Source organism: Microcoleus sp. B5-D4 (genome assembly GCF_036705145.1).
GTDB lineage: Bacteria > Cyanobacteriota > Cyanobacteriia > Cyanobacteriales > Microcoleaceae > Microcoleus.
Window position 1 is genome coordinate 57672 of sequence record NZ_JAUBTV010000016.1, and the last position, 52535, is coordinate 110206.

Below are 52535 nucleotides of genomic sequence, written 5' to 3' on the forward strand. Positions count from 1 at the left end.
ACAAATCAGTCAAGATACAGCCAAAAACCCCAGCCGCTTGCCACCAGACCTTCTCGGACACAGCTTGGGCGGCGCCATAACGCAACTAGCAGCCACCGAATTTACCTCTACTATCGGAGATGTTGTCACCTTCAATTCTCCCGGAGTTAGTCAGAGCACAGTCAATACATTTAAGCAGAAAGCCGGCGCCGGGAAAAATGTAACTCACTACATAGTTAGCGGGGATTTTGTTAGTTTGGGAGGAGAAGCTTTTCTCCCCGGAAAAGTAGTTCTTCAAACATTTACTAACCCGATTATCAACCCACTACTTGTCTTGGACAAGCACGGCCAAAGCGGTTTGTTAACTTCTCCACCTCCAGGCTTGACTCAGGCCGAAATCTCTGTAGACCAGTTGAACCGCCCTGATTTCACTTTTACAGATTCAGATTATTTAGAACTGTTAGCTGGCTTAGACTTTGCATTACCAGAATTTGGAGATGCGCTGCAATCGCGCAGCACAGTAGAGCAATTGAGAACCACTCCCGGAAAAGGCTTTTTTGGAAGTTTTAGGGCAATGCAAACTGCTCTCGATCTATCCCAAATTAATAGTTTAGTAGGGGACGATGCCAACAATACAGCATCAGGTTTGGCAGGGGACGATATTATCACGGGGAATGGGGGAAACGACACTCTCATCGGCAATGGAGGTAACGATATTATCAGCGGTGGCATGGGTAACGACCAGTTATTCGGCGGCAAACGAGATGACAATTTGAACGGGGGAGAAGGAGACGATACGCTCGTTGGCGGAGTAGGTGCTGACCTCTTGATTGCCGGCGCTGGACGCGACGTGTTTGTGCTGGGAATTGGGGCTGGTACAGACACACTTATTGACTTTAAACAGGGTGAAGATTTAATCGGTTTGACCAAAGGTTTGAGCTTTAACCAACTGAGAATTACTGAAACGGAGATTTCAACGGGGATCGAGGTTGTCAGCACAGGTGAAGTTCTTGCCAGTTTCTTCGGCACACTAAATACTCCGCTTACAGCTAGCGATTTTAGGTCGATTTAGTTAGCAATACCGATATGGGGTAGGGACACAACATTGTTGTGTCCTCTATTTTGTGCCGCCACGTAGGAACGTCAACAGATACAATTTAATTCAATACGGTTCAGTTAAGCTCGATCCCCCCTAACCCCCCTTAAAAAGGGGAGTAGGGGGTGGGACAAGAACTTACTCTTGCGTCCCCCTTCTTAAGGGGGATTTAGGGGGATCTCCGAGGAATAAATAGTTTTAACTGAACCGTATTGCAATTTAATTAATCGAAATCGTCAAGCCCAGGTCTCGGCATGGATGCCAATTTTTTCTCATCGTCTAGGGGCAGAAAGAAAATCGTCAGCATACCGGGAATCACAGCCAGCGCGCTCATCAAAAAATAATTTTGATAGCCGAGACTCGCCTGCAAGTAGCCGCTGAAAACGCCCGGAATCAGCACTCCTGCGGCCATAAAAGCCGTTGTAATTGCATAGTGAGATGCTTCGTATTCAGGGCGGACAGTCCGCATCAAGAACACTGTATAGGCAGCTACGCCAAGTCCGTAAGTAAATTGCTCGATCGAATTTACAGCATAAGCCCATTCAATCCCCGGTTGATTGATGGCCAACAGCCAATACAGCACGTTAGTCGAATTTTGCAGAATTGCCGTCGGCCACATCCATTTTTTCAATCCTTGTTTAGCAATCAAATAGCCGCCCAGCAACCCTCCAATTAACAGAAACATTACCCCTAAAGTACCGGATAATAAGCCCATATCCGACGTAGAAACTGCTAATCCTCCTTTCTCAACTTTATCCATTAAAAATGGCGGAGCCATTTTAAACGTCAAGGCATCGCCTAACCTAAAAATTAAGACGTAAGCCACAATCCAACCTATTTTATCTTGCTGAAAATAGGTTTTGAATGCTTCGACAAAGCTGGTTGTTTGTTGGGGGGCACCGGATTCTAGATCGTAATTTCTAGGATAGGGAAGATACCACCGCTGAAAAAGATATATCAGCACAAACATAATCGCACAAATACCAAAGGCTGTCGCCCATCCGTAGTTAAGCGCAGACACGCTAAAATCCGAACCGAAAAGTGACAGCGGAATGTTTTGATATATTTTGGTGTCACCTGTATTTCCGCTGACTAAATGCTGTTCTGCCAGTTTCCCCGCTAAGAACACCAATAAACCGCTACCGGCAATGACAGCACCTCTATAAGCCGTGTTGCGAACCCCGACAAATAGTGCTTGTTGGTCTTTATTTAGAGTGTTTAAATAAAATCCGTCAATGGCGATGTCGTGAGTAGCTGACACAAAGGCGATCGCGGTAAAGATAACAAGCGATATAATAATCGGTGCGGGCGTTAATACACCAAAAGCCAGGAAAGCAAACAGAAAAGCACAAATGATTTCGGTTGTTAAAATCCACTTGCGTTTGGTGGAATACAAATCAACAACTGGGCCCCACAAACCTTTTAATACCCAAGGAAAAGACAAAAGACTTGTCAACCCGATGAGCTCGTTGCTGGTTCCCATACCTTTCAAAAAAATCACCGACATTAAATTAACGACGGTGTAAGGGAGACCTTGAGCGAAGTATAATACTGATACCCACAATCCAGCGTTATGCTTTTTTTCCATTGGAGATATATTTTACCTAGTTACTTATTTGATTTACTGAGTGCGATCGACAATTCCGGTCAATTCAACCCCTGGCATCACAGTATATGCCATTCCGATGCCAGCGGCAGCCATATAAATAGTGCATTTTAGCATCATTCTGACTCACAAATGTTTTCATTTTTGGAATAAGCCTGCAAAAGATGTTCTCCGTTAAAACTTAAATCTTGCACCATTGTCAAGAACAGGCAAGATGCCTGTTCCACAAAGAGTGTATTTCTTGTGGAACAGGCATCTTGCCTGTTCCTAAACAAGTAATTGACAATGGTGCAATATCTCAGTTAAAATGAACGAGGTAAGCGCGAACATTCTTGTCCCAGTCAGAAGTGTCATAAGTTCGCAGCAGTTCCAAAGCACTTTCTTCTATCTGATATGCAGTTTTTGGACTATTCACCGGACGTTCGGGACTGTCAGGATTAACAACAATTAAACCTGCATCTAGAAACTGATGCACCGTTTGGCAGCGCACAGTTTCCCGCGTGTTTGGTGTATATTTTTTACTGTACTCCTCCTCCATAAATTCCATAATTGGTGTGATTCCCCGAAGTGGAGATTTCGCCAATTCCCAAGCATCCTTTGGCTTGAGGTCAAGCAAAGCCAGAAGGGTTAAGGCGGAACGTTCGTTAAGCTGACCTTTTGGAAAACCCAGCGCTGCAAGTATTTCTAGAGATTCATCAATACGGTTCTTGATTGTGATTGGGCTATTTTCTAACGGATTTGTCGCCTTCAGCAGTTGTCTCTCGACAAGTTGATCAATCTCCCGCTGTGTAGGAAATATTTCTCCTATTTGAGCGCCAAGTAACAGTAATTGCTCTACATTAGGATACTTCAAATTGCGTAAATCCGTAGCATTAACTTGAGTGTGTCCGTTGAACAGTCGAAAAAACGCATCTACCAAACTCGAATTTAGATAAACGGCCAATCCCCGCGCTAGGGTGAGGTCTAATCCGCGTCCCTGTTGGTGAAAGTAATTCAAATGGTTCTCAAAACCAACGCGAGAACTATTAATTTTATGGGCATCCCAGACAACTGCAACAATTCGCTTTTTCTCTTCCTTTGAGGAGAAGCGCTTGCTCAAAACATAATGTTCGTTAGGTACGAGGAGTGTAGCAGTTTTTTCCGTGACAGCTAAAGCTTGATGCTTTCTCGTGGCTGTGGGATATTCAACACCGCCCGTGGAGAAGTGGGCGGGATAAATCAGCGGAACTGTACCGTTCTCAGGTTTTAGCCGCAAGTCAGAGCGAACACGAAAATCTACAACTTTTCCGGTGGAAACTGTTAAGCCTAATTCCTCTAGGGTGCAAGTAAATTGAGCCATTTGCTCGACTACTTTCTGGCTGACAGAATCCGGTAAAATCCGAATAAATTGCTCGGAATCATTGGGATTAATTAGGGCGGTATAGGGCAGTTGGTGAGATAAAATCAGGTCATCGCCCGCGCTGCTGCTTGAGGTAATTAGTACAGTATTTGGCTGTTCTATTTGTTTGGTGGCGCGCACAATAATAGTTTCTTGCAGCACTGCATCATCGCGAAATGGCAACTGTCGGGATTCAAAGATGTGTAGTTGGCGTAAAGCCATCATTTGAAGGAATACTTTGCGGAAATCTCGAAAGTATAAACCGTTGCAAAAGCTGCGGGGAGTAATCGACACTAATTCACCGTTTGGTTTGAGCAGGTGAGCGGCCGCAACTGTGAAGCCAGCGTAGAGATTGCTGGTTTCTAGTCCTATAGAACGCAGCAAGGTTCGGGCTTGGGATTTAGCGTCTATCTTGGCGTATGGAGGATTGATAATTGCATGGGTAAATTCCCGTTTTACTGGTTGTTTAAAGAGATTGGGCTGCAACATATCGGCGCTGTCTTGAATAAAATCAATTTCGCGAACCTCACAGGTAAAAGTTATCCCAAAACGCTGACATTCAATACTGCATAATTCTAAAGTTTGCTTGAGGTATTCAATCAAAATAAGGTCAATTTCATAAGCTGTAACGTGAAGGCTGTGCGGTTTGTTTGGGCGCTGGCAAAGTTCGCAAACAACGGCTGCTAACAGCGAACCAATTCCTGCACCGGCATCTAAAAGCGATATATCGGGACAGTTAAATTCAAACATTCCCGCCATCCAACTTGCGACTGAGGAAGGTGTTAAAAATTGTCCTTTTTCTCCTCTCTGGCTTTGCTGTAACTTTCGGGTTGCTTCTTGACGCCAGCCATCTACTCGATCGAGCAAATTGCTTGCAGTTGAGTAGCTGTTACCCGGAAGGGCTAGGGTTTGAAAGTGCGGTACTATCATTTGTTCAAAAAGTGCGATTTCGAGTTCAGTTTATTTTCGCCCAAATAGGAATCTATACGCTATCATATTACCAGTTTACTCTCTTCCCATAACAGCAAAGGGCAGCCATGAGTCAAGAAAATTTTACATTTCTCCTTGATAGCGAAAAAAAAGATGCGCTGAAGGCGATCGCTACTGTCACAGATCGCGATTTAACTTATGTTTTGAACGAAGCGATCGCTTCTTACCTGGAAATCTATCAATGGCTGCTTGATGAAATTAACAAAGGCGTTGCGGAGGCGGAAGCTGGAGACTTTGCCAGCGATGATGAAGTCCAAGCAGTTCTTGTGAAATTAACAAGCGGTTAGTTGCTTGTTTTTGAGGCGGTTTACTCATAATCAATCTGTTTATTTATTACTGACATTAGATTAAAAAATTGCCGTTGACAACACAAAACTGTACCCTTGTGCGAAAATGTCAAGCGGACGCTCAAACCAAAAGTCCGTAAAGGACTGTTAAACGCTCTCTCACACATTTCTGATGCGAAATACCAAAACATTCTTTTTGTCAAGCTTGTTCCTGATTGGCTTAACAATTAGTTTTCTGCTGACTCCTGGTTGGTTCTCCAACTTCCCATCCCGCGCGATCCTCTTCGAGGGCTTCGCTAACGCAACTATGCCCCCGCAAACTCAAGCCGCCGAATTTCGCGCATTCTGGGTGGACGCCTTCAACCCTGGCTTCAAAACGCCTCAAGAAGTCACAAAATTGATCGCAGACGCGCAGCGGGCAAATGCCAACGCGATCGTTGCCCAAGTCCGCCGCCGTGGCGATGCCTTTTACACGAGTGCGATCGAACCCCGCACCCTCGATCCCAACGTTCCCCCCGGTTTCGATCCCCTGCAAGATTTGATTGACAAAGCCCACGCCGCAGGCATTGAAATACACGCTTGGATGGTGACGCTGCCGGTGGTTTCGGGCACCAAACTTCCCGCCGGTCACGTTTGGCAACAACACGGGCCTTCGGCCCCAGGAAACGACAATTGGGCAATGCTGACTTACGGTGGAGAAGCCCAAGGCTATCTCGATCCCGGCCATCCAGACGCCGTAGATTATACTGTTTCCGTGTATTTGGACTTGCTGAAGCGCTACGATGTGGACGGTGTACAGTTGGATTATGTGCGCTACGGCGGGCCGACTTGGGGCTACAATCCGACTGCGATCGCCCGTTTCAATCAGCAAACAGGTCGATCGGGCAAACCCGCACCCACAGATCCCGCGTGGATGCAGTGGCGGCGCGACCAGGTGACAAATTTAGTGCGGAAGCTTTATGTAGAAAGCCTTGCAATTAAACCGCGTGTTAAAATTACCGCCGCCACGATCGCCTGGGGAGACGGCCCCACAAACGATGCAGGGTGGTATCAAACGCAGCCTTACAAAGAAGTATTGCAAGATTGGCGCGCTTGGCTGGAAGAAGGGATCGTAGACATGGCGATGCCGATGACTTACCAGCGCGAGTACAAACGATCGCAAAAACTCGCTTATGACCGCTGGATCGAGTACGCTAAAGACCACCAGTATAACCGCCAAATTGCGATCGGCCCCGGCAATTACCTCAACTACATCGAAGACACCCTAGCACAGGTTCGTCGCGCCGAACAGCCGTCTGCGAAAGGAAATCACGTCGCAGGTACGGTGCTCTATTCCTACGCTAGCAGCAACGTGTACACGAATGTGGAACTGCGATCGGGCGGCAGCGGAGATTTGCCCCGCCAGCCTTGGAAATACGTTCCCCAAAGCAACGATTTGTTCTACACCGCGCTTTCTGTGACGAGTCAATACGTTGATGCTGCGACGGGCAAAACCTATGAAACACAGCCTGTCTGGGCGACAGCAGCAGCCGTTCCCGATATGCCTTGGAAGTCGCGGCCGACTACAGGTGCGATCGCCGGAAATTTGCAGCAGTGCGCTCAAACTTGCGATGGTGCCAGCTTGACATTGCAGTCGATCGATGCTGCGGGCAAAGTGCGCCAACTGCGCGCGGATGGTAAAGGATGGTTTGGGGCGATCGAGCTTTCACCCGGTTCTTATCAGTTGAAAGTTGACGGAAGTCAAATTCAACAAACAGTTAATGTTGTCGCCGGTGAAGTAACAAAAGTAAATTTCGCTAGTTTGTAGCGTGTCAGCTTAGTCGGAAATACCCCAGGGTTAGTAAGGTGCTTATGGCGTACCTTACTAATTCATGAATAACCTATTTATAACATTCATTTAAATAAAAATTCTAATAATTGCAGTCGGTTTTAACCGACTTAGGAATGAGAATTATACCAATTTCATAAAGTAGCGCTAGATATTACCCCCCCAACCCCCCCTTATTAAGGGGGGGCTAAGACTTCATCCATAGCACATCTTTAGAAAAATGGTATTAAATCTCAAGCCACAACGGCTGGCGTTTCTGGTATTCCCCCAATATTAAACTGCGGGCAATGTTTGGGTCGATCGCCAAACGGTGTTGTGTGTTTTTTGTGCCACACAACACCGTATTTTATTCACAATTAAAGCTAACTGAAGGTAAATTGCGTTGTGCTGCTCAGGTTTAGGGTACTGGGTGCATCCTGAACGATCGCAATTAACTCAAGGGGCTGTGCAAATCCATTGTTCTTGAAAATTCCCATATCTGCATTGACAGCCCCTCCTTGCAGGGAATTGGGGACGGATCTGAGCACGTAGCTACTGCTCGACCCACCCAGTTGAATGACATCCTCACCGATTCTGAAGTCTAAGATGCGGGCAAAATCGCTCAGACCATCAATGCCAATGTTACCATTGAAAAAGTCCGCAGCATTGTCTAACAAGCCGTTGCCATCATCATAACGGGTTTGCCCGAGCTCTCCGAGCACAAAAGTATCTGCTCCTGCACCGCCAATTAGCACATCAATTTCACCCTTGCCTCCTCCTCTTTCGGCACCTGTAATTCGATCGCTCCCGTTACCCCCGGAAAGAACGTCACTTCCTCCATTACCAAATAGCTCGTCGTTCCCGTTACTGCTTACGAGAATATCATTTCCGTTACCACCACTAGCATTGATGTTTGCTGATACATTAGTTGTATTCAGGCGATCGTTGCCTTCTCCCCCCGTGAATTGGATAAATTCGACACCGCTTGTCGCGCCTAGATTGCGGACACTTAACACATCATCGCCACCGCCACCGTTAATTGCATTGAAACTCTCTATGCCTGTGGTTGTTAAGGTTACGGGGACGAGATTGGTGCGCTGCAATACAATGTTCAAGCCCGATTGGGTGAGATCAATATTATCCCCTTGCGCGATCGAACCGTTGAATAATAAGTTATCGCGACCGCTGTCGCCTTGAATCAAATCGCTGCCGTCGCCATCCACCCATTCAAATGCGTCATCGCCGCTGCCACCGATCATCGTATCGTTGCCCTTGTCGCCAGCTAGGAAATCAAACCCATCGCCACCTTCTAGCAAATCCGTATCGTTACCACCTCGCAGGTTATCGTTTCCTAGTTCTCCCTTTAAAGTATCGAATCCGGCTCCACCAATTAGGCGATCGTTCCCTGCCCGACCGGAGATGTCGTCATTGCTAAAACTACCATCGATCAGATTGCCAAAACCGTTGCCAGTTAAGACATCTTGATTGTTACCGCCAATTAAGTTTTCAATACTGATGAAAGTCCCGCTACCTCCAAAAAAAGTTGCTTTGTTCGTCTCTAAGGAAGCATTTATATTATTGCCAAATCCCAGATAGGTCGCTGTATCGTTTCCGTTTCCACCATCCAGAAGATCGTCCCCAAAAAAACCGCCAAACAGATTATCATTTCCGTCTAATCCCCGCAGGGTATCGCTCGCAGCAGTACCGTTCAGATTGTCGTTGCCGTTGGTTCCATTAATTAAAGCCATGTTCGTTGCTCCTAGATATTAAGTGAATTATTGAGGCAAATCAAAAGTGTTTGCTTTGGTTTGCTATGTCACAATCTTAGGAAATCAACTCGGTTCAACACATCTGAAAAACGTCTCGATCTGACATCAACGAAATGGATATTCTCGATCGCCCCCTCATCTGCCAAAAGTTGCGATCGCCCATCACTGCCTAGTCCGATGTTCGCGCGGCCTATCCCGATCGGCTATAACTTTAGTCATAGTTCCGAGGGGTGGCATCAGCGAAAGTTAGAAAATTGCCGAGTTTTATCGACATTCACTCTGACTTGCAGTATTTTTGGGGAATATTTGAGAGCCAGAACTACTGGAGGCCATGTCATGACGGCGATCGCATCCCTACTAAAAACCCAACCTCAACCATTTCGCTTTCTGCTGTACACCGAGTGGATCATGTTAGGCAGTTGTGGAGTGATGGCCGCCATCGAAGCGTGGCAGCGTCAAAGTCTTCCCGTACAGCACATTCTGATCCTGATCTCCCTGGGCTTGATGGGATGGATCTTACCTGCGGGCAAAACTTCGTTTCGCTATCTCTATACGGCGATCGAAATGAGTCTGATCTTCTACGGAACTACCTTGGGATATCTGCATATCCTACCGACGCTGTATTTGATTGTCTTAATTCGCAGTTGTTTTTTATTTGCATCCCCCGGTCGATGGATTGTGGCAGGTCTGTCGCTGGTAATGTATATGTTTCATCAAGTTCAGTATCTTCAAAGAGTGATACCCCTAATGTTGCCTAATGTCGAGCAACAGCAAATTTGGATGCACCAGACGGCAGAATTGTTGATGTTTGGATTGGGACTATTTTTCGTGTCGCAGTTGGTCAGTACCTTACTAGCAGAACGCAGAACCCAGGAACAACTATCGCAAGCCCACGCACAGCTACGGGAATATGCCCTGCAAATAGAAGATTTAGCAGCGGTTCAGGAACGCAATCGCATTGCCAGAGAGATTCACGATTCCCTGGGTCACGCCTTGACTTCGCTCAACATTCAACTGCAAACCGCCATGAAACTCTGGCAGCATGACCCAATAGAGGCACAACCGTTTTTGGAACAAGCCCAGCGACTCGGTAAGGTGGCGATGAAAGAAGTTCGACAATCGGTAAATGCGCTAAGGGCAGACGCAGAGGCAGAAGAACCCTTGGAACAGGGGATTGCCTCGCTGATGGAAGACTTTCGCCAGAGTACGGGTGTCACTGTTACCAGCAGCATTTGCGTGGAAGTTGTGTTACCACCTCAAGTTGTCAAAACGCTGTATCGCATCGTGCAAGAAGCGTTGACCAACATTTGCAAATACGCCCAAGCTACCGAGGTTCGCCTGCAATTGCAAACAACGTGCGATCGAGTGCTTTTGAGTCTTGAAGATAACGGGCGGGGGTTCCAATTAGAAAGTGGTACTGGCGGGTTTGGATTGCGAGGGATGCAAGAGCGAATTGCTTCTCTCAACGGAGAGTTTCACCTGGAAACATCACCCGGAACGGGGTGTAGAATCGATGTTAGCCTGCCGTTAAGTAGGTAGGCGAAAATAAATTACTTGATGTAACAAAGTGTAAAATTAACGTAACCGATACTTTTTTGCTAACAAATGCTAACAAACACATAAGTTAAGAGAGTTTCTTAACAAAGGAGCATCAACCAATGCCCGAAGGAAAACCCCGCGAGCACCATTTAGATCCCTATCCATCCTCAACCCAGTAGCTTGAGACTTTATAGTCCGAGCGCCGCCAAGGTTAGGAACAATTTCGCCCGTCCACGACACCGTTTTTGAGGTGTAAGCTTCGCTGCAATCAATCACGAGTTTCGACTGTTCCCAAGCTTTCCACTTCAGAAAAGTTTTAAACTCGTAATGGCTCAAGGTCAACATTTGTCTCACCGTTTTGTTTCTTAACTTGCGGCGGGATTTGGAAACCATCCCAGAAGTCTCGAATGTTGGCAGTAAAATCACATCAAAATTATCGACTAAAAACTTAGCCGTTTTGCGATGCAGTTCTGCCACCAAATTCTTGATCTTGCAGCGAAGCCTACCAGTGGCTTTCTTGAATCTTCTTTTCTGGCGACTGGGAGCATGAGAAATCTTTGACACTAATTTATCCAACCGAAAACACAATTTCTGGATGTGTAAATTAGAACCTTGCCCCAACCAACCATAAGAATCTTCCGAAAAAAAAGTCATGAACGTGCGAACACCCGGATCTAAGGCAACAAGCCGACCTTGGTTTTCGGTCTTAACTTGCTGCACTTCTTCTGAAACTACGAGGTAATATTCGCCGTAGGAAAGAGTCAGCCTACCATCGCTCAACAGGTCGGGTAGCGATTCCTTGAGTCGGCATTTACCAAGTATTGAGTGATAAACACCGCAGTCTTTGATTGCCGACTTCGGCACATAGATAGACTGCTTGGTGTCTTTCCTACTGCGAAACTTACACTTGCGGACTTGACCGTCTTTACTAAATCCCTGTTTAGCAGCCTTAACAGCCGAGCAAGCATCTTTGATGGCAATCGATTTAATCTGAAAAGGTACAGGTTTTGCCCAATCAGGCAAGCTGTTGAGTATTCCAGTTTTAATCGTCATCCAGCTAGCTTTAGTACCCGGCTCTTGAAGGTATTTTATAGTCGTGTTGTAGACAAAACGACTTACACCAAACCACTGCTTAACTAGAGCTTTTTGCTCAGGGTTTAGGAATAGCCGGATCTTCCTTGATCTTCTGGCGGTAACTTCTGAGTCCGTGCATTCTGCAACGGTCGCCGTGAAGGATGGAGAGAAGATCCGTTGTGAGTTCGGTTTCCGGGCAGCAAACAGTTCCGCCTTGAACCACGATTTGTCCATTGTTTTGCTCTGCCATGAACTCGAACAGTTCAAATCCGAATCTGCACAATCTGTCGCGACAGGCAACAACAACCGTGAGCTGTTCGCCGCGCATAAATCTGACCAGTAGGGCTTGCAGTCCTTTCCTTTTGAAGTTGATTCCTGAACCGATATCTTGGATGATTTCGGCGTCTGGATACTGCTGCGGCATGAATTCAATTTGGCGGGCGAGGTCGTCTCGCTGCTTGGGGGAACTAACTCGACAGTAGCAAACAAGGGTAGTTCTAGCTGCACCGCGCTGGTAGGACTCGACATCGTAGAGTCTTTGCCCTGCTTCGTTTTTGATGCTTTTGATCTTCCCTTCGTCTGCATATTTCCTCAAGGTATGGGGATGCAAGCCTAGAAATTTGACTGCTTTTCTGAGTGGTACGTATGCCCTGAGCAAATGGTAGCATACATAATTAAATATGAGCAAATGAATTACTGTGCGTCAACCTCTTTTGGCGTTTTTTCTTGGTCTGTGTAATTAAGAACTATCATGGGATAATACATTTTAGGAATATCCCATGATTCGTCTGTTGTTAGTTGACGATCAGCAGCTTATCTGCCAAGGGCTCAAGGCTATGTTAAGCCTAGAATCAGATTTAGAAGTGATTGGAATTGCCCACAACGGTAAAGCTGCTCTAGAGCAAGTCGAAGCTCTCCAACCCGATGTTGTATTAATGGATTTAAAAATGCCCGTGATGGATGGTAGAGAAGCAACTCGCCTGATCTGTCAGTCATTTCCCAACACGAGTGTCTTGGTTTTAACTACTTTTGATGACGATGGATACATTGTTGATGCGATGCGAGCCGGAGCCAAGGGCTATTTGTTGAAAGATATGCCATCGGAAGAGTTAGCACAAGCAATTCGTTTGGTGCAATCGGGTTATACTCAACTGGCTCCTGGTTTAATGGATAAGCTAATAACAGGATTTTGTGCAGCACCTACGACTCCAACACCTACTACTCAACTCTCGAAACTCCCTGCACTGGCACAATTAACCCCGCGCGAACAAGAGGTATTGCGGTTGATTGGTAAAGGTTTAGGCAACCGAGATATTGCCCAGCAGTTGTTTATTTCTGAGGGAACAGTGAAGACTCATGTCACTCATTTACTGAATCGGTTAAACTTGCGAAATCGATCGCAGTTGGCAATTTATGCCCATTCTGCGATCGAAACCTGAATCACTTTATTGTTTTTTATTAACCGCAGAGATCGCAGAGAGATGCTGCACAATCCTGCTCTGATTACCGCTGCATACTTTACCTAAGCTACAATTAAATTATCTGAGATGGAATTGCGATATTTTTGGTGAAACTATGCTAATAACAGAAGCCCCTTTCACGCTCCGTAAATGGACAGTTAAAGAGTATCATAAACTGGGAGAGATGGGAGTTTTTCACCCAGAGGAACGCATTGAATTAATTGAAGGAAATATCATCAAAATGAGTGCAAAAGGAACTGCTCACACCTCCGCTTTAGGGCGTACAGATAGATTGCTGCAAAGCCTTTTTGCAAATCTGGCGTGGGTACGAATGCAAGATCCGATCGCCCTTGATGACAATTCCGAACCCGAACCGGATATCGCCGTAGTCAGAATCGATGCCTTTGACTATGCGACTCACCATCCGACTCCATCAGAAGTATATTTAATTATTGAAGTAGCAGACAGCAGCTTAGCTTACGATCGCGAAATTAAAGCCAAAGCTTACGCGCGATCGGGAATTGCCGATTATTGGGTATTAAATGTGGGCGAAAGACAACTGCACGTTTTTCGAGAACCTGCGGAAGATGGGTATCAAAGCGAGGTTATTCTGGGAGAAAGCGCGATCGTTTCACCGCTGGAATTTCCTGCTTTCAATATCGCAATTCTGGCAATGTTGCCACCAATTATGCCATAGGTGCGCGCTGCGAACTTAATAATTTTTATTAACCGCAGAGGGCGCAGAGGGCGCAGAGAGAGAAGAGAGAGAGGCAAGTATTTAATCTGTTTGTAAAAACTGCCAACTATTTTGAATTCATCGGCAATTTTATTCGCCTAAAAAATCGATACCATAAATCTAATACCATTTTTCTAAAGATGTGCTATGGATGAAGTCTTAGCCCCCCCTTAATAAGGGGGGGTTGGGGGGGTAATATCTAGCGCTACTTTATGAAATTGGTATAATAATCGCAGTCGGTTTTAACCGACTTAAGCTTTGAGCCAGGGGTTTAAACCCCTGGCGGACTGGCGAACGGGCGACATATTTACTGACAACATTTTTAAGGCATGAAGTCGTTACTACAAACCTAATCGCTTTCTAGAATACTAGCCAGCAAAGCTTGCTGAGCGTGCATCCGATTTTCTGCCTGATCCCAAACGCGCGATTGACTGCCTTCAATCACTGCATCGGTAATCTCTTCATCCCGGTGTGCGGGCAAACAGTGCAATACAATTGCATTCTTATCTGCTAACTTCAGCAATTGTTCATTTACCTGATATGGCTCAAACAAAGGAATCCTGATTTTTGCTTCCTCTTCCTGTCCCATACTCGCCCAAACATCAGTATAAATCACTTGAGCATTCTTCACAGCAGCTTCTGCGTCCGCCGTCACAGTAACTTCTGTTTTTCCATTAGCAATATTCTTAGCTTTTTCCACTATCTCGGCATTAGGCTGGAAATCTTGAGGGCAAGCAATTCTTACATTCATTCCCGTCATGGCACAGCCCAACATCAGCGAATTTGCCATATTATTGCCATCGCCCAAATAAGTCAAAGTCACCCCTTCCAACTTACCAAAACACTCTTTTACTGTCATTAAATCCGCCAGCACTTGGCATGGGTGTTCGTCATCGGTCAGTGCATTAATCACAGGAATTTTGGCATAGTTAGCAAAAGTTGCTAAATCTTTTTGCTCGAAAGTCCGAATCGCTAAAATGTCTAAATATCTGTCTAAAACCCTGGCCGTATCTACCAAAGGTTCACCGCGGCTGACTTGTGTAACGTTGGGATTGAGGTCAATCACTTGCCCTCCCAATTTATACATTGCTACCGTAAAACTTACCCGCGTTCGCGTTGAAGCTTTGGAAAATAACAAGCCGAGAACTTTATTGCGTTTCAGCTTGACCATTCCCGATTTTAAACTGGCTGCTAGATCCAGCACATAATTTAATTCATCAATGCTTAAATCTGCCAGACTTAATAAATCTCGCCCTTTTAAGGAATCCATGCTTTCCCCCACCCACAAATTTTTAACTTTGTCTTAAATCTTAGCCCGCAGAGGTGAATTTTGTTTCTGTAATCCCTAGTTGACATCTGCGGGTAAGGTTTATGCGGGTAATTGCTCGATCGCGCGATCGATCGAATCGCAACCTTGTTCCACCGTTTCTACCACAGCCAACACGCCCCGCAATTCCCCAGCGCCGGGGAAACCCTTAGCATACCAGGTTAAGTGCTTGCGCGCTTGGCAGACACCGCTTTCACCTTTATATTCCCACAAAGCCCGCAAATGTTCCTTAGCACATTCGAGGCGTTCAATTGGTGTCGGAGCTATCTTTTCCACACCAGTTTTTAAGAAATAATCAACTTCTCCCACCAAAAAAGGATAGCCCAAAGTTCCCCGCGAACACATCACTCCATCGGCGCCGGTTTCTTCCAGACATCGCATCGCTGCTTCCACAGAAAAAATATCCCCGTTAGCAATAACAGGAATCGATAAAACTTCTTTCACTCGGCGAATCCACTCCCATTTTGCCGGGCCGGTGTAACCTTGCGATCGAGTGCGGCCGTGCACGGTAATCATTTTTGCTCCCGCATCTTCCATCCGCTTGGCAAATTCCAAAATATTAATTTCTTTGTCAGTCCAACCAATCCGAGTTTTAACCGTGACAGGAACATCTACCGCTTCCACAACAGCCCGCACAATTGCCTCGGCCGTTTCCGGGTCTCGCAGCAGGGAAGAACCGCCGCCGTTTTTAGTAATTTTGTTAACCGGACACCCCATATTAATATCAACAGTATCCGCTCCTTCTACCACTGCTTTCTGGGCCGCTTCTGCCAAGAAATCCGGCCGGCAGTCAAACAATTGAATGCTAATCGGACGCTCGTTCGGGTCAACTTCCATAATTCTCGGCAGTTGCTTCACGTAGTGCAAACCCGTAGCGTTCACCATTTCCGTGTACATCATCGAATCCGGCGCGTAGCGGCGCACCAGGCGACGAAATACCAAATCGGTAACGCCGGATAAGGGTGATTGCAGGACGCGGCTTTTAACTTCAAAATCGCCGATTTTGAGCGGAGTTGATAATTTTTCTTTTAATTCGGGAGAGAGAGTAAGCATAGTCGATCGCACTTTAATTCTAATATCTGTATATTATACAACCTTAAGTATTTATACTTTAACAAATAAAAACTGAAGAGAAGCTCCACAAGAAATTAACTCTGGTTGTGGAACAGGCAAGATGCCTGTTAAGCGAGAATGCAGCTCTTCGCTGAGTTTTAACTCAGATATTGTATCCTTTTCAATCAGGATTTCGAGGGCGGGATCTGGGGCTACCCCACAAGAAAACTCACTCTTTGTGGAACAGGCATCTTGCCTGTTCTTAGGAAAGGTGCTCTTCGGTGAGTTTTGAACTACAATTGGTTGATTCCTGACGACGCCGATCGAACATTAAAAAAATTGTAGAGAATTCCTATGGACGCCGCAGCACTCTGGCAACGCTATCAAGACTGGCTTTACTATCACTCTGGATTGGGACTTTACCTCGATATCAGCCGCATGGGATTCGACGACGCTTTCGCAGCAGCACTGAAGCCCAAATTTGACAAAGCTTTCAAAGATATGGCAGCTTTAGAAGCAGGTGCGATCGCCAATCCCGACGAAAACCGCATGGTGGGCCACTACTGGCTGCGAAACCCCGATTTAGCTCCCACTCCAGAATTAAAACAAGAAATAGTCGAAGGTATATCACAAGTCGAAGCATTTGTCAAGAAAATTCAAAACCGCGATATTAAACCGCCCTTTGCTCCGCAATTTACCGACATAATTTCGATCGGCATCGGCGGTTCCGCCCTAGGCCCCCAATTTGTCTCCGAAGCTTTATCGCCAGACATTCCGCCCCTAGCAATACATTTTATCGACAACACAGATCCCGCTGGGATCGATCGCATCCTTAACAAAATTAAAGACAAACTCGCCAGCACCCTAGTAATTACTATCTCCAAATCCGGCGGCACCCCCGAACCCCGCAACGGGATGATCGAAGTTCAAAAAGCCTTCGCCGCCGAAAAACTGGATTTTGCCAAACAAGCAATTGCCATCACTGGAACAGACAGCAAACTAGACACATTAGCCAAATCCGAAGGCTGGATTGCCAGCTTCCCGATGGCCGACTGGGTGGGAGGGCGCACTTCGGAACTGTCAGCAGTAGGACTTTTGCCCGCAGCTTTGCAAGGCATCGACATTCAGGCGATGCTCGACGGCGCTAAAGTGATGGACGAAGCTACCAGAATTCCCGACATTAAAAATAATCCCGCCGCCTTGTTAGCAATGTCCTGGTATTTTGCTTGCAACGGACGTGGCGAGAAAGATATGGTAGTTTTGCCGTATAAAGATTCACTGCTATTGTTCAGCCGCTACTTGCAGCAATTAGTCATGGAATCGATCGGCAAACAGGAAGATTTAGACGGCAACACAGTTCATCAAGGAATCGCAGTTTACGGCAACAAAGGCAGCACCGACCAACACGCCTACGTCCAGCAACTGCGAGACGGCGTGCCGAATTTCTTCCTAACATTTATCGAAGTTTTGCAAGACAGGCAAGGCATTTCCCCAGAAGTAGAAACCGGCGTCACTTCGGGAGATTATTTGTCTGGTTTGTTGCAGGGAACTCGACAAGCCTTGTACGAAAATCACCGAGATTCCATTACTGTCACCATTCCCCAAGTCAACCCTAGGACAGTAGGAGCATTAATCGCCCTCTACGAAAGAGCCGTAGGTTTTTACGGTTCCTTGGTGAATGTCAATGCCTATCACCAACCGGGCGTCGAAGCCGGCAAAAAAGCGGCCGCTGCTGTATTGGACTTGCAGCAACGGGTACTGCAAGTGCTCAAAGACGCCCAAAAACCTCTGTCTGTCTCAGAAATAGCCAAAAAAGCAGGAAAGCCAGAGCAAATCGAGACAATTTACAAAACTCTGCGGCATTTGGCAGCAAACGGGCGCGGCGTAGCTTTGGAGGGCAAATTAGGACAACCGGCTACTTTAACTGCAACTTATAAGGAATACCCTGAAAACCCCGTGACTTCAGTCCGGGGATGAAAGGGCGTTGCAGGATAAATCCTGCCTGTTCTCTTTACCTCAGTCATGAACCCAAAATCCAATCTTTTTAATTCAAAAAACTTCCTTAAAAAGCTTTGGACAAAACGGGACAGTCTGGTAAACTGAAACAGTCAGGGTTAAACTCCCTTGCCCGAAGTGAAACAGGACATGAGACACACTTTTAGGCATAAACTGGGGGACAAAGTGCGGCGAAAACACTATAAACAGTCGAAACCGAAAATGTAGGTTTCAATCCAGCAAATAAACTTTTTCACGCTCGAATTGTTAAGTAGGGTAGGGCATAAGCTGTGGAGCATTTAAACCAGTAACGAGGCTAGTAGGGTGCGTCATTCGCGAACCCTTACGCTGAAACGGAAAACCTTAGATGCTGACGCACCTTACGCAAGCCCTTTAAATGCCGAACAGCATACCCAAACAAAGCGGGAAATATCCTAGTACGCTTTTGGAGATAGACCCGCTGGGATGCTTCTGAATTAGGCTCGTCAATTGGTGGTATCCCCACGGTTGAAAGGTTTAAGTATTGCCGTAAGGACAGCACATTTTAAGGTCAGTCGCTGAATTAAGAATCCCCTCGGCTTCAGCGAGGGGAGTGTCAACAAGAGAATTAAACAGTAGAATTAAACATTAAAAGTGAAATTAGTCACTTTTAATGTTTAATTTTTAATTCCCCCATGCCCTTGACGATTCTGGTTGCTGACGACGATTTCGCGACTCGCTTGTCGATTACCGATTATCTGGAAATTACCGGATACTCTGTAATCGCTGCTGAGAACGGCAAAGAAGCTTTAGGTTTGGTAGATGAATTTCAGCCTCACTTGATTGTTACCGACATTACAATGCCCCAGATGGATGGCTACGAATTCGTCCGGCGAGTTCGGACTCGTCCCGCTTTTCGCTTGCTGCCGGTGATTTTTTTGACGGAACGCACGAGCACGCAGGAACGGATTCGCGGCTATCAGATGGGGTGCGACAATTATCTGGCTAAACCTTTTGAACTCCAGGAATTGGGGGCGGTTATTCGCTCTTTGCTCGATCGCTACGCTCTAATCGCTCAGGCCCCCTCTCGTTCTCCAAAACCAGAACCGACGCCAACAGAGGCACGCAGCAGAGCCAATGACAAGCCAGAAGCAGATTTTTTAACTCAACAGTCAAACACAGGCGATTCCCTACGAGATAGCTCCGCTTCACGGGCATCTCCCAGCCAAAATGCTCCGACTTTGACTCAGCGAGAGCGAGAAGTGCTAGATTTGCTGACAGAAGGACTTTCTAATATTCAAATAGGCTCCACACTCCACCTCAGCCCTCGAACGATCGAAAAGCACGTCAGCAGCTTGTTCAGAAAAACTGACAGCAACAACCGTGCAGAACTCGTTCGCTTTGCGATGGAACACCATTTAGTCGGTAATGGGTAATTGGTAATTCTTAATTGGTAATTCTTAATTTTTCCTGACTGACAACGTACTCCAACAAACCCTCGGAAGCATCGTGGAGCAAATCAATTACTCGATCGAATCCCTCCGGGCCACCGTAGTAAGGATCTGGCACTTCTTTAAGGTCGTATTTCTGGCAAAAATCGCACATCAGCCGCACTTTATCTTTATACTTTCCAGCCGAGTCCAGGGCAAGAATATTGCGATAATTGTCTCGATCCATAGCCAGAATCAAATCAAATTTTTCAAAATCTTTCTTGGTAAATTGGCGGGCTTCGCCTAACAATTCAATGTCTCGCTTCCTCGCCGCCAATGCCATCCGCCTGTCAGGGGGGCTGCCAATGTGATAGCTAGCAGTTCCAGCAGAATCGCAGGTGATGCGATCGCTCAAACCAGCTTGTTCAATTAAGTGATTCATAATATTTTCTGCTGAGGGCGATCGGCAGATATTTCCGAGGCAGACAAATAATAATTTAGTCATTAGTTATTAGTTATTAGTTATTAGTTATTAGTTATTAGTCAGTCAACACTGCTAATTTGTAGGGTGCGTCGCTTTCAGAGTCAATCTGCAAGTTCTATCGAACATGGAGCAGCGACGCACCTTAGTATAGGGGTTTTCCAGAAAGTTTAATCAGTCAACAGTCAACAGTCAACAGTCAACAGTTAACAGTCAACAGTCAACAGTCAACAATTGACTGATAACTAATGACTAACCGAAACCGGGGAGATTTAGTCCACCGGTGAGTTCTTCCATTTTCTCCCGCATCGTCATCGTAGACTTAGCGTAAGCATCCTGCATCGCCACCGTGACGAGTTCAGAAACCACATCAGCACCTTCACCGAGGGCATCCGGTGAGATTTCCACGCGGCGGGGTTCTTGGTTGCCGCTGAGAAAAACCTTGACCAAGCCGCCGCCTGCAGTTCCCTCAATTTCCATTAAATCCAACTCTTCTTGGAGCTTTTTAGCTCCTTCTTGAACCTGCTGAGCTTTTTTGAAAGCTTCAGTCAGTTCTTTCATTTTGCCCAGGCCGAAGCCAAATCCTTGTCCTGATTTTGTCATAAAAAATACTCGGTAAGTGGGAAACTCAGTGGCTTCAGCCCTGAGAGGAAAACGACACGGCGATTTCAATCGCCTTGAATCCCCTTGCGGGGTTAGAGGGGTATGGTTGCCCCTCTATGGAGATATGGTTGTCTCCGAGTCCCTTTCGGGTAATGTTAGCTTCGCCAAGGTTATAAGAGCTTTTTAGACCTGCAACACTGTCTCAGTGACTTTAAGACTGTTTAATTGCAGATGACAGAGCGGAAAACTAGCTTCGCATTCGCCGGTGTCGTGACTCAAATAACGTAGTCAGTTAAGACTTAGGCTGGTCAGAATAGCTTGTAATTTCTTACAAGCTCAGTGGCTTTAGCCCTGAGTTCCTGACAACTACTTTGTGATGGTGTGTGGGCTGGCAGTCTGCCGTTTCCGTATTACTTCAATGATGCCTTAGAAGGGAAACTCTCCCAGTATTCTAACTTCTGGCTCCAACAACAGCGACCACCGCTGCTCGACTTGCTGTTGAACGTGGCGGATCACTTGAAAAATATCATTGGCCGTTGCCGACCCGCAGTTAAGAATAAAATTAGCATGACGCTGAGCCACTTGTGCACCGCCGATCTGATATCCCTTCAGTCCCGCTTGTTCGATGAACCAACCTGCCGTCTTGGGGCCGGGGTTGCGGAAGACTGAGCCACAGCTCGGTAAGTGGTAAGGTTGAGTTGTCCGCCGCTGGCTGAAATGGTCATTAGTTTCTGCCATTACTTGCGATCGATCGAATCCCGGCTGTAACTGAAAAGTCGCTTCTGTTACTAGCCGATCGCCCCCTTGCAGCACCGAAGTCCGGTAGCGGTACTCCAACTCTTGGGGAGTCAGAATTTCCACCTTGCCACCAGGGGATAGCACGCGAGCGTTGACCAGAATATCAGCAGTACAGCCTCTGTGAGCGCCTGCATTCATCACCACAGCCCCTCCCACGGTACCAGGTATGCCGACGGCCCATTCTAGGCCTTTCCAGCCCCGCTTAGCCGCCAACCAAGCCAGGCGCGGAATTGACTCCCCCGCCCCCGCTGTAACTTGACCTGTTTCTGGGTTAAAATTCACCTGTTTGAGGTAGCGAGTGCCGACGACCAAACCGGATAAACCCCGATCGCTCACCAACAAATTAGAACCGGCACCCAGCAGAGTCACAGGCACCCCTTCAGAATCAGCCCAAGCAAAACTCGCTTGCAAAGCCTCCATACTGCGGGGAGCAACGTACCACTCGGCAGGGCCACCGACTCGGAAGGAAGTCAGGCCCGCCAGCGAAACTTGGGAGTTAATCTTGCAATCAGTTCCCCGCAAAGAAATAGGAGAATACACTCGCCGATTGTCCTTAACAGAGGAGTCATTCGAGATAGTCACCATCTTGAAAATCCTTAAAAATACCTTCGCTCGAAGACGTGGTTTAAAATCCATTTAGCTAACTTATGTCGCCCCTTTGAGCGAGCCGTCCGACAGAAGTTTCGGCCCAACGTGCAACGCCATAATGTCGATCGACTCTACTCAGTTCGCGAGCTAATCGGGGCGATCGGCTTGTTGATAAAAAGCCATAACCTCTGGAATAATCTGATTCAGATTACCAGCGCCCAAAAACAGAGCCAAATCCCCCGGTTGCAGATTTTTGGTTAAAAACTTAGTGACTGACTCCAGGGAAGGCGCAAACTCAACCTCTCGGCCTTCTTTAGCAATCAAATCAGCAACTTGCTGCCCGCTAATTTCTCCTAAATTTGGTTCCCCAGCACTATAAATATCGCAAGCCACAACCAAATCAGCATCCCCAAAAGATTGAGCAAATTCTGGCAAAAATGTCAGAGTCCGGCTGTAACGGTGGGGTTGAAAAATTGCAACCACTCTTCGGGATTTGGGATTTTTTTCGCTACCTTCGATCCGCAAGCGAGCCGCCGCCAAGGTGACACGAATTTCGCTAGGATGGTGGGCGTAGTCGTCCACAAACAGGATGTCATTGTGAAAGCCCCGCACCTCAAAACGGCGGCGAGCTCCTTCAAAGCCAGCAATCGCTTTGGCAATCGCCGAAAACTCTAACCCCAACAATCGGCCTACTGCTACCGCAGCTAGTGCATTGCTGAGATTGTGTGTGCCGAGCAACTTCAACTCCATTTCCCCCAGGAAAACTCCTCGCTCCCAAATCCGAGCCTTGGTGCTTTCTGCCCCGTACTCCACGCCCGAAGCCGTGTAGTCAGCACCGCTGTCCGGCTGCAAGCTATAACTGACATGAGGGTGAAGGCAGTCTTTGACGATTTGGTCGTCAATGCAGCCCACCAAGGTTTGACAGTTTTGGGCAAACACCTTAAATGTGTCTATTACCTGGTCAAGGGTATCGTAATGGTCTGGATGATCCAGTTCCACATTCGTCACTATGCCAATTTTGGCTACCAGCTTAACGAGAGAACCGTCGGATTCATCAGCCTCGGCCACTAAGTAGGGCCCTTCCCCCAAACGGGCATTGCCTTCCCAAGCATTTACCTCGCCTCCTACTACGATCGTCGGGTCTAGACCCGCCGCCATCAGCATGAAGCCGATTAAGCTGCTAGTAGTAGTTTTGCCATGAGTCCCGGCTACCGCTATGCTTTGATAATCTTGAATTAACGCTGCCAACACATCCGATCGATGAAAAATCGGACAGCCCAAATCTAAAGCAGCTCGATATTCGGCATTGGCTGGGTGAATAGCCGTCGAACATACTACTTGAGGCAATCCCGCAATTGCTTGGGCGCTTGAACCGTTGCCGTTCAATTGGACAGCTTTGGCTGTCGCGACAGAAGTCCCTACCGTACCCGCGACTATCGAGGATACTGCCCTTTCCTGTTGCCCGCAGTCGGGACTGCTACCGTTGAGGGCCGTTTGAAATAGTTCCAAATTGCTGGCGTCTTGACTCCAAAAAATATGAGCTCCCATTCCTTGCAAGCGCTCGGTTATGTGACTCGATTTAATGTCGGAGCCGTACACAGGCAACTTGCGTTTAGCTAGAATGTAGGCAAGGGCTGACATCCCAATCCCACCAATGCCGATGAAATGAAATGGTCTACCGCTAAAATCAACAGAACTCGGCATCTTTGCTCCTCACACACCACACCACGCCAATAACACGCGATATCATATCAAGAATTGTTTTTTCAGGATACAGTTCGCTAGAGATTTTGTACAAAATTCTCTGCGCGTCCCTAGATTTGAGGGACTTGTAGAGATGTTTGTCTTGTATCCTATATGACTTAGTACCGAGTAGTTTTCCGGAACAGTCACAGCTCGAAAATTGCAGGTAAGAGAAAACGGGGTCTGGGGCCTGTGCCAATAGACTAATTTTGGGTGGTTGCATACTCCTGCATTCTTTCTATTTCTATCCGCCTGCTGTGCTGGGATACGGCAGCAAAAGCCCCACAACCTTTCTACCAAGATTGAGGGTGAAACCCATAAGGATTTACAAACACTACCACGAACCACAAAATTTCGCTCATTTTGTAGTCATTTATCTACTCCTACGGTTATTTTTTCTTGAAAGTCAGAGATTGACACGATCGCAACTCAATTACAGCAACTATAGATAGTATGTATTCTCACTTAATTGTATATATACCAAGTTATGCAGTTAGTCGAATAAGTGGAAAAGTGATAGAGCTTACGGTTAAAAGTGTATAAACATAAAATTGGCGCGATGTCTCTACTAATCCTGATTTTGGGGAAATATGGGGAAAATAGCGATTTTGGGGGGGACTTTTGACCCGGTTCACTGGGGTCACCTGTTGGTAGCCGAGACGGCTGCGAGTCAATTTGCTCTCGATCGAGTCATTTGGGTACCGGATCGCTCTCCTCCTCACAAAGAGCGCCCGGATTTGGCAAGTTTTGAGCAGCGGCGGGAAATGCTTGCTCTGGCGATCGGCGATCGCCCAGACTTCGTAATTTCGCCGCGGTCGGCAAATCCCAGAGGCAGTTGTTTTGCGATCGACACCCTGCTGTATTTGCAAAAATTGTATCCCGGCGATCATCGCTGGTACTGGATTATTGGTAGTGACGCACTCCTTACTCTCCCCAAATGGCACCGGTGCGCCGAAATTGCCGGGTTGTGCGACTGGTTGGTGGCGCCACGTCCGAGTCACGGAGATCGAGTGACAGCAGAAAGCGGGGAGATGGGGGGACTGTCCGAGTGGGGAGATTGTCCCGGTGGAAAACCCCTCGATTCCGGGGGGGACAGGATGCAGGTTCAGGCGAATGCTGTGGGCCGACGAGTTGCCGAACAAATGGCTCTTTTGGACGTGGAAATTCGCTGGGAAGTGCTGTCCATGCGTGCGATCGAGATTTCGTCCAGCCACATCCGCCGCTGCTGCGCCGAAAGGCTCGACCTCCGCTACTTAGTCCCGGAAGTTGTCGGGACTTATATTGCAGCCCATCAGCTTTACCAGTAACCAGCGGCAGAAAGCCTAATGCCTTCTGCCTTGCAATTTCAGCCTTCTAAAAAAGTTCAGGTTTTTTTGATCGACACAAAAAGTTAGAAAGGATCGAGCTTTGCGATATGATCTGGTGTCATCAGAAAGGTGGGCGGAAACCCCGTCGTTTTAAGACCGCTTTATATTAAACTATAGTTTGGTCAATGACCCACCCGCGACGATGGATTCAGACAGCCTAACGAGCGAAGTCCAGTACAACTGGCGGCGCAGACAAATCGGTAGACCGGGAAAAGAGGATAGGGCAATGGTAAACATCCCTGGAATCAAAACAACAGATAAGAATTCCTTTTAGGTATTCGACGCATAAAAACCGCTGGGCTAGCGGGGTTAGTCTGTGGAGCGAACATAAGACCAGAAAACTCCTTGTGGGTGGAGGCAGTTGCGATGAAGCAGAAACTCAAATCGTGAGGTTTGGGAATCACCGTGGCTTTAGTCCGGTGAGAATGTCAAAACTCAATTCTTAAATTTTTCCAAAATTTAAGCCTAAGCTAAGGGCTGCCATCGTTAGGAGGTACTAAAGTGATTCGAGTCGCGATCAATGGTTTTGGACGTATCGGGCGCAGTTTTGCGCGCTGCTGGTTGGGCAGAGAAAACAGCCAGCTAGAGTTGGTAGCTATTAATGACACTTCCGATCCCAGAAGTAATGCTCACTTGCTCAGATACGATTCCATGATGGGAACGTTGAAGAATGTGGACATCAGTGCGGATGAAAATTCCATTACCCTAAATGGGAAGACAGTTAAATGCGTGAGCGATCGCAACCCGCTAAACTTGCCTTGGAAAGATTGGGGTATTGATCTGATTATTGAATCGACCGGTGTCTTTGTTGACCAAGCTGGTGCATCGAAGCATATCACTGCCGGCGCTAAAAAAGTGCTAATTACCGCTCCCGGCAAGGGTTCTGAAGTTGGCACTTATGTGATGGGAGTCAACCACCACAACTACAAGCACAGTGACTACACAGTCATCAGCAATGCTAGCTGTACTACTAACTGTCTAGCTCCTGTACTGAAAGTGCTGCACGAAAATTTTGGCATCGTCAAAGGCATGATGACCACTACCCACAGCTATACTGGCGACCAGCGCTTGCTGGATGCCAGCCACCGCGACTTGCGGCGGGCCCGGGCGGCAGCAATGAATATTGTGCCGACTTCTACGGGTGCAGCCCAAGCTGTGGCTTTGGTGATTCCAGAATTGAAGGGCAAGTTAAATGGTATTGCCATGCGCGTGCCGACTCCCAATGTGTCCGTAGTCGATTTTGTGGCTCAGGTAGAGAAAAAGACTTTTACCGAGCAAGTAAATCAAGTGTTCAAAGAAGCTGCCTCTGGCTCCATGAAAGGGATTTTGGAGTACAACGATTTGCCTCTTGTTTCTTGCGATTATCGCGGAAGTGATGCTTCTTCGATTCTCGATTCCAGCTTGACGCTGGTGATGGATGGCGACATGGTAAAGGTTTTGGCTTGGTACGACAATGAGTGGGGCTACAGTCAGCGGGTGGTTGACTTGGCTGAATTAGTCGCCGAACGTTGGGAAGCCTAGTACCCGAAGGCAGAAGGTATTAGTCATTCGGCAGAAGGTAAAAAATGCTGACATTTTTTACTTTTGAGTCGATTTCTAGCTGACTGGTTATTTCTGTTTTCCAGCGGTAGAGACTTTTGGGAGTCGATAGTTGGCGAGTAGAAGATGAAATATGGTAGGGAGACGGCAGTGGGCAATGGTGTTAACTTAAGCCTGAAAGCCTTGGTATCTCTTGTTCATAGCCAAGTCTAGATCCCCCTAAATCCCCCTGATTGTTGGGGAGTAGGGGTTGACTTTGATAAGACTCTTGTCCCCCCCTTCGTAGGGGCGGTGCCCCCGTGCCCGCCCTTGGCGCCGGGGGGATCTAGGGTTAATAGTCAAACAGCAGTCTGTGACAGGGTTTGACGTTAAGTTGACACCAAGGGGTAGTGCCGTCTCCCTACGATATCCGTATACTGTTACTCCCAGCTATCGAACTTTTTGCAATCATACTTCGATCGGGCGATCGGGTCTGCTTGATGATAAATTTGTTGTTTGTTTGTAGTAAGCGCTTAAAATTGCTTTGGTTAAGTTCTCGGAAAATCCCAAACATTAAAAAAATAAAAATTCCGACTATAAAAGTTAAAAACCTGAAAAAATATCAACAGCTACGGTACAGTGTTGAAAACAAAATGTGATATGAAAAAAGCGTTAATTAGCGGTATATCAGGTCAGGACGGAGCTTATCTAGCGAAACTGCTGCTCGATCGAGGTTATGAAGTTTGTGGCACCTCCAGGGACGCCCAAATGTCTAGTTTCGGAAACCTGGCCCGTTTGGGCATCCGAGACAGAGTAAAACTAGAATCCATGTCTCTCAACGATTTTCGCAGCGTCTTGCAAGTGCTTGCCAAAATAGAGCCAGATGAGGTGTACAATCTAGCCGGTCAAAGTTCCGTCGGTCTGTCTTTTGAACAACCCGTAGAAACCCTCGAAAGCATTGCCACAGGCACATTGAATCTGTTAGAAGCAATTCGGTTTACAGGCGGAAAAATCAAACTTTACAACGCCAGTTCCAGCGAATGTTTTGGGGATACCGGAGGCAGTGCAGCCGATGAAAATACGCCTTTTCGCCCCAGAAGTCCCTACGCGGTAGCGAAAGCAACGGCATTTTGGGAAGTAGCAAATTATCGAGAAGCGTACAATTTGTTTGCGTGTTCTGGTATTTTGTTCAATCACGAGTCGTCGCTGCGACCGGAGAGGTTCGTCACCCAAAAAATTGTATCTGTTGTGTGCAGAATTGCGGCAGGTAGTTCCGAAAAACTGCATTTAGGAAATATTTCAGTGCAACGGGACTGGGGTTGGGCGCCGGAATATGTGGAGGCGATGTATTTGATGTTGCAGCAGGAAGAACCGGATGATTATGTAATTGCCACGGGTGTAAGTTATCCTTTGGAGGAGTTTGTGCAGACAGCTTTTGTTTCTGCGGGTTTGGATTGGCGGGAACATTTAGTAACCGATGCTAGTCTTTACAGACCGACGGAGATTGCAGTTGGGAGGGGACATCCGGGTAAGGCGAAACAAAAGTTGGGATGGGAGGCTAAGTATAAGATGCCCGATGTGGTGCGGATGATGGTGGAAGCGAGGATGATGTGAGGGAAAAGTATGGGGTGAAGATATGGCAGCAGAATATGCGACAGCTAAGGAGTGGTATAAGGCTAATCGCCGGGAGTTGAAGAAATATCGGGGTCAGTGGATCGCTTATACTAACCGAGGGGTGATTAGTTGCGATCGGGATTATCGAAAGATGAAGGACGGGATTCCCCCTGATACACCTAATTTAAGTTATGTGATCGGTCGCATATATGAAAGCGAGTTTATTGAGCCTGTTAGGTTTTATCCTGTCAGAATGAGGGCATTAAAATCTCACGATTGGCAGCCCAGATATGAACTGCATCTAAAAGTTCAGAACTCGGCAAGAGTCGAAATGCTGGTGGATTCTGGAGCTGAACTCAGCTTAATCACTAAGCAGCTTGGCGAAGATTTGGGTTGTAGTAGAACTGCGGGAGAGAGTATCAGTAAAGCAGAGGGAGTTGGTGGCAGTATTGAATATCTGTTGCGAGATATTGAAATGGAGTTGGATGGTCATATTTTTACTGCGCCTGTGGCTTGGGCACAAACTGATTTTTGTCAAGAGGTTCTTTTAGGGAGAGAGGTAGTATTTGACTTGTTTGATATAGAATTTAAGCAAGCTGAGGAGACGATTATTTTTAAGTGGCGTAGCGGGTAGCCATTCTTCTTCCATACACTACAATTTCACGAGCCCACTTTGAATAAAGATGAGTTGATGACGTTTAAAGCTGTGAAACAATGCAAGTAGTTATATTAGCCGGCGGTTTGGGGACACGTCTCCGAGAAGAAACAGAATTTCGTCCCAAGCCCTTAGTTGATGTGGGCGGGCATCCGATTCTCTGGCACATTATGAAGACCTATGCCCATTACGGTTTCCGGGACTTTATTGTGTGTTTGGGCTATCGCGGCAACATGATTAAGGAGTATTTCCTGAATTATGAAGCTATGAATAATGATTTTACTATTTGCTTGGGTCGCCAGAATTGCATTACTTATCACGAGGAGCATCGCGAGCAAGATTTTAAGGTGACACTGGCGGAAACTGGCTCGAACACTATGACTGGGGGGCGGGTGAAACGTGTGGAGAAATACATTGCCGAGGATACCTTTATGGTGACATACGGTGATGGAGTTGCGGATATCGATATTGGAGCTTTGGTGGATTTTCATAAGGCTCATGGTAAGCTGGCAACTGTTAGTACAGTTCGTCCAATATCCCGATATGGTATTTTAGATGTGAACAACCAAGGCCAAGTTCTGGAATTCACCGAAAAACCTCAAATAGATGGCTGGGCTAGTGCGGGATGGTTGGTACTTCACCGCAGCATATTTGACCATTTAGACGGGGATGATTGTCTTTTAGAGCAAGAGCCGTTACAGCGCTTAGCGGGAGAAGGTCAATTGATGGCTTACCGCCACGAAGGTTTCTTCTTTGCGATGGATACTTACCGCGAGTATAAATATTTGAATGAACTTTGGGATAATGGACAAGCTCCTTGGAGGGTGTGGGAATGAGTGAATTTTGGCGCGATCGATCGGTATTGGTGACAGGTTGCACAGGCCTTTTGGGTAGCTGGTTAGTAGCTGAATTAGTGCAACGGGGGGCAAGGGTAACTGGATTAGTCCGAGACTGGGTGCCAAAATCCAGACTTTATACAGAAGACTGGCATCAGCAAATTAACATAGTGCGCGGGTGCGTACAAGATTTACAAACCCTAAAACGAGCGATCAATGAGTATGAAGTAGACACCTTATTTCACTTGGCAGCTCAATCTATTGTGGGTGTTGGTAACCGAGATCCGCTAGAGACTTTCGAGACAAATATTAAAGGTACTTGGAACCTGCTAGAAGCCTGCCGCCAAATTGGGGGTGTCAGTCGAGTTGTTGTGGCCTCTAGCGACAAAGCTTATGGAGATCAGTTGGTGCTGCCCTACGACGAGACAACACCCCTGCAAGGAGAGCACCCCTATGATGTTTCTAAAAGTTGTGCAGATTTGATTTGTCGGACTTATTATGTCAGCTACAGGGTGCCAGTATGCGTAACCCGGTGTGGCAATTTTTACGGTGGTGGAGACTTAAATTTTAATCGTATAGTACCCGATACAATTCGGTCAACTTTGCGGGACAAGCAAGTGGTACTCCGCAGCGATGGCAGTTATATCCGAGACTATTTCTATGTGAAAGATGGGGTTTTAGCTTATTTGCATCTAGCTGAGCAGATGGACAGACGAGAAATATGGGGAGAAGCGTTTAATTTCAGTAATGAGCTGCAAATCCCGGTGCTGGAAATGGTGCGTAAGATTTTGGAATTGATGGATAAGAGTCATTTGGAGCCAATTATTTTGAATCAGGCTAAAAATGAAATCAAGCATCAATATCTTTCAGCAGAGAAGGCACGCAGGCTGTTGCATTGGAAACCCCAGTATTCTCTTGAAGAAGGACTGCGCGAGGCCATTCAATGGTACGATAAATTTCTAAACGTTGACAGCCCAACATTGGCATTGATTAAGCAGGGATAGAACTGCTGTGCCTTGCTGAGCTAGTTTTGTTTCACAAGAGATATCTTCACAACTAGATGAACTGCAAGTATACTGGCCAGCAATATATCTGGTAAAGCTAGAGGTTTTTGGTGCTATGGGCGTTAGTAACTTTCGACAGTCGCTCGCAACTATCAATTCTCTAGTTTTTCATTCCTAACAGAGATGTTAGAGTAGAGGCAGTTACGAGAGACTGATGATGCTAAGCTATTGATTGGCAGACAAGAGTATTAACTTAATCAACCAACTCACTCAACCGCTTGAATATTTTCACTTTGGAGAACCATATGACGCACTCAGTCCCCGGCACAGTTAAAGAAATTACTAAATGTCGAATTTGTGGCAACGAAAATCTCACCCCTGTTTTAAATCTTGGCGAGCAATGCCTCAGCAGTGTTTTTCCAGCCATAGATTCCCCTAATCCATCGATTTCGCCTCTCGATCTAGTTCTGTGTGACGGCGATGGCGATGATTCAAGTGATATTTGTCGGATGCTACAATTCAAGCATACCGCTAATGTATCGGAAATGTACGGGACGACTTATGGCTACCGTTCGTCAACCAGTCGCACGATGCGTAGTCACCTAGAGTCAAAGATTAAACACCTGCTCGAACTTGTAGAGCCGAAGGATGGCGACATCGTATTAGATATCGGTTGCAATGATGGCACTGTGCTGAATTTGTATCGGAACCTGGGGCTGGTTCGAGTTGGGATGGACCCATCCAGTGAAAAGTTCGCTGATAATTTCGATCCTGATATTCAGGTTATTTATGATTTCTTTTCGGCGGATCGCTTGCGTAGCATCATTGGAGAGCGTAAGTGTCGCATAATAACTTCAATTGCGATGTTTTATGACCTTGAAGACCCTGTAGGTTTCATGCGTCAAATTCATTCCATACTTGCTCAAGACGGGGTGTGGGGTTTTGAGTTGTCGTATATGCCGATGATGTTGACTAACCTCACCTACGATCAAGTTTGTCACGAACACATAACCTATATGGGTTTGCGCCAAATCTTTTGGATGGCTGAACGTGCTGGTATCAAAATACTGGATGTGAGCTTGAATGATATCAATGGTGGTAGTTTTTACCTCATTGCAGCCCGGGATGATAGTCCGAGGGAGCCTAACCATCACAATATTAAGAAGCTCCTTGATTATGAGGAGCCACTTAGCACAATAGCTCCTTTTGATCGTTTCCGCAATCGCGTTCTTCAGCATCGTGATGAAGTGCGTAATTTTTTCAATCTCACCCGCGCTGCTGGCAAAAAAGTCTATGGCTATGGAGCATCGACAAAGGGAAATATTGTACTGAATTTTTGTGATATTACCCCCAAAGACCTGGTTGCTATCTGTGACTTGCAACCTCAAAAACACGGTTTGGTTACGCCCGGTACGCGCATTCCGATCATTAGCCAGGAAGAGCTACGGCGCAATCAACCTGACTATGTATTTGTCTTGATCTGGCATTTCCGTCGCGAAGTGATTGAGGATGAGATTGAGTATCTGGAGAAAGGGGGAAAGTTGGTGTTTGACTTACCACGCTTGCATATTGTCGATCGCGACAACTACAAGCGCTATTTAAGCGCTCCTTTTGAAGAATTAGCTTTTCCTTTGTAAATTAGACTGATAAACCATGAAAAAAGTGCTAGTAACAGGTGCGACTGGTTTTATTGGTAGACACACGATCGCACCTTTAACTGCTGCGGGTTTTGAGGTTCATGCTGTCACCTCTAAAATTCCACTAAATTCAAGAGATGTAAACGGGAAATGCTGTTGGCATAGCATGAATTTATTAGATCCCATGCAAGTTAAAAATCTGGTGTCTACCGTCAAGCCAACTCACCTGCTGCACTTTGCTTGGTACAACATTCCGGGAAAATGTTTAGTAGCAGAAGAAAATTTCCTTTGGGTACAAGCTAGTTTAGAATTACTAAGACATTTTCGAGAACAAGGCGGGGAACGAGTTGTCATGGCTGGTAGCGCCTTGGAATATGATTGGAACTACGGTTACTGTTCGGAAGTTTTAACTCCAAGAAACCCCCATACAGCTTACGGTGTTTGCAAAAATACTTTGCAAGAAATGTTAAAAGCTTATGCAGAAATCACTAAACTTAGTAGCGCTTGGGGGCGTGTTTTTAATGTTTATGGTCCTTACGATCACCCTAAGCGTTTAGTATCATCAGTTATACTTTCTTTGTCGAAAAACGAACCTGCTTTGTGTTCTGATGGTAATCAACTACGGGATTATCTTTATGTTGAAGATGTGGCTAATGCTTTTGTAAAACTTTTAGAAGGTAATGTTACTGGTGAGATTAATATAGCTTCGGGAAAGCCTGTAGCTGTTAAAGAAATTATTTATAAAATTGCATCAAAACTAGGAAAAACTAACTTAGTTAAGTTAGGATCTATATTGGCATCTTCTGGAGAACCAAACTTATTTGTAGCTAATATTTCCCGTTTATCAGGTGAATTGGGTTTCTTACCTAAATATGATTTAGATATTGGTATCAATCAAACTATCAACTGGTGGAATCACAAAATTGTATAAACTAAGTTTATGTTACTTCTATAGTTTTTAGTAAATCTTTCAGTGCATTGATATCAAGAATTGCTTCTTCAATATCATCACATCCGTAAATCAGTTGACGCAAGTGAGCAGATCCTAAACCTATCGATGTTTTGAGGTAGTAGTATTGAAGACCAAGATAGTAACTTACCCAATAATAATGCTGTTGTGCTGGTGGGCCCATACAAGGTGTAAATATTTCTATAACTTTTGTTCCAGGCTGACAAAAGGCTAAGTTGGTCAATCCAGCACCACATATACCTACTACCACCTTTGTACCAGAAAATAATGATATTTTTTCTTCTACTGACAGCAGTTCCCCGTCTATCGTGATAAAACCTAGTCGTGCTAAAAATTCTATCACTTCGTTTTCATTAATAATTTTTCTGCCCCTTGCTAATCGCCGACTAATATAGATTCTTTCTGGTTGTTCCAATGATAATTTAGCTACTGGTGACATCAGGTTTTCTCTTAAAAATTTAAGGGAGGTATGGCGTAAGTGGCATACATTAGGAGTAACGATCAATCTATCTGCTTTAATATGGGGAAATTGACTAGCGTCTAATATTTTTTCGGGAGGAATTCCCATAATATCTAGTGTCTCCTTATGGAAACCAGAGTATTTAGGAATTAAGACTTTATCTATATTCTTCAAAGGCATTTCGACCTTGAATATTAACCCTAATTTGGGGAGTAAGTCCACCAACCAGTGATAATACATCATGCAATTAAAACCTGATATTACAGCCACCGTACCTTCAACATTATAAATGGGGGGAGAATCAAGTCTTGCGATATCGTAGTGAGGTAAAAGAGAAGCATCTAGCAATAATTTATTATCAGGCGAAATGTAGTATGAATGCCCGATGGGATCGGTCTGACAATAGCGCCCGTTTGATACTAACGCCACAAAGCTTTTAGGGAATGAATAACTAGATATAAATCCATATTCATTAGGAAAATATTGAGTTTCGCTAGGTTCTATTTCTCTATATTCAGTTGACTTAGTAGCCACTGCCCACTCCTCCGTTGTATTATAAAATCCTTCGGGAGTAGCTTCCGGCTGTTTTTTTTGATCAAAAGTATTAGCTTTCTCTGATTGACCTTGTTTTTCCCAAATATCGGCTAATTTTACTACAGCCTCTTGATATGTTCTGCTATCTCTTTGGTTAATTATTTCTTGCAAGTAAGTTGATGCTTCATCAAGCCTATTATTATGAATAAGGCAATCGGCTAAACTTAGATAAACTTGGTAATCTTTTAGAGAAATTTGCAGTGCTTTCTCGTAATATTTTATCGCTAAATCAAATTGATTGTGGCGGTATACTGCTAACCCCAGATGATAGTAGGTTTTAGCATCTTTAGGGTTAATTTGAAGTGCTTTTTGGTAGTAAATAACAGCAGAGTCTAGTTGATTAGTCTGTGCTAAAGCATACCCCAAGTTGAAATATATTTCATCAGTTATAGTAGCAGTATCGTCTACACCTTCTAGGAATTTCTGGTAAGCATATATCGCTTCATGCCACTTACATCTAACAATTAATACTTGGGCAAGACAGGCATAAAAATCGTCTGAAGTTGGTTCCTTAAGTAAAGCTGTAAAAAACTTGGTTTTCCAAGCGGTTTGTGTATCTAGTTTATTTTCTTTTGCTAAGGTTTCAGCCTGCTTTGCGTAAGCAATTGCAACATCGGGTTCAAGCACAATAGCACGGTGATACGCTGGAATAGCTCTCTCCCACAAAGCATTTTGAGCAAAAATATCTCCTACTTGCCACCAAGAAACTTGCTGTAAGATATCTGGGATTGAGTTTTGCTGTGCTATATCCCAGACTAAGTTAGCATATCTTCTGCTATTTGGTTGCACTTTTGAGATGTTTTGGCAAGCAGATATCGCCGCTCGTTTGTATGGTGAGTTAAGCAACGCCACTTTGCTATATGCGGCAAATGCTTCTTCTAACTTCCCTTGGTATTCAAACTTTATACCTAAATTAAAATAATAATAATAATAATTTGCCAGATTTGTATCATCAGGTTTATATAGCAATTCAAGTCCTATACCGTTAATAGCAAAAACTTTACCTTGGGCAAAGAAACGAATTTCTAAGTCTACAGCATCAATCAAGTCTAGAAAAAACTCTACTCTATTACAGAGAATATCAATATCCTGTTCGTAAACCACGCTTGACTTGTCGATCACTACATCAAGTCTCAAACCGACATTAGGCTGGTCTTTGCTTAATTCGGGAAACTCAACATCTATCTTGATGCCATACAATCCATCGGGTAAGCTGATATACGGACCATAAGAAACTAAACCGTGATGGTCTTTACAGCTAATTAGTTGCTGACCATTCTCAGTAGAAACTAAGTTTCCGCCTACTACAGTTAATTGTTCAGGTTTTATCGTAAATATTTCCAGGGAATTTTCCTGTTTGAATAAGGAAAATATTGGTTTCTGTTTTTGGTTCATTACTTTGATAACTGCAGCATTAATTTTTTGCCAATCTACATCATAATTAGCAAAACCTATTTTCACATTATCATCGCGATAATCATTAGGAATTAGTAGGGGTGCTGCCGCATTTTCTCTGATATGTGAAGACCACTCTCCTTTCTCTAATAATATAGAGTCAATGATCCCATGAACCACACCTGGTTTGTTGGCAATCCAGAGAGGAAATGTTAAGCCAGATCCATAGGCGGATATGTAAAAATCTATTACTCTCGACCAGACAGCCCTTTCACAGTTCATCGCTCCTATTAAATTATAAATGGGTACATTAGTCGATATTTTTTTTACTATATCTGCCACTATTGATTGTTCTCTTTTCATCTCCAACTCAGAACGAGGATCGGGTTTTTCAGTTTGACCCCAACCATCAAAAACAACTGCCAAATCGGGAAAGATGGTAGATAAACTGTTGATAATATTTGCTAGGCCTTCTATCTGAGACAACCATACTCTAGAGTGTCCGCGCAGTCCAATCCAGACGAAGGGGAAATGTTTTCTAGCTACTTCTATTTCTTGCAAAACACTTGGAGAACATTTAGCAATAGCACCTTTATAGAGTCTGTTGCTTAAATCTTCTTTGATCACTAAATCTGTTGACCATACAGCTAAGTAGTTATTAGCTAAAATTGTTTCAAACAAACTATCGGGATTGGTCAGATGCAGTATCTTATCTATAGGAATTTCTGGATAAGTATCGCCTAAATTAAAATACTCAAAGCTTCCGATTAAGAACTTATCTATTTTATCTAAGGTTTCATTGTCATATAAATATTGAATCCCCGATAGCTCATTCCAGACGAAATGGGCTAGATTGTTCATATAACCTAAAACGGCAGCTACCTCTTTTCTTATATCGGTTGATAAGTAGGAGTTAACTAACTGCCAATGACTAACAAAGTTAGCCTTGAGCGCGTTAATTATTTGATCTTCTTTTGCATAACAATCATGTCCTGAAACAAAAGTAATAATTAACTCGCGATTGGGAAAGTAAATAAAACTTTTATCTCCCAATACAGGAGTAGCACATACTAAATAAAATACTTCGACACCCACAAATCGATAAATATATATGGGATGAACTCCAGTCCAAGTACCTGGATGAGGGTAGTGATAAACAAATGATTGATTTGTTCTCAACACCTCTCCCGTGGAAGGACAAACTGAATAAATGTACCCTGTTTCGACTATGCTTTGCTGAAAATATCTGCCTTTTTTAATGTCATATATACTATCGTTACCTCGTAAGTCCTTACCTCCCTTCCGAGAGAGTTGAACAGGTTCATTAGAAGTAAAACTGTTGATGTATATTTCTTCTAGCTCAATATCATCTTTTGCAATTAATTCCAGATTAGCTATGGAAAAACCGGCTTTTTCCATAAAGTTTCGCTCTTCATCACTTAAAGCAGAGATATTAAGAGCTTTATATTGGCTGGTCTGACTAAAGTATTTATATGTATCTTCCCGGTCAATTTCAGTTGGGTAATCAGGATTATCCTCATCAAGCAAACGCATTTTGTTCAATCCCAACCATATATTTTCGTAAATAAGACTTTCATTGAAGGTTTTTTTAGAAGATTTACTGAAAACTGTTATAGCCTCATTCATCATCCCTTCTTTAGCTAGGACTATGGCTAAATTATGGTGAGCTTTAGTGGCTAAGTTCCAATCATTCTCGAACAATTGGTCGTAGCAGGAAATTACCTGTTCCAATAAACCCTGTTTTATTAAGCTGCTGATTAACTCCGTGTAAGCTTCTGGTTGTTTCGAAGATGCTATCGCCTTTGCTAAATAATTGTGGGGGTTCAGTTCCGCCGCCCTGCGGTAGGCAGCCAATGCCTGTTGCTGTTGGCCTTTTATTTGCAGGCTCTTCCCTAAATTGAAATAGTATTCAGTGGCGGTCGCATCGTTACGAGGCTGATATATTAAAGTCATCTCTATGGAATTCACAGCAAATGCTGCACCAACCGACCAAAAACGAATTTCTAAATCTATAGCATTTACAAAATCGATGAAAAGTTCATGATCTTTTTGACCGCAGTAAATACTTGATTCATAAATAACCAAACTTCGCTCTATAGCCACATCAAACTTGAACCAGAGAGCTTGACTGTTTTCAACTGAATTTAAACTTGATTGGGAATACTCACGATCCAATTCAATTTTAACTCGATACACTCCGTCCGGCACACTAATGTACGGACCATAGGAAACCTGTCCCTGATTCCCCGCATTACTGACTAGCTGCTTACCTTGAGACCCATCTATTAGTTGACCGGAAATCAGAGTTAACTGATCGGGAGTAATGCACCAAGAACAGATTCCTTTTAAGCTACTTAAAAAAAAATCATGGGGAGACTCCTCTCCCAGATCAGATAACCGTCGCCAGTCATTAATTACCGATACCGCGTCTCCGTGATTGACAATTTTTTCCCACATTTGATTGTAGTTATCTATAACTTGCTGTAGCTTGGTCTGTTTTTGTTCAAGCACAGCATAAGCCTGCGTCAGGTTAGTAGGTTTCGCCTTAAGAAAATGCCTGTATCTGTGGATATTTTTCTTCAAGTATTCTGGTACATCCTTTCCTTCTATGTCGGCTAGGTCAAAGTAATACTCTCCTGAAGCTTCAAACTCTAAAGTCGGTCTACAAATATCATACTTCAGTTTTTCTACTCCCCTTGCATCCGAATCGTCTACTTCGGCATGAGCAAAACTTTGTATTTTGTAGCTATTTGATAGGGGAGTTCCAAACCAGGTAAATGACCAACCACCTTTAGCTATGTAGGGGTGTCCAAAATTGCGAGACTCATTAATGTACCCAGCTTTGCTGTCGCTGGCAAAATTCCCGGCATCTGAACGTCTGACTTGGGTAGCAGTTCTTTGCTTTAAATTTTTATATTTACAAGCGAGTGTTCCACACCACCACTCGCTTTGTAAATTATCTAAGTTGTGGGCATATAAATCATGGGTGAAAATTACAAAATCGTTATTTGAGAGCAATTGTATTGCCTCATTAATTTTGTCTTTTCTCGGTATCTCATCAGCATCACTCACTAAAATAATATCTTCGTCTTGACATTCAAGTTCTATCAAAGCCAAACCAATGCAGTCCCTTTGATAATTTTCAAGAGGCCATCGATTATTGTTTTGGACTTCTGGCATATCATCCACAATGTAGTGGATAATTTGATCTTGATACTCAGCAAACTCATGGATAAACTCTTTAAAGTATAAAGGCTTTAGTTGTCCACTATGAGTTTTCGTCGCTTCAACCAAAATAAATTTATCTACTACATCCTTTAATTCCTCTATTCTAATTTTTAAGATATCTATTTCATTAAAAAAAGGAAAACAGTCATATATACGTGGTTTCCTTACCACAGGTTGCGGATAAATTTCAATGTTTTCTTTGTTGCTTGAGGCTGTAACACTTGCTTTTTTGATTTTGAAAGCCTGCTGGAAGGAATATATTGCCCTGACCATATTATTATTTTTACAATTATTTCCTACTTTCAAATAATAGTCAATCGCCTTGGCATCTTCCCCTGGGTGATAAACCAAGGTAAATTCTATGAAATTCACAGCAAATAATTGACCCATCGCCCAAAAGCGAACTTCTAAATCTTTAACATTTACCAGGTCTATAAAAAACTCTTGTTTCTGCTGGTGGGTATAAATATTTTCCTGATACACCACCAAGCTTTGATCCATCGCTACATCAAGTTTGAATCCAATAATTTCAGAATTTTCTCGTTTTTGTTCTGAAGTTAGAGCGGGGAATTCACAGTCAATTATAACTCGATATAAGCCATCGGGTAAAGTAATATAAGGACCATAAGACACTTGCCCCTGGTTTCCTTCTCTACTGACTAACTGCCAGCTACCGCCGGTTTGAAGAAGCTGTCCTGAAATTAATTTTAACTGTTGGGGATTAATTCGGAAAGCTTGACTCTCTTCTAAGTTATCGCTGTTATGAGGTTGAATCTCTAGGAGATTGCGACAAGCTTCCAAGTCATTTGGATTTAGCTGTAGGGCGCCGCGATAAGAAGAGATCGCCCCTTCCAAATCCAACTGAGTTCGCTGTTGCAGCAATTCCCCCAGCTTATACTGAATCCAATCGGTCTCTGGGTTAAGCTCGCTGGCACGGCGATAAGCCGCGATCGCCTCATCTAGCTGACCCAGTTTTGCTAAACTATGCCCTAACCCACAGTAAGTCCCGAAATGTTCGGCATTGAGTTCAATGGCTCTGCAGAAAGCAACAACCGCTTCCTGCCACTGTTCCTGTCGCTCTAAAGCATCCCCCAAGTGATGATAAGACCAAGAAAAATCCGGGTTGAGTTCTATCGCGTGCCGATAAGCTGCGATCGCTTCCTCGAATTGACCGAGTTTTGCGAGAGCTTCCCCTAAATTGTGGTGAGACCAGGAGAGGTCAGGATTTAACTCAATGGCACGGCGGAAAGCTGCGATCGCCTCCTCCAGACTCCCTAACTCTACAAGTCGAGCGCCCTCGTCCAAATAATCAACGGCATTTTTTTTGGCTTCCATCTTGAGTTACTGTCAATGGTGCTAAGCTGATGAACTACTTCAGGTTACACTAAGTCGTGTACCTTTGACAAGATGTAACCTTAATGACCTAACCTTAGTGTAAACTGTGGTTGAATCTCGGACTCTTGAGAGGCGATGTACTTGATGTTGCAGCACGAACAGCCTGATGGCTGGGTAAGTGCAACAGGTGAAAGTCATCATGGGTTGTCAGAAATTCTGGCGACAGTGCTTGATGCCAGATTAAACCGGCAGGAACATATAGCGATCAACGCCAGTCTTAATAGACTAACGGAAATTGCTGTAATATTAAGCTGCGCTTGGGGAGCATTTATGGGAAAATTGGGTTGACTGGTAGATTAGTCGCATGGCATCGGTATCAGTATCAATGGCCTCTATTCACAAAACTCTCAAAGAAGACTAAATTTAATATATACGAAAGACAGGAGAAGCGCCAATGCACGAATGGAAAAGAACGTTTTTTTTCACTCAAAAAGAGTTTTATTACAATCGTATAAGATTTAACAATCCTACCGAAAGAGCTGTAGAAATACCTATTGCCTTTAACTTTTTGGCAGATCTCAAAAAACCAGCAAGCATACTTGAAGTGGGAAATGTACTCTCTCATTATGAAAATCATTTGAGTGAAACGCTTGGTATAACATCAAGACGAATTGTCGATAAATTTGAAGTAGAAGTAGGGGTAGATAATGAAGACTTAATGAACCTGCCGTCTGCCCAAAAGTACGACGCGATAGTCTCACTTTCGACAGTCGAACACATTGGACAAAAAGGAGATCCTTCTGGTGGATATGGAGAGCAGGAAGAAAACCGCGATCTTGAAGGTCCCTTAAAAGCAATTGCTAAAATATACGACATACTTGCTCCTGATGGCAAAGCTTTGATTACCGTTCCTTTTGGAAAACTTATAGATGGGGAATGGTATATTCAGTTTAGTAAAGAGTATTTGTATCTTTTAGGTAAAAAATATGGAATTCCTAAAGAGGCTGTCTCAGTTAATTGCTTAAAGCTAATAGACCGAGAAACAAATGGCAGTAGTTTTAACGTGCTTTGGGAAGAGTTAGATGCTCTTGAACTGAGTTATGTGGAATACGGGTCGCCTTTTTCTCAAGCAAATGCGATCGCAGTTATCGAGCTTTCCAAGCTTTCAAGTGACTTTCACTTGAAATTAAATGTCGAGCCGAGTCCTCTTTTATACAATATGCCCTATGAGACGCGGACAGAATTTGAGCAAAACAAGGCTCTGCTACAGCAAACTCAAAGTGAATTGGCAGAATTTCAGTTGCACTTGCAACTGAGTCAGAGGGAATTGGAACAATCCCAAGCACTCCAGCACCAGACTCAGAGTGAATTAGAACAATCCCAGTTACAACTCCATCAGACTCAGAGTCAATTGGAACAATCCCAGTTACAACTCCATCAGACTCAGAGTCAATTGGAACAATCCCAAGCAATCCAGCACCAGACTCAGAGCGAATTGGAACAATCCCAAGCAATCCAGCACCAGACTCAGAGCGAATTGGAACAATCCCAAGCACTCCAGCACCAGACTCAGAGTCAATTGGAACAATCCCAGTTACAACTCCATCAGACTCAGTGTCAATTGGAACAATCCGAGTTACAACTCCATCAGACTCAGAGTGAATTAGAACAATCCCAAGCAATCCAGCACCAGACTCAGAGTGAATTGGAACAATCCCAGCTACAACTCCATCAGACTCAGAGTGAATTGGAACAATCCCAAGCACTCCAGCACCAGACTCAGAGTGAATTGGAACAATCCCAGCTACAACTCCATCAGACTCAGAGTGAATTGGAACAATCCGAGTTACAACTCCATCAGACTCAGATTGAATTGGAACAATCCCAAGCAATCCAGCATCAAACTCAGAATGAATTGGAACAATCCCAGTTACAACTCCAATTCACTCTGAGTGAATTGGAACAATCCCAAGCACTCCAGCATCAAACTCAGAGTGAATTGGAACAATCCCAGTTACAACTCCATCGGACTCAGAGTGAATTGGAACAATCCCAGTTACAACTCCATCGGACTCAGAGTCAATTGGAACAATCCCAGTTACAACGCCAGTTACAACTCCATCAGACTCAGAGTGAATTGAAACAATGCCAGTTACAACTCCATCAGACTCAGAGTGAATTGGAAAGATTAAAGTTTTCGCAAGCTAGGGTTAGAGAAACTGAGGTCAAAAGTCAGATGCAGTACAAAGACTTATTGTGGGAGGGGTGGTACGCTTATTGCAAAGGTGATATGAAGGGGATGGCTAACTTTCTTAAAGAATCCTTGAAGTGCACGCCTTTTTCAACAACAGAAACAGTTTTGAACTGGTTAGAAACTTTTACTAGGTTTTCGTCGGAAAAAGGAGATATCCTCGATACCAATACCTTAGTTAACTCAGCAGAATGGAAAGAATTGATGCGTCGCAGCATTAATGGCAAAACTGCGCTGACCATCCATTAGTAAGAGATTGCAAGCAAGCTATGATTACAAACTCAGCAAAAACCAAGACGAATGTTAAATCATCAACTAAATAATTCTTTGGGCGTAAATTTAGCCGGTCATATAACTGGCGATTTTGGGTTGGCCGAAGCAGCTAGAGGCACTCTCAGAGCTATGGAAGCAGCTAGCATTCCTGTTGCTGTCACAGATTTAAAGGTAGGCGGGCAACCCAACTCAGATTCTACCTACACAGATTTTTCCGAAGACAACCCATACCCAATCAACATTATCCAAACCAACCCCAATTGGGTAGAGCAGATTTTAGCAGGATACTTTCCCGGGATTGGTTCGGAATATTTCAAAGGGAAATACAATATAGGCGTCTGGTTGTGGGAACTACCAGCATTTCCCGATGAGTGGCAGTGGGCATTTGATTTATTTGATGAAATTTGGACTACCAGCAACTTCTGTGCCGAAGCTTTTGCAGCAGTCTCGCGAGTTCCCGTTATCAAAATTCCCGTTAGTCTTGCTTTCCCCCAACCTTCACTGACGCGAACCGAGCTCAAATTGCCCGAAGACAAGTTTATTTTTCTGTTTGTGTTTGACTTCGGCAGCTCCTTTGAACGCAAAAATCCATTTGCCACTATTGAGGCGTTTAAACAAGCTTTTGGTCAAGCTAATGAGGATGTCTTGCTTGTCCTCAAGTTTGCTAATTCACATTATTTTCCCGAAAAAAGAGAGCAACTAAAAGAATTGACAGAAGGTTGGCCATCGATTAAGTTTATAGACGGGCATTTGAAAAAAGAAGAGATTCACGGCCTGGTTAATAGTTGTGACTGTTATGTGTCTCTGCATAGGGCTGAGGGCTTCGGTTTAACAATGTCGGAAGCAATGTACTACGGCAAGCCCGTTATTGCCACAGCCTATTCGTCTAATATGGAATTTATGAATGTTGGCAATAGTTATCCTGTAAAATACGAGCTGGTGACAACAACGGAAGATTGTGGGGCTTACCCCAAAGGTAGTGTCTGGGCCCAACCGAATAGTGACCATGCTGCATCCCTCATGAAATATGTCTTTCAAAACTATGAGGAAGCGCAGCAAGTCGGAAGTCAAGCCGCCAAAGAAATTAAATCTTTACTAAGTCCACGAACTGTCGGCAAAAAGATTAGAAGTCGCTTGGAATTTATTCTGAATACGAGCGATGCTTCGCATTTGTCAAGCCAGTACCTCAGTCTTCAGGCAGAAAGAGACTGGCTGGCATCCCAGACTCAAGCTTGGAAGCAAACAGCACTACAAATGCAAACAGAACTAAAACATTTGCAGTTTCAACGGTAATGTACTCTAGCATACTTACAAGTAAGGAGAATACGATAGGTGATGTTAAATAGCACTCCCAATTCCGATCTAGGTATCAATTTTATCGGACACATCAGTGGTGAATACGGACTTGGTGAAGGTGGTAGAGCAACTCTGAGAGCGATCGAAGCCGCTGACATTCCCTTCGCACTTAGGGATTTGAAAGTAGATTGGCACCGGAATTTAGATGCTACCTACACAAATTTTTCGGAAGAGAAACCATATCGAATTAACCTCGTCCATACTGTTCCTGAAGCTGGATTGTTGAATAGAATTAGTTCCGAATATTTTCAGAATTGTTACAATATTGGATTCTGGGCTTGGGAACTGCCAATACTTCCCCCTGCCTGGCTGTACGGCTTTTCTTTCTTTGACGAGATATGGACTTACAGCAATTACTGTGCTGAAGCGATCGCAGCCGTATCGCCGATTCCAGTGATTAAAGTTATGTCCAGTCTCGACCTTCCACAGCCGTCACTAAGCAGAGAAGCATTAAAATTACCAAAAAATAAATTTATTTTTCTGTTCATGTTCGACTTTCACAGCACGATTGCTCGCAAAAATCCCTTGGCTGCGGTTGAGGCTTTTAAACGAGCTTTTAGCCAATCTAATGAAGATGTTTTACTCGTTCTCAAGTTTTCTAATGCCAGCTATTTTCCCGAAAAGCGAGAGCAACTTAAAGCCCTGGCTGAGGGTTGGCCTATTCACTTTATAGACGGGCATTTGCAGAAAGAAGAACTGCACGCCTTAATTGCTAATTGTGACTGCTACGTATCGCTGCATCGGGCCGAAGGTTTCGGTCTGACAATGGCGGAAGCGATGTATTACGGTAAGCCAGTAATTGCTACTGCCTACTCATCTAATATGGAATTTATGAATGTGGGCAATAGTTTTCTGGTAAAATATGACCTCGTGACGCTGACTGAAGATTATGGCCCTTATTTCCGAGGAAATTTCTGGGCAGATCCAGACACCGATCATGCAGCATCTTTAATGCAGTATGTTTTTTACAACCGTCAAGAAGCTCAGAAAGTAGGAGCGAGGGCATCGCAGGAGATGAAGTCGTTGCTGAGTCCCCAAGCGATCGGTAGCAAGATTAAAAGTCGCGTCGAATACATAGCAAACAAGCTTAATTATTCGACCAGATCAACCAAAATCAGACAACTTCAGAGAGAGGTAAGCTGGTCTCAATCCCAAGCTCAAGCGTGGAAGCAGACAGCGCTGCAAGTTCAAACGGAACTAAAGCAATGCCAAAATCCTTCTGTTCCTTGCAGGTAAGCTGCGAATGCGTGATCGAGTCAGTGGCAGCAAACTCAAATTGCACAATTATCACTCGGATAATATTATTTATGTTAAACAACCTAAATTCAGCTTTCGGAGTCAACGTTCTAGGTCACGTAACAGGCGAGTTTGGACTTGGGGAAGGGGTGAGGGGTGCGCTCAGAGCAATAGAAGCTGCTGACATTCCTTGTGTGATTAAAGATTTGAAAGAAGATTCGCAGCCGAATTTTGATTCTACCTACACGAATTTTTCTGATAACAATCCTTATCCCGTCAACTACATCCATACTAACCCTCACGAATCTATTCTGAATACAATTAACTCAGGGTATTTTAAAGAGCGATATAATATTGGATATTGGGCATGGGAACTGTTAACATTTCCGGATTTTTGGCTGGGAGCTTTTGATGTGTTTGATGAGGTGTGGACTCCCAGCAGCTATACTGCTGAAGCTATTTCAGCGGTATCGCCGATTCCTGTAATCAAAGTGCCTCACAGCATTTATCTGCCTCCAAATTCGCTCGATCGAGAAGCATTGGATTTGCCCAAAAATAAATTTATTTTTCTGTTCATGTTCGACATTGGCAGCGGCTTTGAACGGAAAAATCCACTGGCTGTTATTGAGGCTTTTAAACAAGCTTTTGAAAGCTCAAATCAAGATGTTTGCCTGGTCATGAAGTTTCGCTCGCATCCCTTATTGCAGATCCACCGAGAGCAACTTTTAGCTGCCGCAGAGGACTGGCCGTCCATTCAATTTATAGAGGGTCATTTAACTAAAGAAGAGGTGAATAGTTTAATCTATAATTGCGACTGTTATGTCTCGCTGCACCGTGCCGAAGGTTTTGGTCTGACAATGGCTGATGCGATGTACTGTGGCAAACCAGTTATCGCTACTGCTTATTCAGCTAATATTGAATTTATGAATGTCGGCAATAGTTTTCTGGTAAACTATGACTTGGTTACAACTGATGAACCTTACGGTCTTTACCCAAAAGGCAGTATCTGGGCCGAACCGGATGTCGATCGCGCTGCTTCCTTAATGCAGTATGTCTTTGACAATCAGCGAGAAGCGCAGCAAGTAGGAGCGCGCGCGGCTAGGGAAATTAGGTCTTCTCTGAGTCCTCAAACTGTGGGAAAAAAAATCAGAAATCGCCTTGAATATATAGCTAGAACGATCGAAGATAAACACTGGTATGAATCCCAAGCCGAAGCATGGAAACAAACCGCACAGCAAGCGCAAATGGCATTAAATCAAGTTAAATTTCCCGCTCGACACGCTGGAACTTAGTAAAGAAACAATTTTTTAATTGCGAGGCACAGAAATATAACTATTGTCTCAAATTTATAGGCATAGTTTGTCAATTTATACAGTATTGTCTAAATTGTCAGAAAAGAAGGTGGAAATATTGTTGAAGTTTTGGAAGATAATTGGATTGGATTCAGGCCAAAAGAAAGGTCGAACACCTTTGTGATTCAAAAATCAACTCGTCTAGTATAATTTTCTACCAGTCTCGGAAAGTGTAGCGTGAGTTTTTTGAATTACTAGCCAATTATATCAATTCCGGTTGCATCGGAATGATTAAACCGCAGAGAACACTCTTGATACAGAGGAAGGGAAGAGATAGATGAATAATTTCGATGAAGCATTGTTCGTCTTCTAATAAATGAGCCTACAAATCTTCCGCTCGCATACAGCAAATGTAAAAACAATAAGATCGATCGGGATCATCGTTTAACAGTTGGCTGTGAAGAAATTCATGGTTTAGAGTTTCCTTGTTTGATGTTTCAATCGATTTTGATAGATTGATAATACCCTTTGTATCCACTATTTTGAAATTGTGCTTCTATAAGAGCTTGCACAAATCATCGAAATAGTATTCTAGCTTGTGCTCGGGATGAATATAATTATTGGGAAACTGTAGCTTTGTAGCTTTCCTGTTAGGGGTATCAAGAGCAAACTTACCACCAGACTTTAACAATTTATAAACTTGATCCAATAGTTGTTCTGCGTCTTCTGTGGTGATGTGTTCGATTGACTCTCCCGACCAAACCAAGTCAAAACTACTTTCTTGAAAGCAGCTTAAGTCTGTCATACTTCCATAAACATATTCAATATTGCAATTTTGGTATTTAACTTTTATTGGCCATTCTTGCCCAGGAAACATCATTTTATCGGGAGGCAAATCTCTAATATATATATTTTCTGGAAGATGAGGATAGCCGAGCTGTAATAGAGCTCCTCTTTGATCTGATGCAGAATAACCTCCCAAATCTAAGATCGCCTTAGCAGGCGGTAGCAGTGTTCTCATCATTTTCATGCGAGCACTATGAAGTTTAGTACCCAAGATAGAGTTGATATTTTCTTCGGTAAAGCTATGATTGCCACCTTCTTCACCTATCAGCTTTTGTTGAAATTCATGCCCCTCAACCATTTTTTTTATAACAGTAGATCGAGACGCACCTGTATTAAGTTCGTTTAACCAACCTTCCATCCCATCAGGATCGGCTTCGCGCTGAAAGATTACCCAATATGCCATCAACAGATAACTTTTGTCGCTTTTAGCATGAGTGGATAAAGTTTTTTGAATTGCTGCTTCTAGAGGCTTTGTTGCTTCGGGGTTCATGGTGGTTCCTTTGATATCGATGAACGTATTTTAATGGAAATAAAGACTCACAAAGTGAAATTATCTCCAAGCATGAAAAGTTGCTCGTCCTGTTTGCGGAATAGGGAAATCTACTAAGCTCACTAATTCGACTTTGCTAAATCCGGCAACTTTCAGCATGGCTATCACGGCTGCTGGATTGGCGCCGCACCAATTGGTTGGATCGTTAGCAAATTCTGTACCGGGATAAAACACCATAGCCGGTCTGTCTTCTGAAAAGAGTTCAACCGTTGTTTCCAATATCAGTTGATTTCCAGTGACGCTAAAAACTTTCTCTAAAGAGAGTAGCGGGTGACGCATATGGTAAAGTACGCCCAGGCACAGAACTAAGTCAAAAGTCCCAATTTTATCGGGAGAAAGATCGAGTATATCTATTTCCAGAGCTTGTACTTTTGAATTGAGAGCTCTCCGTGCTAGATCGAATCCAGATTTCCCATCGAAGGTATGCCACGCATACGAATCCGTTGCGAGAACGCGACTAGCACCGCGACGTTCTGCTTCAAATGAGAAAAAACCATTCCAAGTACCTATGTCAAGCACAGTCCTTCCATCTAGCTTTTCAGGCATTTTTATCCTAAGTAGCTTCTCCGCGCTCTCATCCTGTCCAGGTGTGATTATTCCGTTCCCCAGATCGATCTGATGAAACCAATGTTTACTTGCTACTTGTTCTTTCAACTCATCTATGCTCAGGGGAATTGCAGGAAAATCATCAGCAGGTGGAATAAATTCTTTCACCATTTCCCTATTGGGCATTGTGAAGCTTGTCATTAATTTGCTGCCCCTCTCTTCCTCTGGAAGGCGCTGCTGAAATTCATGGGACTCAAACATCTTTTTTATAACCGTGGCTCGGCTCAAACCTAACTTTAGTTCATTTAACCAAAGTTCTAATCCATCAGGATCAGCTTCGCGCTCAAAGATTACCCAATAGGCCATCCAGAGATAACTTTTGTCGTTTTTCGCATGAGTCGATAAAGTCTTTTGGATGGATTCTTCCAAGCGTTTAGTTGCTTCAGGGTTCATGGTAGTTCCTCTAATCTCGTTCATATTATTTTAAGGCAAGTAGGTTCTATTAGCCTGTATTAAATTACAAAATACAGGCTCAATTGCACGGAAAATTAGAAAATCTTGGGTTCTAACTCTAAGGCGTGACGGTAACAAGAACTCGCTTCATCAATTTGCCCTTTCTTAGTCAAAACTTCACCCAAATTATAGTGGAACCAAGAGAAATCAGGCTTAAGTTCTATGGCGCGGCGATAACAAGCGATCGCCCCGTCCAAATCTCCTTGATGTCGCAGCATATCCGCTAAATTGTTGTGGATATACGGATCGTCAGGTTTTAACTCGATCGCGCGGCGGTAACAGTTCATCGCTTCTTCCCGCTGACCCTTTGCACCCAAAGCATCCCCTAACAATTGGTAAGGTTTGTACTGATTTGGTTGAACTTCAATAGCGCGGCGGTAACAAGTGATCGCCCGATCCGTATCATTCTTTTGCGCGAAGAGCATCCCCAACTGCAATTGCGCCTCCCCGCATTCGGGATTTACTTGCAAAGCCATTTGATAAAAGACGATCGCCCCATCAGCCCAACCCTTCCTTCCCAAAGCATTAGCCAACTCAACATAAAGGTCAGCATCATTCGGCGCAATCTCCAGCGCCTTGTGATACAACTGCACGTCATCACGATTATCCTGAATCGCCTTTCTGTACAAACCCATCGCATCCCGCAAATCCCACTGCGATCGCATCCTCAAAGCATCAGCCAACTTTTGCGAAAGCCACGGCAAATCCGCCTGAATTTCCGCAGCGCGGCGGTAAGCGGCGATCGACTCATCCCACCGTTCCAGGTTCTCAAAAGCCGTTCCCATGTTGTAATAAGTCCACGGAAAATCAGGATTTAACTCGGCCGCGCGTCGGTAAACATCGATCGCCTCATCCCACCTTTCCAGTTCTAGCAGCGCGTCGCCCAATTTGCTCTGCGACCAGAAGAAATTCGGATTAACTTCGTTAGCACGCCGGTAGGCAACAACTGCCTCATCCCAACGTTCCAAATTCACCAGCGCTTCTGCTAAATTGTTGTGCGCCCAAAAATGGTCAGGATTGAGTTCGATCGACCTTTGGTAAGCCGAAATTGCCTCATCCCACCTTCCCAGCTTAATCAGCGCGTCTGCTAAATAGTTGTGCGCCCAACTGAAATCTGGATTTAATTCTGTTGCTTTCCGGTAAGACTCTACAGCTTCTTCCCACCGTTCCAGCTTCAGCAACACATCGGCTAAATTGTTGTGAGACCAGCTAAAATCTGGATTTAATTCGATCGCCTTGCGGTAAGCATTTACAGCTTCCTCCCACCGTTCCAACTTAACCAGCGACTCAGCTAAATTGTTGTGCGACCAAGAAAGATCGGGATTGTTTCTAATAGCGTTGCTGTAAGCATCTACCGCCGCTTCCCACTGTTCTTGCCCCTTAAGAATTTCGCCTAATTCGTGATAAGCTGCGCCAGCATTTGGGTTCAACTCAACCACCCGCCGGTAACACTCAATTCCCTTATCTACCTTACCTTGCTCGATCAAAGTTTTGGCTAAATTCTCGTGTTCCTCAGCCGTGCCGGATTTGGGGTCTATCGCAAATGCTCGATACCAAGCCTCAGCCGCCTCCTCCGACTTGCCTAACTGCGTCAAAAGTTTCGCAAAATTGCGGAAAGCACCGGCAAAATCCGGTTTCAGCGCGATCGCCTTTTCGTAAGCAGAAACCGCTTGCTGCCACTGTTCCTGCTGCGCGCAAATGCTGCCGTAATTAGCGTAAGCTTCGGCAAAATTCGGGTTAATTTCTATTGCTTTGACATAGCAACTTTTAGCTTCATCAATTTTGCCGCCAGCTTGCAGCGCGTTGCCCAGCATTTTGTAAAGCGGCGCTTCCGGCTTAATTTGCAGTGCCTTTTTGCAAGCTGCGATCGCCTGTTCCAATTTGCCCTGAGCAAAATAGCCTTCTGCCAATATTTTGTATGCTTCTGGATCTTCTATATTAATTGTAGAATTAACTGCCTGCTGAACTGGCGGCTTAACTGCCTGCTGCACTGCCTGCTGGACTGGTGGCTTGACTGCGGTTACAGAAGGCTGTTGCTTAACTGCACCGTTTGTTCCATTTGCACCCGCCAAAGTTTCCTGTCCCTCGCTGCCGTTTCTCGCATTAGCTGCGTTCAGTTCAATAGCTTTGCGATAATATGCTGTCGCTTCCTCTAACTTGCCTTGTTTTTTGAGCGCTTCGCCCAAATTTTGGTAAGCTGTCGCCACATTAGGATTTAATTTTATGGCGCGATCGTAACAGGCGATCGCTTCCGGGAATTTTTCCTGCCGAAAAAAAGCGTCGCCCATATTCAAGTGTTCCCCCGGCGCTACTTTTTCCGGTTCCAAACTAAATGCTTGATACCAGCACTGCTGCGCTTCTTCCGGTTTGCTAATTTGTCCAAATACTTTTGCTAAATTCCGGTACACTCCCGCGAAATTCGGCTTAATCGCGATCGCCTTTTGATAAAATCCGATCGCCTCCTGCCATTTTTGCTGCTGCGCGCAAATGCTGCCCAAATTCGCGTATACTTCCGCAAAATTCGGTTCTATTTCAATCGCTTTAGCGTACCAGTGCCGTGCCTCTTCCATCCTGCCTTGAGCTTGCAGCGCGTTGCCCAAAGTCTTGTAAGCTGGTGCAAAATTGGGGTGAATCTTCAAAGCTTGCTCGCAGGAGGCGATGGCTTCTTCTATTTTTCCTTGGGATAAGTATATTTCTCCCTGTTGGTTAAATTGAACCGCTGTTGATTCTGTACTGACTGTTGATGGCATAGGGGCGGCGGCTCCACAAGTAGCAAGTAAATTATAGGATTCAAAATGTTTCACAATTATACAGCGGTTTGACGCCAACAATTGCCGTTTTACCAAAGCTGTCGAGAATGTGATGCAAAGCTTCAACAATAGCAGAATACGATCGCGAGCGCGCAACTCCGGCAAAAAAGCGATCGACCACCTCCGCCTCGGTTTTTTCCCGGCATTCTAGTGCTTGCACCGGAGATACAGGTTTTCACCCCCCATGAGGGATGCCTGATTCGGCTGATGTCAGCAGGATTTTCGAGGTTTGGTTTGTACCTCTAGAAACTTGAGAAAGTCGATAGTGCAGCAGACGAAGTTCCAGCGGCAATAGTTCCTCACGCACCAAAATCGATCGCAGGTATCCGGGCTGCACCACCAGACTTATGGAAGAAATATAGTGAACTACCCACACTAAATCGAAACGATTATAGTGTGGGCTTCTAACATCACAGAGGAATGCCTCAGAACGGACTTGCGTCCAATCTTTGGTCTTACTTCCCCTCCGTTAGCAAAAACGGCTGTTCCATCCGTCTGTAGTATCCTGAT

The 52535-nt window shown here is 44.6% G+C and carries 38 protein-coding genes (1 of these 38 only partly in view); 21 read left to right on the plus strand and 17 right to left on the minus strand.

Annotated features, from left to right (window positions below; genetic code table 11):
- Positions 1–1051: the 3' portion of a lipase family protein gene (locus QUB10_RS10515; RefSeq protein WP_333201851.1), read on the plus strand. 308 nt of this gene lie to the left of the window's left edge; the window shows 1051 of its 1359 coding nt (coding positions 309–1359); its start codon lies beyond the left edge, outside the window; it ends in the stop codon at positions 1049–1051.
- Positions 1052–1298: 247 nt separating this feature from the next.
- On the opposite strand, the gene QUB10_RS10520 is transcribed toward QUB10_RS10515, so the two are convergent.
- Positions 1299–2663: an MFS transporter gene (locus QUB10_RS10520; protein ID WP_333201853.1), complete on the minus strand. Its 1365-nt coding sequence runs from the start codon at positions 2661–2663 to the stop codon at positions 1299–1301.
- Positions 2664–2979: 316 nt separating this feature from the next.
- Positions 2980–4989, minus strand: a complete 2010-nt coding sequence (locus QUB10_RS10525; protein ID WP_333201855.1) for an Eco57I restriction-modification methylase domain-containing protein — start codon at positions 4987–4989, stop codon at positions 2980–2982.
- Between the two features lie 107 nt (positions 4990–5096).
- On the opposite strand from QUB10_RS10525, the gene QUB10_RS10530 reads away from it, so the two are divergent.
- On the plus strand, positions 5097–5336 hold the full coding sequence (locus QUB10_RS10530; protein WP_333201857.1) for a CopG family transcriptional regulator: 240 nt from the start codon (positions 5097–5099) through the stop codon (positions 5334–5336).
- 172 nt (positions 5337–5508) lie between these two features.
- Positions 5509–7143, plus strand: coding sequence for a family 10 glycosylhydrolase (locus QUB10_RS10535; protein ID WP_333201859.1), 1635 nt, complete (start codon positions 5509–5511; stop codon positions 7141–7143).
- Positions 7144–7526: 383 nt separating this feature from the next.
- Here the strand turns inward: QUB10_RS10535 and QUB10_RS10540 are convergent, their stop codons facing one another.
- The gene (locus tag QUB10_RS10540) at positions 7527–8891 is read right to left on the minus strand and encodes a calcium-binding protein (protein ID WP_333201861.1); all 1365 of its coding nucleotides are present in this window, start codon (positions 8889–8891) and stop codon (positions 7527–7529) included.
- A 198-nt stretch (positions 8892–9089) separates the two neighbouring features.
- Between QUB10_RS10540 and QUB10_RS10545 the strand changes: the two genes are divergently transcribed.
- The gene (locus QUB10_RS10545) at positions 9090–10451 is read left to right on the plus strand and encodes a sensor histidine kinase (RefSeq protein WP_333201863.1); all 1362 of its coding nucleotides are present in this window, start codon (positions 9090–9092) and stop codon (positions 10449–10451) included.
- Positions 10452–10520: 69 nt separating this feature from the next.
- On the opposite strand, the gene QUB10_RS10550 is transcribed toward QUB10_RS10545, so the two are convergent.
- A complete protein-coding gene (locus QUB10_RS10550) occupies positions 10521–11699 on the minus strand; it encodes a transposase (protein ID WP_333201915.1) in 1179 nt (392 codons plus the stop codon).
- Positions 11602–12183: an IS607 family transposase gene (locus QUB10_RS10555; protein WP_333201864.1), complete on the minus strand. Its 582-nt coding sequence runs from the start codon at positions 12181–12183 to the stop codon at positions 11602–11604. Before QUB10_RS10555 ends, QUB10_RS10550 begins: the two co-directional genes overlap by 98 nt.
- Positions 12184–12304: 121 nt before the next feature.
- On the opposite strand from QUB10_RS10555, the gene QUB10_RS10560 reads away from it, so the two are divergent.
- Both QUB10_RS10560 and QUB10_RS10565 read left to right on the plus strand, forming a co-directional pair.
- Positions 12305–12964 (plus strand): response regulator transcription factor, encoded by a 660-nt coding sequence (locus QUB10_RS10560; RefSeq protein ID WP_333201866.1) that lies wholly within the window; start codon positions 12305–12307, stop codon positions 12962–12964.
- Between the two features lie 136 nt (positions 12965–13100).
- Complete coding sequence (locus tag QUB10_RS10565; RefSeq protein ID WP_333201867.1) at positions 13101–13682, plus strand: Uma2 family endonuclease; 582 nt, start codon at positions 13101–13103, stop codon at positions 13680–13682.
- 388 nt (positions 13683–14070) lie between these two features.
- Here QUB10_RS10565 and argF read toward each other — a convergent pair whose 3' ends face one another.
- On the minus strand, positions 14071–14991 hold the full coding sequence (gene argF / locus QUB10_RS10570; RefSeq protein WP_333201869.1) for an ornithine carbamoyltransferase: 921 nt from the start codon (positions 14989–14991) through the stop codon (positions 14071–14073).
- 99 nt (positions 14992–15090) lie between these two features.
- Positions 15091–16101: a tRNA dihydrouridine synthase DusB gene (dusB, locus tag QUB10_RS10575; RefSeq protein WP_333201871.1), complete on the minus strand. Its 1011-nt coding sequence runs from the start codon at positions 16099–16101 to the stop codon at positions 15091–15093.
- A gap of 354 nt (positions 16102–16455) precedes the next feature.
- Here dusB and QUB10_RS10580 point away from each other — a divergent pair, with 354 nt between their 5' ends.
- Positions 16456–18078 (plus strand): glucose-6-phosphate isomerase, encoded by a 1623-nt coding sequence (locus tag QUB10_RS10580; protein WP_333201873.1) that lies wholly within the window; start codon positions 16456–16458, stop codon positions 18076–18078.
- A gap of 692 nt (positions 18079–18770) precedes the next feature.
- Positions 18771–19511 carry a DNA-binding response regulator gene (locus QUB10_RS10585; RefSeq protein ID WP_333201875.1) on the plus strand — a complete coding sequence of 247 codons (741 nt, stop codon included), beginning with the start codon at positions 18771–18773 and terminating at the stop codon, positions 19509–19511.
- Positions 19512–19521: 10 nt separating this feature from the next.
- Here the strand turns inward: QUB10_RS10585 and QUB10_RS10590 are convergent, their stop codons facing one another.
- From QUB10_RS10590 to murC, 4 genes are all read right to left on the minus strand, one after another.
- Complete coding sequence (locus QUB10_RS10590; protein ID WP_333201877.1) at positions 19522–20010, minus strand: low molecular weight protein-tyrosine-phosphatase; 489 nt, start codon at positions 20008–20010, stop codon at positions 19522–19524.
- A gap of 228 nt (positions 20011–20238) precedes the next feature.
- Entirely contained in the window at positions 20239–20589 is a 351-nt protein-coding gene (locus QUB10_RS10595) for a YbaB/EbfC family nucleoid-associated protein (RefSeq protein WP_333201879.1), read from the minus strand.
- A gap of 426 nt (positions 20590–21015) precedes the next feature.
- Entirely contained in the window at positions 21016–21972 is a 957-nt protein-coding gene (murB, locus tag QUB10_RS10600; RefSeq protein WP_333102382.1) for a UDP-N-acetylmuramate dehydrogenase, read from the minus strand.
- Between the two features lie 150 nt (positions 21973–22122).
- Positions 22123–23679, minus strand: coding sequence for a UDP-N-acetylmuramate--L-alanine ligase (gene murC / locus QUB10_RS10605; RefSeq protein ID WP_333201881.1), 1557 nt, complete (start codon positions 23677–23679; stop codon positions 22123–22125).
- Positions 23680–24308: 629 nt separating this feature from the next.
- Between murC and nadD the strand changes: the two genes are divergently transcribed.
- The 8 genes from nadD to QUB10_RS10645 all read left to right on the plus strand — a co-directional run bounded on the left by nadD (position 24309) and on the right by QUB10_RS10645 (position 33280).
- On the plus strand, positions 24309–25025 hold the full coding sequence (gene nadD / locus QUB10_RS10610; RefSeq protein ID WP_333201883.1) for a nicotinate (nicotinamide) nucleotide adenylyltransferase: 717 nt from the start codon (positions 24309–24311) through the stop codon (positions 25023–25025).
- Between the two features lie 561 nt (positions 25026–25586).
- Positions 25587–26606, plus strand: coding sequence for a type I glyceraldehyde-3-phosphate dehydrogenase (locus tag QUB10_RS10615; RefSeq protein ID WP_006634268.1), 1020 nt, complete (start codon positions 25587–25589; stop codon positions 26604–26606).
- A 657-nt stretch (positions 26607–27263) separates the two neighbouring features.
- Entirely contained in the window at positions 27264–28217 is a 954-nt protein-coding gene (locus QUB10_RS10620; protein WP_333201885.1) for a GDP-mannose 4,6-dehydratase, read from the plus strand.
- A 22-nt stretch (positions 28218–28239) separates the two neighbouring features.
- Positions 28240–28851 (plus strand): aspartyl protease family protein, encoded by a 612-nt coding sequence (locus tag QUB10_RS10625; RefSeq protein ID WP_333201887.1) that lies wholly within the window; start codon positions 28240–28242, stop codon positions 28849–28851.
- A gap of 80 nt (positions 28852–28931) precedes the next feature.
- Complete coding sequence (rfbF, locus tag QUB10_RS10630; protein WP_333201889.1) at positions 28932–29708, plus strand: glucose-1-phosphate cytidylyltransferase; 777 nt, start codon at positions 28932–28934, stop codon at positions 29706–29708.
- Positions 29705–30712 carry a GDP-mannose 4,6-dehydratase gene (locus QUB10_RS10635; RefSeq protein ID WP_333201891.1) on the plus strand — a complete coding sequence of 336 codons (1008 nt, stop codon included), beginning with the start codon at positions 29705–29707 and terminating at the stop codon, positions 30710–30712. The genes rfbF and QUB10_RS10635 overlap by 4 nt, the downstream gene beginning before the upstream one ends.
- A 305-nt stretch (positions 30713–31017) precedes the next feature.
- A complete protein-coding gene (locus QUB10_RS10640) occupies positions 31018–32349 on the plus strand; it encodes a class I SAM-dependent methyltransferase (protein ID WP_333201893.1) in 1332 nt (443 codons plus the stop codon).
- A gap of 16 nt (positions 32350–32365) precedes the next feature.
- The gene (locus QUB10_RS10645) at positions 32366–33280 is read left to right on the plus strand and encodes an NAD(P)-dependent oxidoreductase (RefSeq protein WP_333201895.1); all 915 of its coding nucleotides are present in this window, start codon (positions 32366–32368) and stop codon (positions 33278–33280) included.
- A 7-nt stretch (positions 33281–33287) separates the two neighbouring features.
- Here QUB10_RS10645 and QUB10_RS10650 read toward each other — a convergent pair whose 3' ends face one another.
- The gene (locus QUB10_RS10650) at positions 33288–40352 is read right to left on the minus strand and encodes a tetratricopeptide repeat protein (RefSeq protein ID WP_333201897.1); all 7065 of its coding nucleotides are present in this window, start codon (positions 40350–40352) and stop codon (positions 33288–33290) included.
- Between the two features lie 144 nt (positions 40353–40496).
- On the opposite strand from QUB10_RS10650, the gene QUB10_RS10655 reads away from it, so the two are divergent.
- The 5 genes from QUB10_RS10655 to QUB10_RS10675 all read left to right on the plus strand — a co-directional run bounded on the left by QUB10_RS10655 (position 40497) and on the right by QUB10_RS10675 (position 46760).
- Entirely contained in the window at positions 40497–40700 is a 204-nt protein-coding gene (locus tag QUB10_RS10655) for a hypothetical protein (RefSeq protein ID WP_333201899.1), read from the plus strand.
- A 106-nt stretch (positions 40701–40806) separates the two neighbouring features.
- Positions 40807–42852, plus strand: a complete 2046-nt coding sequence (locus QUB10_RS10660; RefSeq protein ID WP_333201901.1) for a hypothetical protein — start codon at positions 40807–40809, stop codon at positions 42850–42852.
- A gap of 51 nt (positions 42853–42903) precedes the next feature.
- A complete protein-coding gene (locus QUB10_RS10665; protein WP_333201903.1) occupies positions 42904–44169 on the plus strand; it encodes a glycosyltransferase family 4 protein in 1266 nt (421 codons plus the stop codon).
- A gap of 42 nt (positions 44170–44211) precedes the next feature.
- Positions 44212–45468, plus strand: a complete 1257-nt coding sequence (locus QUB10_RS10670; protein ID WP_333201917.1) for a glycosyltransferase family 4 protein — start codon at positions 44212–44214, stop codon at positions 45466–45468.
- A 71-nt stretch (positions 45469–45539) separates the two neighbouring features.
- The gene (locus tag QUB10_RS10675) at positions 45540–46760 is read left to right on the plus strand and encodes a glycosyltransferase (RefSeq protein WP_333201905.1); all 1221 of its coding nucleotides are present in this window, start codon (positions 45540–45542) and stop codon (positions 46758–46760) included.
- A 556-nt stretch (positions 46761–47316) separates the two neighbouring features.
- On the opposite strand, the gene QUB10_RS10680 is transcribed toward QUB10_RS10675, so the two are convergent.
- The 5 genes from QUB10_RS10680 to QUB10_RS10700 form a co-directional block, all read right to left on the minus strand.
- Positions 47317–48096, minus strand: coding sequence for a methyltransferase domain-containing protein (locus QUB10_RS10680; protein ID WP_333201907.1), 780 nt, complete (start codon positions 48094–48096; stop codon positions 47317–47319).
- Positions 48097–48156: 60 nt separating this feature from the next.
- Positions 48157–49155 (minus strand): DUF1698 domain-containing protein, encoded by a 999-nt coding sequence (locus QUB10_RS10685; protein WP_333201909.1) that lies wholly within the window; start codon positions 49153–49155, stop codon positions 48157–48159.
- A gap of 95 nt (positions 49156–49250) precedes the next feature.
- Complete coding sequence (locus QUB10_RS10690) at positions 49251–51965, minus strand: tetratricopeptide repeat protein (RefSeq protein WP_445300751.1); 2715 nt, start codon at positions 51963–51965, stop codon at positions 49251–49253.
- A 40-nt stretch (positions 51966–52005) separates the two neighbouring features.
- The gene (locus QUB10_RS10695; RefSeq protein WP_333057112.1) at positions 52006–52185 is read right to left on the minus strand and encodes a hypothetical protein; all 180 of its coding nucleotides are present in this window, start codon (positions 52183–52185) and stop codon (positions 52006–52008) included.
- A 15-nt stretch (positions 52186–52200) separates the two neighbouring features.
- Positions 52201–52401 (minus strand): hypothetical protein, encoded by a 201-nt coding sequence (locus tag QUB10_RS10700; RefSeq protein WP_333201913.1) that lies wholly within the window; start codon positions 52399–52401, stop codon positions 52201–52203.
- Positions 52402–52535 lie beyond the last annotated feature (134 nt).

Excerpts from the sequence above, each read along its gene's own strand:
- QUB10_RS10520 (WP_333201853.1), bottom strand. The coding sequence starts at position 2,663 with ATGGAAAAAAAGCATAACGCTGGATTGTGGGTATCAGTATTATACTTC.
- QUB10_RS10525 (WP_333201855.1), bottom strand. The coding sequence starts at position 4,989 with ATGATAGTACCGCACTTTCAAACCCTAGCCCTTCCGGGTAACAGCTAC.
- QUB10_RS10530 (WP_333201857.1), top strand. The coding sequence starts at position 5,097 with ATGAGTCAAGAAAATTTTACATTTCTCCTTGATAGCGAAAAAAAAGAT.
- QUB10_RS10535 (WP_333201859.1), top strand. The coding sequence starts at position 5,509 with ATGCGAAATACCAAAACATTCTTTTTGTCAAGCTTGTTCCTGATTGGC.
- QUB10_RS10540 (WP_333201861.1), bottom strand. The coding sequence starts at position 8,891 with ATGGCTTTAATTAATGGAACCAACGGCAACGACAATCTGAACGGTACT.
- QUB10_RS10545 (WP_333201863.1), top strand. The coding sequence starts at position 9,090 with ATGTTCGCGCGGCCTATCCCGATCGGCTATAACTTTAGTCATAGTTCC.
- QUB10_RS10560 (WP_333201866.1), top strand. The coding sequence starts at position 12,305 with ATGATTCGTCTGTTGTTAGTTGACGATCAGCAGCTTATCTGCCAAGGG.
- QUB10_RS10565 (WP_333201867.1), top strand. The coding sequence starts at position 13,101 with ATGCTAATAACAGAAGCCCCTTTCACGCTCCGTAAATGGACAGTTAAA.
- argF (WP_333201869.1), bottom strand. The coding sequence starts at position 14,991 with ATGGATTCCTTAAAAGGGCGAGATTTATTAAGTCTGGCAGATTTAAGC.
- dusB (WP_333201871.1), bottom strand. The coding sequence starts at position 16,101 with ATGCTTACTCTCTCTCCCGAATTAAAAGAAAAATTATCAACTCCGCTC.
- QUB10_RS10580 (WP_333201873.1), top strand. The coding sequence starts at position 16,456 with ATGGACGCCGCAGCACTCTGGCAACGCTATCAAGACTGGCTTTACTAT.
- QUB10_RS10585 (WP_333201875.1), top strand. The coding sequence starts at position 18,771 with ATGCCCTTGACGATTCTGGTTGCTGACGACGATTTCGCGACTCGCTTG.
- QUB10_RS10590 (WP_333201877.1), bottom strand. The coding sequence starts at position 20,010 with ATGACTAAATTATTATTTGTCTGCCTCGGAAATATCTGCCGATCGCCC.
- QUB10_RS10595 (WP_333201879.1), bottom strand. The coding sequence starts at position 20,589 with ATGACAAAATCAGGACAAGGATTTGGCTTCGGCCTGGGCAAAATGAAA.
- murB (WP_333102382.1), bottom strand. The coding sequence starts at position 21,972 with ATGGTGACTATCTCGAATGACTCCTCTGTTAAGGACAATCGGCGAGTG.
- murC (WP_333201881.1), bottom strand. The coding sequence starts at position 23,679 with ATGCCGAGTTCTGTTGATTTTAGCGGTAGACCATTTCATTTCATCGGC.
- nadD (WP_333201883.1), top strand. The coding sequence starts at position 24,309 with ATGGGGAAAATAGCGATTTTGGGGGGGACTTTTGACCCGGTTCACTGG.
- QUB10_RS10620 (WP_333201885.1), top strand. The coding sequence starts at position 27,264 with ATGAAAAAAGCGTTAATTAGCGGTATATCAGGTCAGGACGGAGCTTAT.
- QUB10_RS10625 (WP_333201887.1), top strand. The coding sequence starts at position 28,240 with ATGGCAGCAGAATATGCGACAGCTAAGGAGTGGTATAAGGCTAATCGC.
- rfbF (WP_333201889.1), top strand. The coding sequence starts at position 28,932 with ATGCAAGTAGTTATATTAGCCGGCGGTTTGGGGACACGTCTCCGAGAA.
- QUB10_RS10635 (WP_333201891.1), top strand. The coding sequence starts at position 29,705 with ATGAGTGAATTTTGGCGCGATCGATCGGTATTGGTGACAGGTTGCACA.
- QUB10_RS10640 (WP_333201893.1), top strand. The coding sequence starts at position 31,018 with ATGACGCACTCAGTCCCCGGCACAGTTAAAGAAATTACTAAATGTCGA.
- QUB10_RS10645 (WP_333201895.1), top strand. The coding sequence starts at position 32,366 with ATGAAAAAAGTGCTAGTAACAGGTGCGACTGGTTTTATTGGTAGACAC.
- QUB10_RS10650 (WP_333201897.1), bottom strand. The coding sequence starts at position 40,352 with ATGGAAGCCAAAAAAAATGCCGTTGATTATTTGGACGAGGGCGCTCGA.
- QUB10_RS10655 (WP_333201899.1), top strand. The coding sequence starts at position 40,497 with ATGTTGCAGCACGAACAGCCTGATGGCTGGGTAAGTGCAACAGGTGAA.
- QUB10_RS10660 (WP_333201901.1), top strand. The coding sequence starts at position 40,807 with ATGCACGAATGGAAAAGAACGTTTTTTTTCACTCAAAAAGAGTTTTAT.
- QUB10_RS10665 (WP_333201903.1), top strand. The coding sequence starts at position 42,904 with ATGTTAAATCATCAACTAAATAATTCTTTGGGCGTAAATTTAGCCGGT.
- QUB10_RS10670 (WP_333201917.1), top strand. The coding sequence starts at position 44,212 with ATGTTAAATAGCACTCCCAATTCCGATCTAGGTATCAATTTTATCGGA.
- QUB10_RS10675 (WP_333201905.1), top strand. The coding sequence starts at position 45,540 with ATGTTAAACAACCTAAATTCAGCTTTCGGAGTCAACGTTCTAGGTCAC.
- QUB10_RS10680 (WP_333201907.1), bottom strand. The coding sequence starts at position 48,096 with ATGAACCCCGAAGCAACAAAGCCTCTAGAAGCAGCAATTCAAAAAACT.
- QUB10_RS10685 (WP_333201909.1), bottom strand. The coding sequence starts at position 49,155 with ATGAACCCTGAAGCAACTAAACGCTTGGAAGAATCCATCCAAAAGACT.
- QUB10_RS10690 (WP_445300751.1), bottom strand. The coding sequence starts at position 51,965 with ATGCCATCAACAGTCAGTACAGAATCAACAGCGGTTCAATTTAACCAA.